At 38.8% G+C, this 57,671-nt stretch carries 54 protein-coding genes, 1 tRNA gene, 1 pseudogene and 1 riboswitch; of the genes and pseudogenes, 29 read left to right on the forward strand and 27 right to left on the reverse strand.

Annotated features, from left to right (window positions below; translation table 11 throughout):
* Positions 1–359 precede the first annotated feature (359 nt).
* The gene (gene flgA / locus ACYUCW_RS03915; RefSeq protein WP_004243539.1) at positions 360–1,016 is read right to left on the reverse strand and encodes a flagellar basal body P-ring formation chaperone FlgA; all 657 of its coding nucleotides are present in this window, start codon (positions 1,014–1,016) and stop codon (positions 360–362) included.
* 209 nt (positions 1,017–1,225) lie between these two features.
* Between flgA and flgB the strand changes: the two genes are divergently transcribed.
* From flgB to flgL, 11 genes are all read left to right on the forward strand, one after another.
* On the forward strand, positions 1,226–1,639 hold the full coding sequence (flgB, locus tag ACYUCW_RS03920) for a flagellar basal body rod protein FlgB (protein ID WP_004243538.1): 414 nt from the start codon (positions 1,226–1,228) through the stop codon (positions 1,637–1,639).
* Positions 1,640–1,644: 5 nt separating this feature from the next.
* Positions 1,645–2,049 (forward strand): flagellar basal body rod protein FlgC, encoded by a 405-nt coding sequence (flgC, locus tag ACYUCW_RS03925; protein ID WP_004243537.1) that lies wholly within the window; start codon positions 1,645–1,647, stop codon positions 2,047–2,049.
* A gap of 12 nt (positions 2,050–2,061) precedes the next feature.
* Positions 2,062–2,862, forward strand: coding sequence for a flagellar hook assembly protein FlgD (locus tag ACYUCW_RS03930; RefSeq protein ID WP_036918557.1), 801 nt, complete (start codon positions 2,062–2,064; stop codon positions 2,860–2,862).
* 28 nt (positions 2,863–2,890) lie between these two features.
* On the forward strand, positions 2,891–4,111 hold the full coding sequence (gene flgE / locus ACYUCW_RS03935) for a flagellar hook protein FlgE (protein ID WP_004243535.1): 1,221 nt from the start codon (positions 2,891–2,893) through the stop codon (positions 4,109–4,111).
* Positions 4,112–4,132: 21 nt separating this feature from the next.
* Entirely contained in the window at positions 4,133–4,888 is a 756-nt protein-coding gene (locus ACYUCW_RS03940; RefSeq protein WP_004248338.1) for a flagellar basal body rod protein FlgF, read from the forward strand.
* A gap of 19 nt (positions 4,889–4,907) precedes the next feature.
* Entirely contained in the window at positions 4,908–5,690 is a 783-nt protein-coding gene (gene flgG, locus ACYUCW_RS03945) for a flagellar basal-body rod protein FlgG (RefSeq protein WP_460408222.1), read from the forward strand.
* A 62-nt stretch (positions 5,691–5,752) separates the two neighbouring features.
* Positions 5,753–6,496, forward strand: coding sequence for a flagellar basal body L-ring protein FlgH (locus ACYUCW_RS03950; protein ID WP_004243532.1), 744 nt, complete (start codon positions 5,753–5,755; stop codon positions 6,494–6,496).
* Between the two features lie 14 nt (positions 6,497–6,510).
* Positions 6,511–7,617, forward strand: coding sequence for a flagellar basal body P-ring protein FlgI (locus tag ACYUCW_RS03955; protein WP_460408223.1), 1,107 nt, complete (start codon positions 6,511–6,513; stop codon positions 7,615–7,617).
* Complete coding sequence (gene flgJ, locus ACYUCW_RS03960) at positions 7,617–8,603, forward strand: flagellar assembly peptidoglycan hydrolase FlgJ (RefSeq protein ID WP_004243530.1); 987 nt, start codon at positions 7,617–7,619, stop codon at positions 8,601–8,603. The genes ACYUCW_RS03955 and flgJ overlap by 1 nt, the downstream gene beginning before the upstream one ends.
* 118 nt (positions 8,604–8,721) lie before the next feature.
* On the forward strand, positions 8,722–10,365 hold the full coding sequence (flgK, locus tag ACYUCW_RS03965) for a flagellar hook-associated protein FlgK (protein ID WP_460408224.1): 1,644 nt from the start codon (positions 8,722–8,724) through the stop codon (positions 10,363–10,365).
* Positions 10,366–10,390: 25 nt separating this feature from the next.
* Positions 10,391–11,335, forward strand: coding sequence for a flagellar hook-associated protein FlgL (gene flgL, locus ACYUCW_RS03970; RefSeq protein WP_163748510.1), 945 nt, complete (start codon positions 10,391–10,393; stop codon positions 11,333–11,335).
* Positions 11,336–11,647: 312 nt separating this feature from the next.
* Here the strand turns inward: flgL and fliR are convergent, their stop codons facing one another.
* The 13 genes from fliR to fliF form a co-directional block, all read right to left on the reverse strand.
* Entirely contained in the window at positions 11,648–12,430 is a 783-nt protein-coding gene (gene fliR, locus ACYUCW_RS03975; RefSeq protein ID WP_004243525.1) for a flagellar biosynthetic protein FliR, read from the reverse strand.
* Between the two features lie 5 nt (positions 12,431–12,435).
* The gene (gene fliQ / locus ACYUCW_RS03980) at positions 12,436–12,705 is read right to left on the reverse strand and encodes a flagellar biosynthesis protein FliQ (protein WP_004243524.1); all 270 of its coding nucleotides are present in this window, start codon (positions 12,703–12,705) and stop codon (positions 12,436–12,438) included.
* 14 nt (positions 12,706–12,719) lie between these two features.
* Positions 12,720–13,490: a flagellar type III secretion system pore protein FliP gene (gene fliP, locus ACYUCW_RS03985; RefSeq protein ID WP_004248331.1), complete on the reverse strand. Its 771-nt coding sequence runs from the start codon at positions 13,488–13,490 to the stop codon at positions 12,720–12,722.
* A complete protein-coding gene (gene fliO, locus ACYUCW_RS03990) occupies positions 13,490–13,936 on the reverse strand; it encodes a flagellar biosynthetic protein FliO (RefSeq protein WP_004243522.1) in 447 nt (148 codons plus the stop codon). Before fliO ends, fliP begins: the two co-directional genes overlap by 1 nt.
* A gap of 3 nt (positions 13,937–13,939) precedes the next feature.
* A complete protein-coding gene (fliN, locus tag ACYUCW_RS03995) occupies positions 13,940–14,350 on the reverse strand; it encodes a flagellar motor switch protein FliN (RefSeq protein ID WP_004243521.1) in 411 nt (136 codons plus the stop codon).
* Positions 14,343–15,374, reverse strand: a complete 1,032-nt coding sequence (gene fliM / locus ACYUCW_RS04000; RefSeq protein WP_460408225.1) for a flagellar motor switch protein FliM — start codon at positions 15,372–15,374, stop codon at positions 14,343–14,345. Before fliM ends, fliN begins: the two co-directional genes overlap by 8 nt.
* Before the next feature lie 5 nt (positions 15,375–15,379).
* Positions 15,380–15,862: a flagellar basal body-associated protein FliL gene (gene fliL / locus ACYUCW_RS04005; RefSeq protein ID WP_004243519.1), complete on the reverse strand. Its 483-nt coding sequence runs from the start codon at positions 15,860–15,862 to the stop codon at positions 15,380–15,382.
* A 177-nt stretch (positions 15,863–16,039) separates the two neighbouring features.
* Positions 16,040–17,452 (reverse strand): flagellar hook-length control protein FliK, encoded by a 1,413-nt coding sequence (locus ACYUCW_RS04010; RefSeq protein WP_163748512.1) that lies wholly within the window; start codon positions 17,450–17,452, stop codon positions 16,040–16,042.
* Complete coding sequence (gene fliJ / locus ACYUCW_RS04015) at positions 17,452–17,898, reverse strand: flagellar export protein FliJ (RefSeq protein WP_004243513.1); 447 nt, start codon at positions 17,896–17,898, stop codon at positions 17,452–17,454. Before fliJ ends, ACYUCW_RS04010 begins: the two co-directional genes overlap by 1 nt.
* A gap of 30 nt (positions 17,899–17,928) precedes the next feature.
* Positions 17,929–19,302 (reverse strand): flagellar protein export ATPase FliI, encoded by a 1,374-nt coding sequence (fliI, locus tag ACYUCW_RS04020; RefSeq protein WP_004243512.1) that lies wholly within the window; start codon positions 19,300–19,302, stop codon positions 17,929–17,931.
* Positions 19,302–20,024, reverse strand: a complete 723-nt coding sequence (fliH, locus tag ACYUCW_RS04025) for a flagellar assembly protein FliH (RefSeq protein WP_004243511.1) — start codon at positions 20,022–20,024, stop codon at positions 19,302–19,304. The genes fliI and fliH overlap by 1 nt, the downstream gene beginning before the upstream one ends.
* Entirely contained in the window at positions 20,017–21,015 is a 999-nt protein-coding gene (gene fliG / locus ACYUCW_RS04030; RefSeq protein ID WP_004243510.1) for a flagellar motor switch protein FliG, read from the reverse strand. The genes fliH and fliG overlap by 8 nt, the downstream gene beginning before the upstream one ends.
* Complete coding sequence (gene fliF, locus ACYUCW_RS04035) at positions 21,012–22,733, reverse strand: flagellar basal-body MS-ring/collar protein FliF (RefSeq protein WP_107336933.1); 1,722 nt, start codon at positions 22,731–22,733, stop codon at positions 21,012–21,014. The genes fliG and fliF overlap by 4 nt, the downstream gene beginning before the upstream one ends.
* A 276-nt stretch (positions 22,734–23,009) precedes the next feature.
* Between fliF and fliE the strand changes: the two genes are divergently transcribed.
* Positions 23,010–23,321, forward strand: a complete 312-nt coding sequence (gene fliE / locus ACYUCW_RS04040) for a flagellar hook-basal body complex protein FliE (protein ID WP_004248328.1) — start codon at positions 23,010–23,012, stop codon at positions 23,319–23,321.
* A gap of 395 nt (positions 23,322–23,716) precedes the next feature.
* Here fliE and ACYUCW_RS04045 read toward each other — a convergent pair whose 3' ends face one another.
* Complete coding sequence (locus tag ACYUCW_RS04045) at positions 23,717–24,409, reverse strand: fimbrial protein (RefSeq protein ID WP_036918543.1); 693 nt, start codon at positions 24,407–24,409, stop codon at positions 23,717–23,719.
* Positions 24,410–24,811: 402 nt separating this feature from the next.
* Between ACYUCW_RS04045 and ACYUCW_RS04050 the strand changes: the two genes are divergently transcribed.
* The 3 genes from ACYUCW_RS04050 (at position 24,812) to ACYUCW_RS04060 (ending at position 26,965) form a co-directional block, all read left to right on the forward strand.
* The gene (locus ACYUCW_RS04050) at positions 24,812–25,042 is read left to right on the forward strand and encodes a DUF6500 family protein (RefSeq protein WP_060555540.1); all 231 of its coding nucleotides are present in this window, start codon (positions 24,812–24,814) and stop codon (positions 25,040–25,042) included.
* 101 nt (positions 25,043–25,143) lie between these two features.
* The gene (locus ACYUCW_RS04055; protein ID WP_004243502.1) at positions 25,144–25,359 is read left to right on the forward strand and encodes a hypothetical protein; all 216 of its coding nucleotides are present in this window, start codon (positions 25,144–25,146) and stop codon (positions 25,357–25,359) included.
* 463 nt (positions 25,360–25,822) lie between these two features.
* On the forward strand, positions 25,823–26,965 hold the full coding sequence (locus tag ACYUCW_RS04060) for a hypothetical protein (protein WP_004243501.1): 1,143 nt from the start codon (positions 25,823–25,825) through the stop codon (positions 26,963–26,965).
* Between the two features lie 297 nt (positions 26,966–27,262).
* Here the strand turns inward: ACYUCW_RS04060 and fliT are convergent, their stop codons facing one another.
* From fliT to fliD, 3 genes are read right to left on the reverse strand one after another with little or no spacing between them, the layout of a single operon-like run.
* A complete protein-coding gene (gene fliT, locus ACYUCW_RS04065) occupies positions 27,263–27,616 on the reverse strand; it encodes a flagellar protein FliT (protein WP_004243500.1) in 354 nt (117 codons plus the stop codon).
* Between the two features lie 18 nt (positions 27,617–27,634).
* The gene (gene fliS, locus ACYUCW_RS04070; RefSeq protein ID WP_004243499.1) at positions 27,635–28,033 is read right to left on the reverse strand and encodes a flagellar export chaperone FliS; all 399 of its coding nucleotides are present in this window, start codon (positions 28,031–28,033) and stop codon (positions 27,635–27,637) included.
* A 25-nt stretch (positions 28,034–28,058) separates the two neighbouring features.
* Complete coding sequence (gene fliD, locus ACYUCW_RS04075; protein ID WP_004248323.1) at positions 28,059–29,477, reverse strand: flagellar filament capping protein FliD; 1,419 nt, start codon at positions 29,475–29,477, stop codon at positions 28,059–28,061.
* A 386-nt stretch (positions 29,478–29,863) separates the two neighbouring features.
* Between fliD and ACYUCW_RS04080 the strand changes: the two genes are divergently transcribed.
* The 4 genes from ACYUCW_RS04080 (at position 29,864) to fliZ (ending at position 34,143) form a co-directional block, all read left to right on the forward strand.
* Positions 29,864–30,976: a FliC/FljB family flagellin gene (locus ACYUCW_RS04080; RefSeq protein WP_004248322.1), complete on the forward strand. Its 1,113-nt coding sequence runs from the start codon at positions 29,864–29,866 to the stop codon at positions 30,974–30,976.
* Positions 30,977–31,285: 309 nt separating this feature from the next.
* A complete protein-coding gene (locus ACYUCW_RS04085) occupies positions 31,286–32,389 on the forward strand; it encodes a FliC/FljB family flagellin (RefSeq protein ID WP_004248321.1) in 1,104 nt (367 codons plus the stop codon).
* Between the two features lie 442 nt (positions 32,390–32,831).
* Positions 32,832–33,554, forward strand: a complete 723-nt coding sequence (locus ACYUCW_RS04090) for an RNA polymerase sigma factor FliA (RefSeq protein ID WP_004248319.1) — start codon at positions 32,832–32,834, stop codon at positions 33,552–33,554.
* A gap of 58 nt (positions 33,555–33,612) precedes the next feature.
* Entirely contained in the window at positions 33,613–34,143 is a 531-nt protein-coding gene (gene fliZ / locus ACYUCW_RS04095) for a flagella biosynthesis regulatory protein FliZ (RefSeq protein ID WP_004243493.1), read from the forward strand.
* Between the two features lie 143 nt (positions 34,144–34,286).
* On the opposite strand, the gene putA is transcribed toward fliZ, so the two are convergent.
* Positions 34,287–38,255, reverse strand: a complete 3,969-nt coding sequence (gene putA / locus ACYUCW_RS04100; protein ID WP_460408226.1) for a trifunctional transcriptional regulator/proline dehydrogenase/L-glutamate gamma-semialdehyde dehydrogenase — start codon at positions 38,253–38,255, stop codon at positions 34,287–34,289.
* Positions 38,256–38,712: 457 nt separating this feature from the next.
* On the opposite strand from putA, the pseudogene putP reads away from it, so the two are divergent.
* Positions 38,713–40,198: pseudogene (putP, locus tag ACYUCW_RS04105) on the forward strand (sodium/proline symporter PutP).
* 406 nt (positions 40,199–40,604) lie between these two features.
* Here the strand turns inward: putP and ACYUCW_RS04110 are convergent.
* A tRNA-Lys gene (locus ACYUCW_RS04110) sits at positions 40,605–40,680 on the reverse strand.
* A gap of 258 nt (positions 40,681–40,938) precedes the next feature.
* Here ACYUCW_RS04110 and cycA point away from each other — a divergent pair.
* The 3 genes from cycA (at position 40,939) to ACYUCW_RS04125 (ending at position 44,056) form a co-directional block, all read left to right on the forward strand.
* A complete protein-coding gene (gene cycA, locus ACYUCW_RS04115; protein WP_004243480.1) occupies positions 40,939–42,351 on the forward strand; it encodes a D-serine/D-alanine/glycine transporter in 1,413 nt (470 codons plus the stop codon).
* A 321-nt stretch (positions 42,352–42,672) separates the two neighbouring features.
* Positions 42,673–43,107: a universal stress protein gene (locus ACYUCW_RS04120; RefSeq protein ID WP_004243479.1), complete on the forward strand. Its 435-nt coding sequence runs from the start codon at positions 42,673–42,675 to the stop codon at positions 43,105–43,107.
* A 130-nt stretch (positions 43,108–43,237) separates the two neighbouring features.
* Positions 43,238–44,056 carry an MBL fold metallo-hydrolase gene (locus ACYUCW_RS04125; RefSeq protein WP_460408227.1) on the forward strand — a complete coding sequence of 273 codons (819 nt, stop codon included), beginning with the start codon at positions 43,238–43,240 and terminating at the stop codon, positions 44,054–44,056.
* A gap of 108 nt (positions 44,057–44,164) precedes the next feature.
* Here ACYUCW_RS04125 and ACYUCW_RS04130 read toward each other — a convergent pair whose 3' ends face one another.
* Positions 44,165–44,608, reverse strand: coding sequence for a universal stress protein (locus ACYUCW_RS04130; RefSeq protein WP_004243477.1), 444 nt, complete (start codon positions 44,606–44,608; stop codon positions 44,165–44,167).
* Positions 44,609–44,849: 241 nt separating this feature from the next.
* Between ACYUCW_RS04130 and psiE the strand changes: the two genes are divergently transcribed.
* Positions 44,850–45,263, forward strand: coding sequence for a phosphate-starvation-inducible protein PsiE (gene psiE / locus ACYUCW_RS04135; RefSeq protein ID WP_460408228.1), 414 nt, complete (start codon positions 44,850–44,852; stop codon positions 45,261–45,263).
* A gap of 120 nt (positions 45,264–45,383) precedes the next feature.
* Positions 45,384–46,196, forward strand: a complete 813-nt coding sequence (gene rlmA / locus ACYUCW_RS04140) for a 23S rRNA (guanine(745)-N(1))-methyltransferase (protein ID WP_163748848.1) — start codon at positions 45,384–45,386, stop codon at positions 46,194–46,196.
* Between the two features lie 53 nt (positions 46,197–46,249).
* Here the strand turns inward: rlmA and mntP are convergent, their stop codons facing one another.
* The 4 genes from mntP to pabB all read right to left on the reverse strand — a co-directional run bounded on the left by mntP (position 46,250) and on the right by pabB (position 51,011).
* Positions 46,250–46,834: a manganese efflux pump MntP gene (mntP, locus tag ACYUCW_RS04145; RefSeq protein WP_004248311.1), complete on the reverse strand. Its 585-nt coding sequence runs from the start codon at positions 46,832–46,834 to the stop codon at positions 46,250–46,252.
* Positions 46,835–46,894: 60 nt separating this feature from the next.
* A riboswitch (yybP-ykoY riboswitch) is annotated at positions 46,895–47,033 on the reverse strand.
* Between the two features lie 456 nt (positions 47,034–47,489).
* The gene (locus ACYUCW_RS04150) at positions 47,490–48,851 is read right to left on the reverse strand and encodes an L-serine ammonia-lyase (RefSeq protein ID WP_163748847.1); all 1,362 of its coding nucleotides are present in this window, start codon (positions 48,849–48,851) and stop codon (positions 47,490–47,492) included.
* A 185-nt stretch (positions 48,852–49,036) separates the two neighbouring features.
* Entirely contained in the window at positions 49,037–49,597 is a 561-nt protein-coding gene (locus ACYUCW_RS04155; protein ID WP_049213218.1) for a CoA pyrophosphatase, read from the reverse strand.
* Positions 49,584–51,011: an aminodeoxychorismate synthase component 1 gene (gene pabB, locus ACYUCW_RS04160; RefSeq protein ID WP_004248307.1), complete on the reverse strand. Its 1,428-nt coding sequence runs from the start codon at positions 51,009–51,011 to the stop codon at positions 49,584–49,586. The genes ACYUCW_RS04155 and pabB overlap by 14 nt, the downstream gene beginning before the upstream one ends.
* A gap of 79 nt (positions 51,012–51,090) precedes the next feature.
* Here pabB and ACYUCW_RS04165 point away from each other — a divergent pair, with 79 nt between their 5' ends.
* A complete protein-coding gene (locus ACYUCW_RS04165) occupies positions 51,091–51,273 on the forward strand; it encodes a YoaH family protein (RefSeq protein ID WP_004243469.1) in 183 nt (60 codons plus the stop codon).
* A 97-nt stretch (positions 51,274–51,370) separates the two neighbouring features.
* Positions 51,371–51,766 carry a protein YebF gene (yebF, locus tag ACYUCW_RS04170; RefSeq protein ID WP_004248304.1) on the forward strand — a complete coding sequence of 132 codons (396 nt, stop codon included), beginning with the start codon at positions 51,371–51,373 and terminating at the stop codon, positions 51,764–51,766.
* A gap of 116 nt (positions 51,767–51,882) precedes the next feature.
* Here yebF and ACYUCW_RS04175 read toward each other — a convergent pair whose 3' ends face one another.
* A complete protein-coding gene (locus ACYUCW_RS04175; protein WP_004243467.1) occupies positions 51,883–52,107 on the reverse strand; it encodes a DNA polymerase III subunit theta in 225 nt (74 codons plus the stop codon).
* A 1,362-nt stretch (positions 52,108–53,469) separates the two neighbouring features.
* On the opposite strand from ACYUCW_RS04175, the gene ACYUCW_RS04180 reads away from it, so the two are divergent.
* Together ACYUCW_RS04180 and ACYUCW_RS04185 are read left to right on the forward strand one after the other, a co-directional pair.
* Complete coding sequence (locus ACYUCW_RS04180) at positions 53,470–54,939, forward strand: alanine/glycine:cation symporter family protein (protein ID WP_004243466.1); 1,470 nt, start codon at positions 53,470–53,472, stop codon at positions 54,937–54,939.
* Between the two features lie 129 nt (positions 54,940–55,068).
* A complete protein-coding gene (locus ACYUCW_RS04185; protein ID WP_004250813.1) occupies positions 55,069–55,953 on the forward strand; it encodes a peptidoglycan recognition protein family protein in 885 nt (294 codons plus the stop codon).
* Positions 55,954–56,020: 67 nt separating this feature from the next.
* On the opposite strand, the gene brnQ is transcribed toward ACYUCW_RS04185, so the two are convergent.
* Positions 56,021–57,373 carry a branched-chain amino acid transport system II carrier protein gene (gene brnQ, locus ACYUCW_RS04190; RefSeq protein WP_460408230.1) on the reverse strand — a complete coding sequence of 451 codons (1,353 nt, stop codon included), beginning with the start codon at positions 57,371–57,373 and terminating at the stop codon, positions 56,021–56,023.
* Positions 57,374–57,671: the final 298 nt, after the last annotated feature.

Genomic DNA, 57,671 nt, shown 5'->3' on the forward strand with positions numbered 1-57,671 from the left:
GCTCCTAGCAACTCATTCGCTTGCCGCCTAGCTACAACTTGAATTATTTAGAGTATTTTCTCGTCATACTTCAAGCTGTAGCGTTGTTGGCATCACTCATTCGCACTAGTCACATACTTATGTATGCTCCTAGCAACTCATTCGCTTGCCGCCTAGTTATAACTTGAATTATTTAGAGTATTTTCTCGTCGTACTTCAAGCTGTAGCGTACTCATTAGCACTAGTCTACAAGCAGCGTTTTTATTCAACTTATAGTGCAAGAGAGTTTACCTTGCCTTGCTATCATTAAAACGGTTAACAAGTCATTTAATATAGGCTTATTCTGCTTATCGTTACCTTTAATTGTTATCTTTAATGTATTACAAGGGGATACGTACAGAGCCATTTTCCAGCGCTTCACCAGTAATAATTTGCCCTGATTTGACCCGTATACGAATACTTTCATTGGCAACGGCATTGTTAATCGCTTTTCCTTCATAACGGATTTGAAAGTGATCACCTTGTGCAAAAACCGTTACAGTCTGCCCCGCTAAAATGGCCCAAGGGCGACGAACCATAGTTGATGTTATTGGTTTTTCGGTCGCAATATGGCGCATAGCAATGGCATTTTTAATAAAAACAGCATCTCTTAACACGTCATAAGGTAGCTTTTCTAAATCTCCTTTTATGATCTTAATCGAAGATTTTGTTATTACATCATCACGATTAATCTCTTTTTTAGCGACTAAATATTGTCCATAAACACTCACATCTACTTGTATAAAACGACGTTGATTATCGCACTGAATGGGGATAGAAAGACGTCCCCAATTGCGAGAGCCTGCATGCTGTAGGATTTCTTGTTGTTGGCAATGTGGCCATTTATCCTCTGGGGTTAAAACGGTTACGGTGACTTTATCGTCTTTGTGGTGGCGCGTTTGGAAAAATTGCTGTAGCGCTTCGGGTAGGGGATTGGCTATACCGCTATTTACTATAAAGAAAAAAGAAATAACACCGATAAACGTTCTAACAGACATAGTTTGTATCACCTTATAAAGTTTATGCTAATGGTGTGGTTAAACTTATTTAGCCAAAATAGTGTACATCCTCTTCACATACCTTAAACGCATAAATAGCAATTCAATTTACCCCTATTCCTCCAATCATCTTTTTTTTGAGCGTTTATTCTGTTAACTGAAATTGTTTTATCAGCTGAGGTGAGTGGTTTAGCCACCAAGGATAGAAGATGCTCGATAAATTAGAAAATACGTTTCATTTTCAACAAGAAGCGCTTTCACTACGTAATAAACGCCAAGAAATTTTGGCGGCAAATATTGCTAATGCTGATACGCCAGGCTTCCAAGCTCGGGATATTGATTTCGCGGCTGAGTTGAAAAAAACCATGGAAAACGGGCGTACTGGTAGTCATGGATTGCAACTGACAATGACATCAGAACGCCATATTCCTATTAAGCCGGGTTATCGCTTAGAGGCTGATTTGCTTTATCGGGTTCCTCATCAAACATCGATGGATGGTAACACGGTCGATATGGATATGGAACGGAGTAATTTTGCCGATAATAGCGTTAAATATCAGGCAGATGTGACATTTATTAACTCTCAAGTTAAAAGCATGATGGCTGTATTGCAACAAGGATAAAGAGTATGTCTTTATTTAGTATTTTCGATATTTCAGGTTCTGCACTTTCAGCACAATCACAACGTTTAAACGTCAGTGCAAGTAATATGGCCAACGTAGATAGCGTTGTGGGGCCTGATGGTGAACCTTACCGTGCAAAACAAGTGGTTTTCCAAGTGAATGCGCCAGCGGGTCAAGATATTGGTGGTGTTCATGTTACGCAAGTAGTGGATGATCCGACACCCTTTCGTATGGAATATCAGCCAGGAAATCCATTTGCAGATGAAAAAGGCTATGTGCGTAAGCCTAATGTCGATGTAGTCGGTGAAATGATCAACACCATTTCGGCGTCAAGAAGTTATCAGGCTAACGTTGAAGTGATGAATACAGCGAAATCGCTGATGCAAAAAACGTTAATGATAGGTCAATAGGGAGAATAAATTGTGGGTATTTCTGCCTCAATGAATGAACCTACTGATAATACCATTATCGGGGAAGCGCCTTCATCCTACCACACTAAAAAAGGGGGGAGTGATGATATTAAAGGTAATTTCCTGACGTTGCTTATCACGCAGATGCAAAACCAAGATCCCACCAATCCAATGCAGAATAATGAGTTAACGTCACAGTTAGCACAGATTTCTACGGTTGAAGGGATAGAGACGCTAAATAAAACAGTCAATACCATTGTTGGGCAAATTGACCAAAGTCAGGCATTACGTGCGACCTCATTGGTTAATCATATGGTGATGATTGCCGGTAATGAAATCAGCGTTGATAAGATTAATAATGGTGAAAACGCTGGATCTGATACAGATAAAGATACAGATAAAGATACAACACCTGATACTAAATTAGGTAAGTTACGTGCATCTACTGATGCGACAGATAATGAAAATATCTTCTCCAGCGCTTTTGGTTTTGAATCCTTTAGTCCAATAGATACGCTTACAGTCAATATTACTGATAGTAGTGGGGCTAAAGTTCGCACGATCGAAATGAATTCAAAAATTCTGCCGGATGTTTATCACTTCTTTTGGGATTGCACTGATGATGATGGTAATAAAGTTCCTACTGGAAAATATCAATTTACAGTAAATGCCACATTTAATGATGCTCAAGTTCCAGTAAAAACACTTAAAAGTGCGATAGTCAATTCCGTTTCTATGAAAGAGGGAAAACCTCATCTTGATGTTGGCCTCGGTGTCATCGTTTCATTGGACGAAATTCGTAAAGTTTTTTAATCAACATTAATTCAATAATGGAGGGCGCATGTCCTTTTCTCAAGCAGTCAGTGGTTTAAATGCAGCAGCCGCTAATTTAGATACTATTGGTAATAATATCTCAAACTCTGCAACCTACGGTTTTAAGGGGGCAACAGTCTCTTTTGCCGATGTTTTTGCCGGCTCTGGTGCAGGGCTTGGTGTAAAAGTATCAGGCATTAGCCAAAACTTTAAAGATGGTAGTATCACGACTACTAACCGCCCAACCGATGTGGCGATTTCTGGTGGTGGTTTCTTCCGTATTGAAGATAGTAACGGTGGCGTTTTCTATTCACGTAATGGTGAATTTGGCAAAGATAAAAACGGCTATCTCACTAATATGCAAGGCATGCGTATTACAGGTTATCCAGTACAAAACGTAGACGGTAAAAATGTAGTACAAAAAGGGGCAACACCAACGCCTATCATTATTCCTACCGATATGATGAATGCAAGTGCAACCGATAAAATGGATATGACGGTTAACTTGAATTCAGCTGAAGAGGCTATCGATCAAACAACACATAAATTTGATCCCAAAGATAACGATTCTTATAACTTTAGTACTAACGTGACAACCTACGATAGCTTAGGTAATGAACATAACCTGAACTTATTCTTTGTTAAAACCAAAGATAACGAATGGAGTGTTTATGCTCAAGACACCACAACAGGTGAGCCAGCACAAGATCTGGGTAAATTAGTTTATAAGGATAACGGGGTACTAGATGAAACAGCACCTAAGCTGAAAAACTTTACTACCGTTGCTTATAAAGGTTCACAACCCATGGATATGGAAATGAACTTTAGTGGTAGTACGCAGCAAAAAGTCGCTGAATCAAGTGTCTCTAAACTCGCGCAAAATGGTTATCAAGCAGGGGAATTTACCAATTTCCGTATTGAGCCAGATGGTTCCATTATGGCGACCTACTCAAACCAACAAAGCCAAGTGGTTGGTCAAATCGCATTAGCTAACTTTGCCAATCCTGGTGGCTTAAGTTCACAAGGTGACAATATGTGGTCTGAAACCAATGGTTCAGGCTCACCCATTGTTGGTGTGGCAGGCTCTGGCGTATTCGGTAAATTAACCAACAATGCCTTAGAAGCCTCTAACGTAGATATGAGCCAAGAGTTAGTTAACATGATTGTTGCTCAACGTAACTATCAATCTAATGCGCAGACTATCAAAACTCAGGATCAGATCCTGCAAACACTAGTTAGCATGCGCTAATAACGCAGGAAATCATCTGTTATGGATCATGTGATTTATACCGCGATGGGCGGTGCCAGACACTCAATGGAAAACCAAGCTGTCGTGGCGAACAATTTAGCAAATGCATCAACACCAGGGTTTAAAGCGCAACTTAGTGCGATGCGAGCCGTACCTATCAATGGCGAAACCTTACCGACGCGTACACTTACCGTCGCGTCAACGCCCGGTAGTGATCAGCGTCAGGGAACGATGAATTACACCGGCAGACCGATGGACGTTGCTTTAAGTGATAATGGCTATTTGGCTGTTCAACTTGAAGATGGTACGCAAGCGTATACCCGAAACGGCAATATTGAGCGTAACGCTGATGGCATGTTGATGGTACAAGGGCGTCTTTTGATGGGCGATAATGGCGCAATTGAAGTGCCACCACAAGCGGAAATTAGCATTGCTAATAACGGCATTGTCACAGCTCATGTCCCTACCGATCCACCAAAAATGCTAGGGCAAATTGGTCGCCTAAAAATGGTGAAGCCAGAACAAAATGATTTGGTACGAGGCGATGATGGTCTATTTCACCTATCACCTCAAGGTACAGCACGAGTGGGTGAAACGTTACCTGCGGACGATAACGTCAAAGTCCTTGCTGGTGTATTAGAAGGTAGCAACGTCAATCCTGCTGAAGCTATGGTCGATATGATTGCCAATGCCCGCCGTTTCGAAATGCAAATGAAGGTAATCCACAGTGCAGATGATAATGCGCAGCGCGCTAACCAATTGCTATCAATGAGTTAAATAGTGTAAGGGGAAAACCATGATCCGTTCTTTATGGATTGCTAAAACAGGGTTGGATGCACAACAAACTAACATGGATGTGATTTCCAACAACCTCGCAAACGTCAGCACAAATGGTTTTAAACGCCAGCGTGCGGTTTTTGAGGATTTACTCTATCAAACTATTCGTCAACCGGGAGCGATGACATCCGAGCAGACGAATGCGCCTTCTGGTTTACAAATTGGTACTGGTGTTCGCCCAGTGGCGACAGAACGTTTACATAGCCAAGGTAATTTAGCCCAAACTAATGGTACGCGTGATGTTGCTATCAAAGGGCAAGGTTTTTTCCATGTTCAATTACCTGATGGTACGGATGCTTATACTCGTGATGGCTCTTTTCAAATGGACCAAAATGGGCAATTAGTGACCTCCAGTGGCTTTCAAATCGTCCCAGCGATTATTTTGCCAGAAACCGCTAAAAAGGTGATGGTAGGTCGTGATGGTATTGTCAGTGTGGAGATTGAAGGATCGCCTGCACCTCAACAAGTAGGACAATTAACCCTCACCACATTTATTAATGATAGCGGGTTAGAAAGTGTTGGGGAAAATCTGTACTTAGAAACAGCCAGCTCCGGAGCACCCACTGAGAATGCGCTGGGTATTAACGGTGCGGGCTTGTTATATCAGGGATATGTTGAAACCTCTAACGTTAATGTCGCGGAAGAATTGGTCAATATGATCCAGACTCAGCGTGCTTATGAAATTAATAGTAAAGCGATTTCAACTTCTGATCAGATGTTACAGAAACTCACGCAACTCTAATTTCGTTGATTCATTAGCCTGACAGAATTTCTGTCAGGCGTATTACTAAAAGAGTATCGAAGATGGATACAAAGGTCATTACTGACAATTCTGGGGCAAGCAAGCTTAGTGTCAGATGGCGTCGTCATCAACGTTTAGGTACCGCCCTGTTGGTACTGACACTAGCAGGGTGCGCTCAGATACCGAAAAAACCATTGGTTGAAGGACACACCACGGCAATACCTACTGCGCCTACCACACCAGCACCTAATGGCTCTATTTTTCAGGCTACTCAGCCGGTTTATTTTGGTTATCAGCCATTATTTGAAGATAGGCGACCGCGAAATATTGGCGATACATTGACTATCACCTTGCAAGAAAATGTCAGTGCCAGTAAAAACTCGTCGGCGAATGCCAGTCGCAATGGTAAAGCCGGTTTCCTTGCTTCTATCACACCAAGGTTCTTAGAAGGATTATTAGGGAATAGCCGTACTGATATGGGCATGGAAGGAAACAGTGAGTTCGGTGGTAAAGGTGGTGCTAATGCAAATAACACCTTTAAAGGCACCATTACGGTAACGGTTGATCAGTTATTGGCAAATGGCAATCTACACGTTGTGGGTGAAAAACAAATTGCGATAAACCAAGGTACTGAATTTATTCGATTTTCAGGCGTTGTGAATCCGCGCACTATCAGTGGCTCAAACACGGTCAATTCAACCCAAGTTGCTGATGCGCGTATTGAATATATCGGAGACGGTTATATTAATGAAGCGCAATCCATGGGATGGCTACAACGTTTCTTCTTAAATGTATCACCTTTTTAACGAGTAGGATCTAGATGAAAAAATTAGCGATTAGCCTTTTCTTTATCGTGATGACATGTGTCGGCTTTTCTGCCCATGCCGAACGGATCAGAGATCTTACTTCGGTTGAAGGGGTAAGAGAAAATGCGCTGATTGGTTATGGTTTGGTTGTCGGCCTCGATGGTACGGGTGACCAAACCATGCAAACACCTTTTACCACGCAAAGTCTAAATAACATGCTCTCACAATTGGGGATCACCGTACCTGCGGGCACCAATATGCAGTTAAAAAACGTCGCGGCAGTGATGGTGACAGCAAAACTACCTCCTTTTGGTCGTACTGGGCAATCTATCGATGTGGTTGTTTCTTCATTAGGTAATGCCAAAAGTTTACGAGGTGGTACGTTACTGATGACCCCACTTAAAGGGGTAGATAGTCAGGTTTATGCGGTAGCCCAAGGGAATATTATTGTCGGTGGCTCTGGTGCTTCTGCGGGGGGCAGCAGCGTAAAAGTCAATCAATTAGCGGGTGGACGTATTAGTAACGGTGCCATTATTGAGCGTGAGTTACCTTCTCAGTGTGGTCAAACGGGATTATTAAACTTACAGCTTAACGAAGAAAACTTCACGCTAGCACAAAGTATTGCTGATGCGATTAATAAACTACGAGGGGTAGGAACGGCTCTTCCTCTTGATGCCCGTACGGTGCAATTACGTGTGCCTCTTGGTAAAAGTGAACAAGTTCGTTTCTTAGCTGATGTGCAAAACCTTGAGGTAAAACGAGTTATTGCTGATGCTAAAGTGATTATCAATGCAAGAACAGGTTCCGTTGTAATGAACCGTGATGTGGTATTAGGTAGCTGTGCCATCGCACAAGGCAACTTATCTGTTACGGTAGATAGCCAAGTGAATGTGAGTCAACCGAATACCCCCTTTGCAGGTGGTAGTACAGTTGTGTCACGTAATACGAGTGTTAATGTCAATGAAAAGGGTGGTTCATTACAAAAAGTCAACGCCAGTGCTAGCCTCAATGAAGTGATCCGTTCACTCAATGCGCTAGGTGCGACCCCAACAGATCTCATGTCGATATTACAAGCGATGGAAAGTGCGGGTTGTTTACGGGCGAGATTGGAGATTATCTGATGAAAGAGTTATCTCTGCTTTCTTCAATGCCGAATATTTCAACGCCGGCATATGATAGTAACGCATTGAATAAACTTAAATATCAGGTTGGACAAAATGCCGATCAGCAAGGACTGCGCCAAGTGGCGCAGCAACTTGAGGGGGTTTTTGTGCAAATGATGTTAAAAAGTATGCGTGAAGCTATTCCACAAGAGAGTATGTTCAATTCAGAAAGCACTAAAATGTACACCTCTCTTTATGATCAGCAAATTGCTCAAGATTTATCCAAAAAAGGCTTGGGGTTTGCTGACATGATTGAAAAACAACTGTCAGCTAAAGTAACGATGGAACCGAGCGAACTGGCCGGTAAAACGCCGATGCCATTAGACAGCAGTGATATTTTTCAATCAATGCCAACACAAGCATTAGGCCAGCTCTATCGTGCGATGCAACCGTTACAAAATGCAGTTGAAAGTACGGTAGGCAAGTTAAAAGGATTGTCTGAAAGTAGCGCTTCTTTTGCCGCTAAATTGTTAGGGCCTGCTAAACAAGCGACACAAGGTACAGGTATTCATCATCTTTTAGTTGTAGCACAAGCGGCACTAGAATCTGGCTGGGGTAAACGAGAAATTTTAACGGGTGATGGAAAACCGAGCTACAACCTGTTTGGTATTAAAGCGGGGCGTTATTGGAAAGGGCCTGTCACTAATATTATGACAACGGAAGTGATTGACGGTAAATCAATCAAGATGCGTGATAATTTCCGTGTCTACGGCTCTTATGTGGAGGCTATCCAAGATTATCTAAGATTGCTTACGGAAAGCCCGCGCTATGCCAAAGTACCGCAAGCCAAAACACCAGAACAGGCTGCTTATCATATTCAAGAAGCCGGTTATGCAACCGATCCGGGGTATGCCAAAAAACTTGTTTCTATTATAGGGCAATTAAAGGGACAGGGTGAGCAAGTTGCGAAAACTTATACGCATGATTTAAGTGAACTCTTTTAACTATTCTCCCCTCAAGTTTAGAGGGGAATAACCGATAACAAATAGCAGAGCATCCATATCAATTGCCTAGTTATGCTCCGAACATACAGGAGATGACTAAACGTAAAAGGATAGACAAATGTCCAACAATTTAATTAATACAGCGATGAGCGGGCTTAATGCAGCACAAGCTGCGATGAGCACAATTAGTAATAATATCGCTAACCAAAAAGTAAATTGGTATAACCGTCAAATGACCGTATTTAATGAAAACGGTGGCACGATGACCAGTAATGGTTATATTGGAAATGGTGTTAATGTGAGTCGTGTTCATCGCGAATATAATGAGTTCCTTGCGGGGCAAATGAATCGTGCGGTAACAAAACAGAGTGCTTTAAATAGCTATAACAAAAATATCTCGCAAATAAATAATTTATTAGCGGATAAAGGCAATGATGTTTCCAGTGCAATTGATGACTTCTTTACCAGCTTACCTAATGTAACGAACAATGCGGAAGATAACCCAGCTCGTACCACCATACTGGGTAAAGCGGAAGCAATGGTGAATATGTTTAACAAAGCGGATCAATCATTACGCGATCTCGAAAAAGACATTAATAGCCAAGTCACTAATACCACTAAGAATATTAATGAATATTCCAAGCAGATAGCTAAATTAAATCAAGAAATTAGCCGCTCACAAGGTTTTAATGGTGCCGAGCCTAATGATCTGCTCGACCAACGCGACCGCTTAATTCAAGAGCTAAATACGCTAGTTGATGTACAAGTGACCCAACAAGATGGCGGGTTTGTTAATGTCAGCTTTGCCAATGGTCTTCCTCTTGTTGCGGGGACGCGCTCTTATGAAGTCTCTGCTATTCCTTCCAGTAAAAACAGTGAACGCCTTGTTGTTGGTTATAGCAACGGTATTGATGAAGTCCGTGAAGTTGATGCTAAACGTATTAATGGCGGTGAATTAGGTGGCGCTTACCGTAGCCGTAATGAAGTATTAGATGCCAGCCGAAATCAATTAAACCAATTAGCTTTAGTGTTGGGCGATCAATTTAATAAACAACATGAGCAAGGTTTTGATTTAAACGGCGATAAAGGTGATAAGTTCTTCAACCTAGGTGGGGCACATACCATGCCTAATGGTAAGAACAAAGGTGATGCGACTTTCGATGTCAAATACACTGACACAAGAGAAGTTAAAGCTGCGGATTATACGGTTAAGTATGAAGGTGGTAAATGGAATGTCACTGTAGAGCCGGGGAATCGTAAATTTACAGCAACACCTAATGCAACAACGGGTGAATTAGAATTCGAAGGAATGAGCATCAAAGTCAATGGAGCTGCACAAGAGGGCGATTCTATCGTTGTTCAATCTGTAGGCAACGTGATTGCAGGAATGAGTGTTGCAATCAGCGATCCAAGCAAAATAGCTGCCGCGGGTACAAAAGACTCTGGACCTAGTGATAATGAGAACATGAAAAAATTGTTCGAATTACCCGATGAAAAACTTATCGATGGTAAAGCAACAATTGCTGGTGGTTATGGCTCACTAATAAGTATGGTGGGTAATAAAGTGAATACTGCGCAAGTTGATTATGATGCGCAAAATGCGATCACCAGCAGTATTTTAACACAGCAACAATCGGTTTCAGGGGTCAACTTGGATGAAGAATACGGCGAAATGTATCGTATCCAAGAGTATTACATGGCAAATGCAAAAGTTATTCAAACTGCAAATACCATGTTTGATGCGATTATGCAGGTCTTATAAACCCTCTTTGATTAAGGAATAAATCGTGCGTTTAAGTTCAAATCAAATTTACACTCAGCGAGTGGATAATATTACTAGCTCGCAAAGTAGATGGATGACAGAAGGGAATAAAATTTCCAGTGGTCGACGTGTTGAAAAACCTTCTGATGATCCGATGGCGGCCTCACAAGCGGTAATGGTTAAGCAATCTGAAGCGCGTAATCAGCAATATGCGACAGCACGTGGATTTGCTAAAAACAGCATGTCATTGCAAATGAGCCTTTCAAGCCAAATGGTCAATATCACCACAAAAATTCAAGAAACATTAGTGGCTGCCGGTAATGATGGCGCATTAAGTGATGAAGATCGTGCCTCTCTCGCGGAACAATTAAGTGGTTTAAAAGATCAGTTAGTGGGGATTGGCAATACGAAAGATGGTGTTGGACGTTATGTTTTTGCTGGTTTCCAAACAGATAAACCACCTTTTGTTGCTGACAAAACGGGTAAAATCACCTACCAAGGTGGAGACAAGCAAATTACTCAAAAAGTTGATAGCAATATTGAAATGGTATCCAACTTTACAGGGATAGAAACGTTACAATCATCGGGAGGAAAAGGCACAGAGCCAGATATTTTTAATGCCTTAGATGAAGCCATCAGTGCACTACGTGAACCTCTAGTTGGAAAACCACAAGCTGATCGTGATGCTGCATTAGATAAGATTAATACGGCTAACCGTGTTAATCGCGCCACATTAAATAATATTTCTAGTGTGGAAGCTAAATTAGGTTTACAGCTTCAAGAACTTGAAAATTTGGATAGTTTAGGTGCCGATACCTCATTAAGAAATGCTAAACGCTTAAGTGAGTTACGTGACTTAGATTGGACACAAGCAATTTCAGATTATTATCAAGAAGAGTCGGTATTACAGGCATCTTATAAAGTCTTTAATGACATGAAAGAGATGTCGATGTTTAAGATGTATCGTTAATTTAGTCGTAATAGTAAATAGCATCTTATTCTATAAAATAAGCGATTATCCCTTGATATTTATCAGGGGATTTTTTTATCTGTAACGAATGAAGTCAGTACAAGGTTTATGCATGACTTTAGTCGCAGTAGCAGTAAGTGCCCGTGCTGATCCTTTAGCACGAATATTAAGTTATCTAGCTGACTTTATTCATCACTGGTTTATAGCAAATGATATATTAATTGTGGAATAAACAAAACAAGTGACAAAAAGCAGATTTAATTTAATTAGCCAATGGAAAAATAGATAACACAATCTCAATCATCAGGTTTTTCAAGAAACTAATTGCTGCAATATTAAGGTAATACGATTGAATGTATCGCTAAAGACACGCTCAGTAAACACAGGTAATGCCGGCATAATCAGTGATAACGCCAACATACCGATCGTGAGGGTAAGAGGGAAACCGACCACAAAAACAGAAAGCTGTGGTGTCATACGGTTTAAAATACCTAATGAAAGGTTGAGTACTAATAGTAGAGTAATTAATGGCATGGCTAACATCATCCCGTTAATAAATATAGTGCCACCACTTTGTACTAAAGTAAGGATACCCAATGAATTAAAGGTCTGATTTCCAATAGGAACAACATAGAAAGTATCTGCTAATACCGATAACAGCCATAAATGCCCATCAAACACCATAAAAAGCAACATGGTTAACATGTTAAAGATACGAGCAAGAATAGGCATATTCGGGCCACCTGAGGGATCGACGAAAGTCGCAAATGACAGCCCCATCTGTAAACCAATCACTTCTCCTGCATGACGTACAGAAGCAAAAGCTAACTGCATAGATAACCCTAAAATTGTGCCAATTAAAATTTGTTGGATCAGTACCCAAAAAGCCATGATAGAAAAGAGAGGTACTTGACTTTGCGGTAGCCCCGGTGCAATTAACGCCGTGGTTAAAAAGGCGAGTCCAATACGAAATTTTTTAGGTGTCTGTTTTTCACTAAACAAAGGCGCGGTACTAAAGAGTGCCAAAATACGCACAAATGGCCAGAAAAAATCACTGATGTAGCCATTAAGTATTTCACTGGTCAAGGTTATCATTGTTATTAGCCAATCATTCCTGGAATGCCCGTAAATAAGTTATGCATATAGTCTAATAACAAACTGAGCATCCACGGACCTGCGACTAAAATAGCCGCTAATACAGCAAGGATCTTAGGAATAAACGACAGTGTCATTTCGTTTATTTGTGTTGCTGCTTGCAGCATGCTTATTACTAAACCGGTAACCAGTGCAGACAATAATAGAGGTCCAGCAAGGGATAAGGCAATTTTCATCGCTTCCGTTCCTAATGCTAAAACAGATTCAGGCGTCATAAAGAACCTCTTTGCTAGTTAAAAAAGCTTTGAGCCAATGAGCCAAGTATTAACTGCCAGCCATCGACTAATACAAATAACATGAGTTTAAAAGGCAGTGAAACGGTGGCGGGTGGCACCATCATCATACCGAGTGCCATCAAGACGCTGGCAACTACTAAGTCTATGATGAGAAAAGGGATAAAAATCATAAAACCAATTTGAAAAGCAGTTTTTAGCTCACTGGTAATATAAGCAGGTACTAAAATTCGCATAGGTACGCTATCGCGTGTTTCAAATGCGGGGGCATCAGCAAGACGAGCAAAAAGTGCAAGATCGGTTTCGCGCGTTTGTTGCATCATAAACTGGCGCAGTGGTTGTGAGCCATTATCGAGTGCTTGTTCAAAAGTGATTTTATCTTCACTAAAAGGGAGATAAGCATCTTGATAAATTTTATCAAACACCGGTGCCATAATAAAAAATGTCATAAATAGCGCAAGACCCAGTACCACTTGATTAGGGGGAGCTGAAGGTGTCCCTAACGCATTACGCAATAAACCCAGCACAATGATAATCCGAGTAAAACTCGTCATCATCAGTAATACGGCGGGAATAAAACCTAGGGCTGTGATAAAAATCAGTGTTTGTACTGGCAATGACCAGCTTTGGCCACCTCCCGGTAATGGGTGTGAAATAACACTGGGGAATTGAGCAAACGCATGGCTTGGCAATAGTGACAAAATAAGGACACTAGCGAAGAGAGGCCAGCGCTTTAATGCGTTAAAATAAGAGACACACTGATGCATTATGAGTTGCCTTTATCTCGCTTTAGCGTTTTTTGTAATAATTGAATAAATAACGGTGAAGAAGGTGGTATAGGCGCTTCCTGCGAGGCATGATTAGGAATAGGTAAGGTGTGTAACAGATTAATCTGCGATGCCGTAACCCCTAATACAAGCCATTCCTGCTCGATTTCAACAACGACAACACGCTCTTTGGTACCTAATGAACAGCTCGCTTTAACCGTGAGTTGTGCTTGATTAGCTTTAAATGTACCGCGAGCAAAGCCAAAACGGCGGAAAAGCCACATTGCAACAATGATCAGTACAATAATACCCGCAAGCGCGGTGCTGACTTGCACAAGGCTTTGTCCAACGGGTAAAGGTTGCGCCGGTGTTTGGATAGTTTGCGTTGTGGCGGGTGCGGCAGTATTAACCGCACCTTGGCTGGAAAAGGAAGGGATCTGTTCCATAGATCAACGACTCAGACGGCGCATACGTTCTGAAGGGGTGATGATATCGGTAATGCGAATACCATATTTATCAGAAACGACCACGACTTCTCCTTGGGCGATTAAGTAGCCATTGATAAGAATATCAAGGGGTTCACCCGCAAGCCCATCTAATGACACTACAGAGCCTTGTGATAGGCTTAGGAGTTTTTTAATCGTCATTTTGGTACGCCCTAACTCTACTGTCAATTTGACAGGAATATCCATAATCAAATTGATATCAGATAGATGATTAAGCGTATCATCTTCAGGTAACAGATGTTCGAATACGTCGGAACTATTATCTTGGCTTTTGCCAGTTTGCTGTTCCATTGCATCAGCCCACATATCCTCAGCCGATTGTGAATTATCAGTTGGGCGATTTTCATCACTCATTGGTTTGTTCCTCATCCAGAGCGTTTAAAACAGGGTTAATTAAATGTTCAACACGAAGGGCGTATTGCCCATGGACTGTACCGTATTGACTTGTTAATACCGGCACACCATCAACATGTGCAATCAATCTTTCTGGTTTATCAATAGGGAGCACATCCCCTTTTTTCAGGGTAAGGACTTTTGATAAACGCAGCGGAATGTCAGTAAAGTTAGCAACCAACTCAAGCTCTGAGTGCTTAACTTGGTTTACTAAACTGTCTAACCAAACGCTATCTTCTTGGCGAAGGTTTTCAATTGGTGGATTGATTAGCCGTTCACGTAGCGGTTCAATCATGGCAAAAGGAATACAGATACTAAATTCCCCTACCATAGAGCCAATTTCTACTTGAAAAGGTGTCGTCACCACAATGTCATTTGGTGATGAGGTGATATTGGTAAATTTTACCTGCATCTCAGAACGAACATATTCAACTTGAATTTTGAAGATGGAGTCCCAAGCATCACGATAGGCATCAAGTGCCAGTTTTAACATTTTGTTGATAATACGCTGCTCTGTATTGGTGAACTCGCGTCCTTCAACGGGAATTGGAAAACGCCCATCGCCACCAAACAGGTTATCAACCGCGATATAAACCAGATTCGGCTCAAAGGTAAATAACGCTGTGCCGCGTAACGGTTTTAAATGCACCAAATTTAGATTAGTTGGTACAGGTAGGTTACGGGCAAAGTCATGATAAGGATGAATTTTTATGCCACCAACCGTGATATCAGGGCTTCGGCGAAGCATATTAAACAGCCCCATACGGAATTGACGCGCAAAACGTTCGTTAATAATTTCTAACGACTGTAACCGTTCTCGAACGACACGACGTTGCGTGTTCGGGTCATAAGGCTGAATATCCGGTTCATTCGGATCCTTCGCTATCGCAGGTTCCCTGTTCGCGCCTTTTTGGGCGTCGTCACCTGATGTGTCATCATTCAGCAGAGCATCTATCTCTGCCTGTGAAAGGATATTATCGCTCATAATGATTATCGCAGAATAAACGTGGTAAACAGTACATCGGAGAGGATCTGTTCAGATTCACCCGGTACAAGAGTCGGTCTCAGCGTTTCTTTTATTTCTGTCATGAGTTGTTGTTTCCCCGCATCTGTTGCAATTTTATTAGCGTGTTGACGAGAAAGAAGTAGTAGCAAGCGACTACGAACTTCGGGTAAATAATCATGTAAGCGCTTACGTGTATTCTCATCATGTAAGCGTAACGTGATCCCTATGTAGAGTACGCGATCTAAATGTTCTTCTTCATCAATCAGATTGATGGTAAAAGGCTCTAATGACATAAAAACGGGGGCCGGTATAACTTTTTGCTGACTAGTGCCCGTAGTACCTGATTTAGCATGCTTCAATGCCCACCAACTATATCCACCGAATGCCGCTGCAATAATGGCGATCACCAATAATAGGATGATCAGAATTAAGCTATAGCTTTTACGTTCATTGCTGTAATTAGACATGGACAGTTAAATTCCTGTTTTGTAGTGGATACGTGTTCACTTTTGTGGACTTCCATATCCATCTAAATCAACCTTAATTATCCCGCTATTTCTGTTTTTTAATGGCAGAAACAGATAGGGAAAAAACCATTAACTCTTACGTTTATTGACATAGTGTGTCCTCCCAATACATTTGTATTAGGCAAAAATATCGACACCACCACGAGCAGAGGCTAACTCTTGAGGCGTAAGGGTTATCTTTTGTGCCGTTTCTGAGGCTAATTGCATAGAATTACCCTCGCTTCTTTGATGATTATCGGCACCATTTCCACTAAATTGAGAGGAATCTGACATATTTTGTTGTTGCCAACCGTCATGACTGTCGCTAGACACTTGACTTTGTGTGAGTTGTATCCCATTTTCAGAGAGCGCTTGACGCAAATGATGCAGGGAATTTTCTAACACAGTACGCACTTGTCCATTTTGAGAGGCAAGATGTAATTGAGCCTGTCCATCTTCAATTTTCATGCGAATATGTAATGAACCCAACTCTTCGGGATGTAAACGTAGCTCAGCTTTTTGTAAACCATTACGACTAAACATCACAATTTGCTGATTGAGTTGCTGTTGCCATTCCGGTGTGCCTATTTGTGCATTTAACATCGGGGTAGGCATCGAAGGAAAGTGCATTTGCGCTTGCATCATTGATGACGGTTGCGCATGATTTGCTACTGATGAAGAGGCAAACACCGAAGAGGTCGATAATCTATTGTGTAGATCGCGTTCAGCAATACGGTTATTACCGATTATTTGGTTTGCCAGATTATCGGCTAATTTTGTATTGGCTGATGCTTTGTCATCGGCTAACAATCCATCCGCTTTTTCTGCCACGGAAGATAACAGTGAAGCGTTATCAACTTTCTTTGCTGAATGCCCATTCGTTAAATGGCGAGCTTCATGTGTTGCAAGTTGGGTTAATGACGCTGTTTCAGGGCGTAATTGAGCAAGTAATGATTTGTCATCTGCATTAGCTTGCGTATTGAATTGTTGCCATTTATCGACAAGATCACGTTCAGCACGGGCATTTTCTGCCATAAGGTGAGATAACTCGTTTCCATTCCCAGCATGCTTTAACGAGGTTCCCAATAAATGTGGCTGATGAGCTTGGTTGGCTGAAAGCGATGTAGATTTTAACCCTGCAAGTCCGGCAAGTTGTACTGGAAGCTCTGCCGCTAATTCTTCTGCGGACATTAATGAAGAGGCCGTTTTATTTTCAAGAATTGAGCTAAATTGCTCATTATCAGGTAACGAGAGGGCAAGATGGGTATTTTTCGTTGCTGGCGCCTCTAATGCCGCATATTCAGTGACAATAGTATCAATATCGTCATCATTTTGTTGGTCTTTATTTTTTTCAGTGTGATTGTGCGCCTTATTCTCTTTTGAGGAATGGCCTGAAATAGAGGCGTTTTTTTTATCACTGGGTGTATTCTGAGGTTGAGTACTCAGAAGTTGTGCAAATGTCGACGCATTATCACCGGGTTGACTTGTTGTAGCGGATGTCGTTCCCGGAGAGGTTGCAGTGACATCCATGGTCAGAAGCGTTATCTCCATCAAGTTGTTCTCCGTAAAGTACTACGCTGTGCGTACTCATCCATTTGTTTCTGCTCAATACGATCAAGTTGTCGCTTACGGCTATCTTCAGCGCGTTGCTCCAATGTCTCAAACGCATTGAGTCGTTGCTGTTTTTCTCGCCAATGTTCCGTTGCAAGGTCGAGTTGCGCTTGCCAATGACGAAGTTGCTGTTTATGTTGCTCGATAGTTAATTCAAGTGTTTTGAGAAACTGTTGATAGTTTTGCCATGATGCTGATGACATGCCTCCCACATTTAACGTCTGGTTGAGACGAACACGGTATTCATCCTGATACCCGATCAACATATTGAGTTGCTGTTCCATCTGTTGATGACTCTGGCGGACTTGGGCTAGTTGGACAGCGGCTTGTTCTGCCGCTGTCTGTGCCAGTTCCCTCAGTGTCACTAAAGGTGACTGCTCCCGCATTGGAACCCTCTTTACTTTTTCTGATTATGTTCAGAATGAATCTAGTGTGATCAGTTGATTAAGTTGTTCACAAGCATGTTGATAGCTACATTGCTCTTGAATATCTTGTTGTAAGAATTTTGCTAATGATGGATAAAGGGCAATCGCCTTATCCAGCATAGGATCACTGCCTGCAGCATAAGCCCCTACATTAATTAAGTCGCGATTGCGCTGATAACTGGATAATAGCTGCTTAAATACTTGTACTCGGCGATAATGTGTTTTATCAATCAGTGAGGTCATCGCACGGCTAATGGACGCTTCAATATCAATAGCAGGGTAGTGACCCGATTCCGCCAGTGAACGCGAAAGCACGATATGGCCATCCAAAATAGCACGGGCAGAATCAGCGATTGGATCTTGCTGATCGTCACCTTCTGTTAACACGGTATAGAAAGCAGTAATGGAGCCACCACCATCAACGCCATTACCGGCACGCTCAACAAGTGCGGGTAATTTTGCAAATACAGAAGGGGGATAACCTTTTGTCGCCGGCGGTTCACCAACGGCTAAGGCAATTTCACGCTGCGCCATGCTATAGCGAGTTAACGAATCCATAATTAATAAAACATGTTTACCGCGATCACGAAAATCTTCGGCAATACGGGTTGCATAAGAAGCACCTTGCATTCGCAAGAGTGGCGAAACATCAGCAGGTGCTGCTACTACCACTGAGCGTGCTAATCCTTCTTTACCTAGGATATTCTCTATGAAGTCTTTAACTTCACGACCACGTTCACCAATAAGCCCCACGACAATGACGTCGGCTTGAGTAAAACGCGCCATCATACCTAATAGAACACTTTTCCCGACACCCGAGCCGGCAAAGAGTCCCATACGTTGGCCACGGCCGACCGTAAGTAGTGCATTGATGGCACGTACACCCACATCAAGTACATCTGTAATGGGGGTACGTTGTAATGGGTTGATAGGTGGTGTAATCAGTGGTGCACGATAACTGGTATCTGGCGGCGGTAAACCATCTAGCGGATCACCTGAGCCATCAAGTACGCGGCCTAATAAGGCATCACCAAGGGGTAATTGTCGGCCTTCGCCTTCACGACCGGGGATCGATTGAGCGTAGACTCGAGCACCTGGGGTTAATCCTTCCACTTCTTGTAGTGGCATGAGTAACATTTGGCTACCGTTAAATCCGACGACTTCACTTTCAACTTCTTCAACCGTTTTACCAATGGTACGTTCTATTAAGCAGGTAGAGCCAAGGGGCATAACTAGCCCCTTAGCTTCCATGACTAAGCCTGTAGCACGGGTTAAGCGACCATATTGGCGTATGCGCGGAATTTTATTTAAACGAGATTCTGCATCAGCGAGTTTTTCTAACCAACGCCCCAATCTTGCGGTCATTACAACGCCTCCGGTGCAGCAAGACGACACAATTCATGCCAACGTGTCGCAATTGTGGAATCAAGATCACCATCATTGGTTACAACACGGCATCCCCCTACATGGATACTATTATCAGCCACCACTTTCCAACCGTGGGCGGTAAGGGAATCGCCTAATTCCTTTTCAATCAGAGGGATATGTTTAGGGTTAATCCGTAGCTGTGGATCCCCTGCAAACATCTGCTCTTGTTGCAACATCAGTGTAATTTGAGCAAGTAATGCAGAGCCATCACAGACCGCAGGTTGTCCAAGTACTTCTTTGGCTGCTGTGAGTGCTATCTGCATTAATCGTGAGGCAATAACACTATCTAAACCATTTAATGAATGCCTAAATTCAGCTAATAAGCCTTGCCATTCATTAATAAAAGGTTCTTGTTTAGCAATGCCTTGACGGATACCTTCTTCGATACCCGATTGTAATCCTGCCTGATAGCCTTCCTGATAACCCTGGTTTTTCCCTGCCTCAAAGCCTTCAGCATGGCCCAGTTTTTGGGCCTTTTCTTTCATGTCATCAAGCATATTAATTTGCTCGAGGACTTTCTGTTGCTGAACGACTTCTTTTTCTTGATTTTCGTCTTCCTTCTCGTCTAACCCCGTGTCTTCCTTGACTTTTAATTCCCAGTCAATAAGTTCTTTTGGAACCCAAGGCTTCCAGTTTGTATCAGTATTTTTATCAGACATAGGTATCGTCTCCTCCATGAAGAACAACTTCACCGCTCTCAGCTAAGCGACGTACAATAAGCAGAATTGCTTTTTGCTCAGCTTCCACTTGAGACATGCGAACAGGTCCACGAGACGCCAAGTCATCACGCATAATTTCAGCAGCACGCTGCGACATATTGTTGAGGAAATGATCGCGTAGTTCTTGATCGCAACCTTTTAATGCCACAACCAAGGATTCGGATTCCACTTCCTGTAGAATGCGCTGAATTGAACGGTTGTCGATATCGATAAGGTTTTCGAACAGGAACATTTCGTCGATAATTTTCTGTGCCAATTCGCCGTCGTAATCGCGTACTGCGGTGATAACATTTTCTTCTTGCTGACTTTTCATCAAGTTGATAATTTCAGCTGCAGTACGAACACCACCCATTTTGCTACGTTTGAGATTTTGACCATCAAGTAAATTGTTCAGTACTTCCGTTAATTCAGCTAAGGCTGATGGCTGAACACCACCAAATGTTGCGATACGTAACATAACGTCATTACGTAATTTTTCATCAAACAGAGCAAGAATATCAGCGGCTTGACCACGTTTTAAGTGAACTAAAATGGTGGCGATAATCTGTGGATGTTCATCACGGATAATATCGGCAGCCATTTGTGGCTCCATAAAGTTAAGTGTCTCAATACCGGTTGTGGTTTCACGGGTTTCTGAGATCTCATCGAGCAGATTATTAGCACGCTCTTCACCTAAGGCTTTAACGAGTACAGAGCGTAAATAATCATTAGCATTCACATTTAATGCTGCATACTGAACAGCATCTTCTTCGAAGCTTGCCATCACATCAATGAGTTGTTGATTGGAGATCTGACGCATAGAAGACATCGCAATACTCAGTTGTTGCACTTCACGTGTCGTTAGATGTTTAAATACTTCTGCTGCGCGATCTTCACCCAATGTCAGTAACATAACGGCGCTTTTTTCGGTTCCAGTTAAGTCATTACTCATTGTTCTTTACTCATCCATTGACGAATTACCATGGCTACAACACGAGGATCTTTTTCTGCCATCTCTCGAATGCGTTGGCTTTGTAATTCGGCACTAACACGTTGACGTGCTTGTTTACGTCTTGATTCTTCATCTAATTCGGCTTCGTTGACATCATCTGTCACTTCAAGCTTGGTTTTCAAAATCGCTTTTTGTGCGGCGACTTCTGCTTCACGGCGTTTTTCAAGTTGCGGTTTCACTAATTTACGCCATAAGATCCACGCGATGATAACAAGCAATAACCAGCGGCCTAAATCTAATGCTTTAGCCAATATTTGTGGATTTTCCCACACAGGAACGCTAATCACTGGCTCTTCGGTATCGTTAAATTGAGAATTAACCACACTTAAAGAGTCACCGCGCTCTTGGGAATAACCCATCGCTTCACGTACTAAACTTTCAATTTGTTGAAGCTGTTCATCGGTTAACGGAACTTGTTTATTTTCGACAATAGGCTCTTCACCTTCTGTTGCTTTTTTCTTGTCTTCTACGGTTTTGTAATTGACGATTACCGCAACAGAAAGGCGCTCAATATTGCCAACAGGTCGTTTAACATGACGAATACGACGATCTACTTCATAGTTGGTTGTTTCATCTAAACGGCTATTGCTGTTTGGATTACGCGTCATTGAACGATTAGCATTGGTAGATGTTGCTTTCTCATCAGCCGCCGTGTCTTTGGCTTTTTCAATCGGCGCTTGCGGTGGTGCAACAGGTTGATTAGATAACGCACCGGGCACACCGCCAGCTAACATGCCTCCATTTTGCTCACTTTGGCTCACTTGTTTTGAGCGTACTGCAGCTTGGTTAGGGGGCTGATTAGGCTTGTACTCTTCAGCGGTTTCTTCTGTATGAGAAAAATCAACTTGAGCGGTGACCTGCGCATGAACATTACCACGCCCAACAATAGGGCCTAATAGTGTTTCAATACGTTGCTGGTAGCGACTTTCCAACTCTTGGACATATTTGAGTTGAATAGAATTAAGATCACGACCTAAAGCATCGGGCTGTGTTAATAACTTACCGCTTTGATCAACAATGGTCACATTACTATCGGGCATACCTGCAACACTACTTGCTACAATATGTACGATGGCATTAATTTGACCTTCGTCCAAGGCTCTACCTTGCAGCAGACCTACTGTTACAGAAGCAGAAGGTGATTTTTGCTCACGAACAAAAAGAGAGGGTTTAGGTAATGCTAAATGAACACGAGCATTTTGCACTGGACCTAAGGTTTCGATGGTACGAGCAAGCTCCCCTTCAAGTGCACGTTGATAGTTAATCTGTTCACTGAACTGGCTGATCCCAAACTTTTCTTTATCAAGTAGTTCAAAACCGGCAGCTCCACCTTTTGGAAGCCCCGCTTGTGCGAGTTTCAGGCGTAATTCATGAACCTGATTGTCAGGTACCATAATCGCAGAACCATTTTGTGATAGGCGATAGGGTACATTCATTTGTGTTAACTGTGTGACAATTTCGCCACCATCTTTATCGCTAAGATTACTATAAAGCACTTTATAATCAGGGCTTTGTAGCCATAAAAAAGCAGCAACAAAAATGGCAATCGCCGCCGATCCCGCAATAATAAGCGGAATTTTCGGATCGGCTTTTATCCGGTTAATAATGGCGTTAAAACCTTTTTTCTGGTTCACAACGTCGGTTTTTTCGGCATTCATAGACAATCCTTGCCTTGTAGTTCGGGATGAATACTAAAAGCGTGGCGTAACAAAACAGACTCCCCTTACGCAAATAAATAAACCTACTCTCAGGTGTCTCATTATTGGCCTTTTGCGTTTCATTTAATGGCGTAATTAGCCTTTAACTTTTGCGTTAATTACTCGCTTTGGAATGAAGCCCCTGTGTTAGGGTATTACTCGGTAAGCGTGTTGGTTCACCTACTTACTATGACATTGATTCAAAAATTGAATTAGATGATTAACGCAGAGGTTTATATGTCAATTCCAGCTATTGAAAGTGTTCTGGATAAAATGCAAATTCAAACTTTACAAGCATCCAATATTGCCAAACCCCAGCCAGTACAGGCAGGATTTGCAACTCAGTTGGTTCAAGCAGTAGGTAAAATTAACGAAACTCGTGTTAATGCAACCAACAAAGTACAAGCATTTACGTTAGGTACGCCCGGCGTTGAATTAAATGATGTGATGGTGGATATGCAAAAATCCAGTATTTCATTACAGATGGGCGTACAAGTGCGTAATAAGCTGGTCGCCGCTTATCAAGAGATTATGTCAATGCAGGTGTGATAAGGTTAACTCATTGATATAAAAGAACATTATCTTTGTTATGGCTCGATGGGGACATATAGGGGATAGGATCATTCAATGTTTGCTTAATAGCAATATTGGGTTTTGCTCGTATTTATGCATCTAAGCATCATAATATCCTGTACCATTTTTGCTGATGGGCCCTCCATCTGTTTATGAAGTGATAATATTATCTCTGAATGGGGGACCAATTTACTTATGCTACTACAAGCACAGAAGGTGAAAGAGGAACCCAGACAAAAAGAAGAGGAAGAAAATAAGGGCACTAGAAATTGGTAATTGATTAATTAATAAATCAGGCCTCTTTATTTTTTAACGTAAAAGATAATCACAATATAAAGGTTAATTATAATGTGATTATCAATATGTTAAAATTAGACCCCAAAGTTAAAAGTGAGAACAACCTCTCCGACAAAATCTAATCCATCAGCAATATCTATTCCTTTTTTACTTAGTGCATCTTTGGATAAAATAAAAGTACGACTTGTCTTTCCTTGACTGAAATTCGCTTGGAAAATTTCACCTGAAATGAGAGACAGAGAGTTTTTATTAATATCTGATTGTTGTTCTGAGGTCCAACCATTGGTAGGGCCTTTGTATAGGACGTTATTAAATTTATTCCCCGTAATAGCAACATCATTTGCTCGTGAAATATACGCAGGCTTACCATCGACAGTAATATTTGTCCATATAAAAAAAGCTGCACCAACAGCGGCTTCAGGATTTGCTTTATCAACTAAATGAAATTGTCCTGTCGTATCATTAGCTAATTCCGCACTGTCATAAGTATCAGATGCAACAAAGGTTAAATATGTTTTAGCATCACATTCAACCGTAACGGTATTTTTACCTGTAGCTAAAGGATACTCGTAGTTTTTCGATTGAGGGATAAGTGTTGGGCTTATGACTCCGTAATCAAAAATAACATCACTTTGTGTCGCCCCATGAACAGTACAAGTTGGTGGCTTAATATCACCATTGATTTTTAAGTTAGCAGCAGGAGTTTTAGCCAATACTGGCGTTGATATTATACTCAGCATAGCAAGACTGAGTAATATTTTTTTCATATCATTATTCCTTTATTCTTTTTTAGAGGATAAATAACAAAACAATATTATATAATACACCTTTTATTCATTTATTTAATGTTAAATAAATATGTTTTTTAATATATCTAATTTAGACTTTCTTAAAGTGAGTTTATTTTACTATCTAATGTTCACTAAAAGAGGTAATTAAAAATAGTGTTTTAATCCTGATAGGTAAATGTGGATTTTATATTAATTAAACAAGATTTTTAATTAGATACTCTTATTTAGATTGTTTTATATTTTTATATAAATATAATTAAATTAATCAACTTTAAAACACTCATTTTTAATAAAATCCTTTCCGTCATTTTCGTATTCACAAGACAACATTTCCTATGTAAGCTGTACTAACTAACAACGCACTGAGTGACACAAACGATGCGCAGAATGTTGCAGCAAAAAATCATCCAAGTATGTGATATAAAAATAGCGCAAAAGGGAGAAGGGGTAGGCCTCTCTTTTTATGCTTTTTTTGCTAATAAAAATGATGATCCTGAATTATTAATGGAAGCGGCAACTTGGTGGATATTGACGCATAAATTAGATCATTTTGAAAAAGCCATAAAAATTAAGAAAATGATACAAACTGAAATGGACGATAATCGCTAAATCTGTACGCTGTTATCATTTTTATCAACCTGATACGAAAAAACTGAAAATTATTGATTATTATCACATTAACGTTAGTCATAAACCGTTATGGTAATTTTATGATTAATAACGTAAACGGTGATGATATGGAATATTGGTTTATTGCGTATAAAGTGCGTTCCAGAAATGGTGATACCTACGCCGGGCATAAAATAGTAGAAACTGAGAGTGGGATCACACCCCATATTGCGTTAGAAAAAGCATGTCAGGAAGTTGCACAAGGGGCTCAAGCTGATATTCCTGCGGTGAGAGTTGTGGCATTTAATCGTTTATAAGCGTATCAATTGATAAAAATCTCGTTAAGATCATTAGCGAGATTTTTTTGTTTTTATCTCACTTCAACGGTAAGAAGAAAAATAAACACTTCGTTAATGATTTATTTTTAACCACTCTCTTCACTATCCCAATTCACTATCACAATAAATCATAAATCTATTAAGATTTAGTCTCTTAACTTCGTGAAATATTCGATATTATTTTTATAATCAAAATAATTTTTCGCTAAAAAAGCAGATAATGAATAGCATTAGTTTAATTAAGATGGCTATACAGCAATTAATATACGACTTAACTTAAATAGTTATTAATTATGTGATCTGAACTGTGATAATGACTTTTTTATATTTGAATAAAAAAAGTGTCGTCGTTAAAGTTTACTTGAGCTAAGGAATAGCTCGATACAAGGAAATAGAGATCATATTTTGATTTTTTAGTAAAACATACAAGGAATTTTTAATTATGACAGTATTAACCGTTTATTTATGTGGTACCGGCGCTTCATCTTTTGATAATAATAATCATAATAATCCTGTTTATTGGCAAGGTGAGCTTGTTTCCACCTTGGCGCATAATAATCTAGATCGCGAATTTGCTCAGTGGTTTATTGTAGATGGCCCAGGTAGCGGTAATTTGCAAGAAGATGATTTATGGGTTGAAAGCCCTAATTATTCAGATTTAAAAGGCTCTTTATTTGGCAGTGGATGGGAAGAAAATGTTGAACATGCACTGTGCTTAATGAAAGGCAACTTTGACTGGCAACGTGAAAAGTTAACAGAACAACAATATAATCAACTGAAAAAAGCGGGTATTCCCATTGAAGATGTTGAAGTGACCGGCTCTTTTTTATGGCGTAAATATAATTATGGTGACCGCTATGTCACTCAACAACAACTTCAGCAACAAATTATTCGTACCTTTCGCAAAGATGGCATCATTCCCACCCAAGTGAATTTAATTGGTTGGAGCCGTGGTGGCATCACCTGTCATATGCTTGCCAATGCCATGTTAAAAGATCCCCTATTAAAAGATATTCCAGTCAATATTTTTGCTATTGACCCAGTTCCAGGGCCACTTAATTTCCAACCAGAAAAGGTGACACTAGGTAGCAATGTTAAGGAATATGTCGGATTTTATGCCATTGATGAACGCTCAAAAGGATTTGCTTGCGTTATTCCAACAGTGACTGCTGAGACGAAAATGCATATTTTCCCGCTTTCTGGACGCCATGCGACCTTAGTAGGCAATGCCGCGATTGATGGTAGTGAAGGTAAAAATGCACTATTTTCACCGGGGTTAATTGTGCGACATTTTGCAGAAAGATGTTTAACACGTTGGGGATGTCAATTAGCGAACAAGCTAGAATTAACTGATAAGGAGATATTTGAGCATCATACTGATATTAAAAATGATGAGGATAAATATATTGCTATGCGCCGTAAAACTTATTCCATATATGAAAGTAGCGGTGATGATGAACGTAAAGTTTCATTAGGTAAAGAGGGTAAAGCATTCTCTGATATATATGGGGCACAATATGAGCCTTCGATGGCATTAACCGCAGACTATTTTGCAGATCCTCAACTCTACGATGTGATCAAATAAATCAATCAATTATTATCTATTTGAAACAGTAAGTTTATCGCCTGCCATGTGTAGGCGATTTTTATTTATCGGTGATGATATCAGTAAATGGAGAACAAATAGATGGGGAAGAGTAGATGATGATAGCGATAGTCTAATGATATAGTGTAATAAATTGAGTTTTTATTATGTTATTTTTATATCATATCGTTTAATTGTCACAACGTTACCGATAACAAATAATATCGTATAACAAGAAATAACACGGTAAATAAAGACGCCATTAGCTAATAAAACCGCTTTTGGCGCAGAGGAAAGTTATTTTAGATTGAGATCAGGATAATAACTATGCTCTGAAAACTGACCATAGCTATTTTGTACCCTCTGCTCTTGTTCAGTCTGTCTTATTAAAACAGCGAGCTTATCTAATCTTGCTCGTAATAAATTTCGCGTCTCATTTTCATTTTCGAGTATTTTCTTTAACATATTGGTGAGCTGCTGTTGTATTATCAGCTCACCCTCAGTGGGTTTTATCATCTTAGTGATAATTTCTACACTTTTTAAATAATCCATTTCCATTTCTATCAGCTGATCCCACTGCTGATTTTTGGCAAGCGTTAACATTTGCTCACTTAATTTCAAAACCTGCTCGTAAGCTGCCATTATATCCATATTTGCTGTCCACGCTTTTTAATAAGAATTAATCTGTGTGCCAATTTGTTGCCAAGCATCAGAAATTTCAGTTAATAACTTGATGACTTCATGAATTTTTTCTGGATTATTTTTTAAATTGGCATCGAGTAGTTGAGTGATCATATAGTCGTAAAGTAATGCTAAATTTTCAGCAAGCTCCTCCCCTTTTTCTTTATCCAGCCCCTGTTTTAAGCCGTTGCCAATAATGTTAATGGCTTTAGAAATATTTTCTCCTTTACCGGCGATATTTCCTTGTTCCATTAATATTAATGCACGGCGAAGGGCGCTTAGCGCCCCATTAAATAGGATTTGGATCAGCTGGTAAGGTGAAGCATTTAAAATCTCACTTTCAACATCAATTTGAGCATACATTTTACTGGCTGATTGTTGATACATAATATCCTAATATCCTACTTAAAAATTAACGTAACAAACGTTCAATTGATGCACTTGAGTTAGTCATGGAGTTGACCATTTTATCTAATAATTGAAACTGTTTTTTATAACGTTCCATCGTCGCTTCAATAGTACGTTTAGTATTTTTAATTTGGTTATCTAACGATTTTTTACGTTTTTTAACACCATCAGTGGCAATATCAAGTGTTCCGTCGTTTGATTGCAGCGTTTTTTTCAGGTAATTATAGGTTTGAGTACCAAAACCTGTTTCTTTACCATCCCCCATAAAAAACTCTTTGACGTTAGCGGGTTTTTCTTTTAATGCTTTATCGAGTTTTTTATCATCAACTTCTAATGTGCCATCTACTTTAAATTTAATGCCCATTTTATTAAGGGTATCAATCTCAGATGAAGATTGAGAACGAGTGATAAAGCTTTTTAGCTCAGACATAATCATCCGGCTAGTGGTATCACCTAATAACACACCATTGTCTTTAGAGGCATCTTCACCTTTTTCAACTTGGGTGTACTTGGTGAAATCTTTATAGGTTTTATTTAATTCATTATAAGCGTCTGTCCAGGCTTTTATGGCCTTTTTCATTGGCTCAATATCACGCGCAACCGTAATAATTTCAGGTTTATCTACGCCATCTTTATTATCATTGGTTTTTTTCTTAAGATTTAACGTGATCCCTTCAGGCGCATCTTTAATTTCATTAGTTTGACGTTCAATTTCAATCCCATTAATCGTTAACTTTGCATTATTTGCTTTAACGATCTCTGTCATTGCGCCACTGGTTTTTTCAGTGGAGTAGCTAATAAAATCGTTAAGCTTACTATCACCTTCAACAGTGATTTCCATCTGAGAATCTGTACCTTCTTTACGAGAAGTCAGAACTAAATGGTTAACGCCATCTTGGGCTTTTACAATAGTGGCAGAAACGTTTCCTTCTTTTTTATTGATAGCATCACGTAATTCAATAATAGAAGTTTGGCTGTCTGTTAACTCTATTTTTAAAGGCTCTTTTTCACCTTTTTGGGTGATCACTAAAGTCCGAGTTTTGCCTTCACCTAATGTTTCACCAATAGGATCTTTGATATCACTGACGGCTTTTGATTTCAGTGTTTGAGCATGGGCAAGCTCTGTTACAGAGACCGTATAATTACCAATGCTTGCTTTACCATCAGTAGTTACTTTAAAGGCATCAAACTCATCATCAACTTTGGTGGCGACGATTTTATCGAATTTTTTTAATTCTTCAGATGCTTTCTGTAATTTATCTAATTGGCTACGAATTTTTCCATATGCAGTAATTTGTGCATCGTAGCTTTTCATCTGTTTGTCTAAAGGTTCAAGGCGCTTATTTTCTGCTGCTTCTAATTGCATTAATGTCTCGCCAAGCGGCAGCTTTGAGCCTATTCCTAGTGCACTAATACCAGCCATACTGGTCTCCTTTCTGTGTTCGTAAAATAATCCCTACACAGCGTTATCGGAAGAATTGGCGAAAAGTTTACGTCTATTTACTATTTTTGATGAGGGAAACAGACCGCCATATAGAAGCCTTTTATTGTCATTGAATACTAAAGTCGAATTTTGCATAAGAAAAAAGGTTTATGACGGGAATTGATAAAAATAATATAAAAAAATAATAAATTAATTTCTTTATATATCATTTAGTTAATGACGATTCTATAAAAAATCACAGAAAAATTTGTTGGAAAAGTTAAAGGTTGTATCTGGGGTGCCGATAAACTTGTTGCCGGTGATTGACACCGTAAATGAATAGGCAAACTTTTATTTTATCGACTTGATTTTAAAGGAATCTAGCTATGGCACAAGTCATTAATACCAACTATCTATCCCTGGTAACTCAAAACAACCTGAACAAATCTCAGGGAACTTTAGGAAGTGCAATCGAGCGTCTGTCTTCTGGTCTACGTATCAACAGTGCAAAAGACGATGCAGCGGGTCAAGCAATTGCTAACCGTTTCACTTCAAACGTAAATGGTTTAACTCAAGCTTCACGTAATGCGAACGATGGTATCTCTATCGCTCAAACAACTGAAGGTGCATTAAACGAAATCAACAATAACTTACAACGTATCCGTGAGTTAACTGTTCAAGCGAAAAACGGTACTAACTCTAATTCAGATATCACTTCTATCCAAAACGAAGTGAAAGAACGTTTAGACGAAATCAACCGTATTTCTGAACAAACTCAGTTTAACGGCGTGAAAGTACTGAGCGGTGAGAAATCAGAAATGGTTATCCAAGTTGGTACTAACGATAATGAAACTATCAAATTTAACTTAGATAAAGTTGATAACGATACATTAGGTGTTGCTAGCGATAAACTGTTCACTGAAGCTACCGTTTCTAAAGGTGAGAAGAAAGCAAGTGCTGATGATGCTGTTATTGCTGATTTAGGTGTTGCTGGTGGTACTACTCTAAAAGCTGGTTTAACAGTTAAAAAATACGAAGAAGATGGCAAAGTTGTTGATGGTAAATTCGTTGCAACTGAAGGTGGTAAAAGCTACTTAGTTTCTGCTTCAGATTTTGAAGCTGATGGTACTACTGCTACACAAATCAACTTAAAAGCAGGTTCAGCTGTTGCTGGTAACGAATTTACTGCTGCTGCAGGTAAAGACGTTAAAACTTTAAACGTTAAAGATGACGCTTTAGCAACTTTAGACAAAGCTATCAACACCATTGATGAAAGCCGTTCTAAATTAGGTGCGATTCAAAACCGTTTTGAATCTACTATCAACAACCTGAACAACACTGTTAACAACTTATCTGCTTCACGTAGCCGTATCTTAGATGCTGACTATGCAACAGAAGTTTCTAACATGAGCCGTGGTCAAATCTTGCAACAAGCGGGTACTTCAGTACTTGCTCAAGCAAACCAAGTACCACAAACTGTTCTGTCTCTGTTACGTTAATTCGTACCCTGACACAAAAGATACCTTTCTATATCAAAGGCCCTCATCTGAGGGTCTTTTTTGTCATTTTATTTTATATTTAAACTCACTCTGTTTTAGTTTATTTTTTTCTCTCCATCTATTTTTGTTTTTTCTGCTAGTCATTATCTCTTATAAATTAATTAATTGGCTTTTTTTACTATTTTCGCGACGCGAAAACACATAAATACCTTCGATTTAATGACGATAGTGTTTAGGCAACGTTATTACAGGAGTGTAATAACAAACCTATTAATTAAAAATTTTCAAATAAAATTGAAGGAATATTGTATGGCACAAGTTATTAATACTAATTATCTGTCTTTAGTCACTCAAAATAATCTAAATCGTTCACAAAGCGCACTTGGTAATGCAATTGAACGTTTATCTTCAGGTATGCGTATTAACAGCGCGAAAGACGATGCGGCAGGTCAAGCTATTGCTAACCGTTTCACTTCAAATATTAACGGTTTAACTCAAGCATCTCGTAATGCGAATGATGGTATTTCAGTGTCTCAAACCACTGAAGGTGCATTGAACGAAATCAACAATAACTTACAACGTATTCGTGAATTAACCGTTCAAGCGAAAAACGGGACTAACTCTAACTCAGATATCAACTCTATCCAAAACGAAGTTAACCAACGTTTAGATGAAATCAATCGTGTTTCAGAACAAACTCAGTTTAACGGTGTGAAAGTGTTGAGTGGTGAAAAGTCAAAAATGACCATTCAAGTGGGTACTAATGACAATGAAGTGATTGAATTCAATTTAGATAAAATTGATAACGACACATTAGGTGTTGCTAGTGATAAACTGTTTGATGCTAAAACAGAGAAAAAAGGGGTTACAGCAGCAGGTGATGCAATCGATGCGAAAGATATCGGTGTTTCAGGTGGTGCAAAATATGCGACTGGTATTTCAGTAAAAGAGTATAAAGTAGATGGTAAGGTTTCTGCTAGTAAAGTTGTCTTAAATGATGGTAGCGACGAGTACGTAGTAAGCAAATCAGACTTTACATTAAAATCAGGTACTACTACTGGTGAAGTTGAGTTTACTGGTAGTAAAACCACTAAATTTACTGCAGATGCAGGTAAAGATGTTAAAGTTTTAAATGTTAAGGATAACGCTTTAGCAACTTTAGATAACGCAATTAGTAAGGTTGATGAAAGTCGCTCTAAATTAGGTGCAATTCAAAACCGTTTCCAATCTACTATCAATAACTTAAACAACACTGTTAATAACTTATCTGCTTCACGTAGCCGTATCTTAGATGCTGACTATGCGACAGAAGTGTCCAATATGAGTAAAAATCAAATCTTGCAACAAGCAGGTACTGCTGTACTGGCTCAAGCAAACCAAGTACCACAAACTGTTCTGTCTCTGTTACGTTAATCCTTCATTAAACTCATCTTCAGATCCCACCCACAGCCATTTTTGCTGTGGGTGTTTTTTCATCAAAACAATCGTTTTTTTTATTAATCATGGATAGGTATTCCCATTGATAGGTTGTAGGTAAAAATAGATAAAAGATAAGTAATATGATTTATATGTTATTTTTTTATCAACAAAATACAGATTTGATGAATACATTTCTTTCAATAAGACAAAATATCAATTTATTTAACGGTTTTTCTGCGGATTAGTATGACCCATCTTAAGGTACAGTATGTACTTGTAATGCAATAACAAATTAAATTATCAATGAAAACCCAATTTTCGCTGAAAATTTAGCATAGGTGAAAAAGAGGGGCTTTTGCTTCACTGTTCAGCCGATTGCTAACACTATTTCGTCGGATAATGGTTTCCGGTCTTTTATCCAAAGGTGTCTTTTGTTGTGAGTGATTTGTATACCGCCGAAGGCGTGATGGACAAAAATAGCCTCTGGGAGCGATATGTCCCTTTGGTTCGCCATGAAGCATTACGATTACAGGTCAAGTTACCTGCGAGTGTTGAATTGGATGATCTTTTGCAAGCAGGGGGGATTGGCCTACTGAATGCCGTTGAGCGTTATGACTCAATGCAAGGTGCCGCCTTTACTACTTATGCTGTGCAACGTATTCGAGGCTCTATGTTAGATGAGCTACGAAGTCGTGATTGGGCGCCCCGTAGTGTGCGCCGTAATGCAAGAGAAGTGACACAATCCATTCATCAGTTAGAGCAGGATCTAGGACGACCACCATCAGAACAGGAAGTTGCTGATCATTTGCAGATTGAGTTAGCAGAATACCGGCAGATCCTATTGGATACAAATAACAGCCAGTTGTTCTCTTATGACGAATGGCATGAAATTTACGGTGAAAGCTGTGAACCGTCTCAAGACGAAGATCACGATGACAATCCTTTACAAATGTTATTGGAAAGTGATATTCGCCAAAGAGTCATAGACGCGATAGAATTGCTTCCCGAAAGGGAAAAAATGGTTCTTACCCTGTATTATCAGGAAGAACTTAATTTGAAAGAAATAGGCGCAGTGCTTAATGTCGGGGAATCCCGCGTAAGTCAGCTACACAGCCAAGCAATCAAAAGGCTGCGAGCACGCTTAAACCCAGAGAAATAGAAGTTTTGCTTATTTTTGTTTTTATTTATTAAGACTACAACACAGGGCTTTATCTCTTATGTCTGTTTCAACACAAAAGAAACGGCCGCTAAGCCGTTACATTAAAGACTATAAACACAGCCAAACTCATTGTTTGCATTGCCATAAGGCGCTTGATCGGATTTCTCTCGTATTCAATCGCCAAGTTATCAATAAAGAAGCCATTTCTGAAATGACAGATTTAATTGATGATGAAACATGGGAAACCTTGCAAGGAAAGTTTTCTGCGCTGTGCCGTTTTTGTAGTGAGATTTACTGTAATAGTGAAACTGATTACTTTGACATTATGTCTTTTAAGCAGTATTTGTTCGAACAAACGGAGATGAGCCACAGTACTGTTCGTGAGTATGTGGTTCGTTTACGTCGACTCGATGAATTGCTGACTTCCACTAATTTTCCTCGTCAAGAATTTACGACAGAGAAAATTCAGTCAGACTTGAGTAAAAAGCTCACTCCCTCGGCATTTAGTAACTACAACATTGCCTTACGTAAGTATGAGCAATATCTTGATTGGTGCCAAGCGCCAACCTCGATGAGTAGTGGTCACTAATCGCATTCAAGAGAGACCTAAAAAAAGGGGTAACATTATGTTGCTCCTTTTTATTTTTTGTTCCAGAAATAAAAAAACCACCTTTAATAGATAAGTAAGTTAAAGGTGGTCTCAAAAATAAAGTGAGAAAGAGAACGCTGGGTTTAACTAATTGTCATTAAGCTGGCATTGCCTCCGGCAGCAGCGGTATTGACGCTTAATGCTCGTTCATGCAATAAACGCTCTAATAACAATGCTGTCTCACCACGTGAGAAGCCTTGTACTGAAATAATAGCCCCTTTACGTTGTGCAATTTGCTGACAAGTCTCTTTTAACTGATCACTATCACCATGATAAATAACGGCATTAATGCTTAGTGACTCATCTTGCCAGTTGTCCGTGAGAGTGATTGCTTTTCTGATCATATCAGGCAATTCACGATAGGTTTTTTGGGAGAAAACAGCATTATGGACAATAGCATGGCATCCTGATGCAAAGACTCCCGCTAACTGAGTAAATATATCTTGCTCATTATCTGAGAGACAAAGCACCTTGCCACAAGGGACTAATTGATAGGTATTTCGCTCGCCAGTAGGCCCCGGCAATACGCGCAATGTTCCGGCTTGTGATGCATTGGCGTATTCTTCTAGCGCCTGATAATGTGCAGGTTCCGTTTTATTTGCTAACCACGTCATATAGTGATGATAGGTTTGTAATAACTTTTGTCGCATAGAGGCATCAAGGGGTAATGTTTCATCTTGACGTGCTAAGGTTTGTGTTATGGCATTTTCAGGACGTTTTGATAATAAACGATACAGATAAGCAGGGCCTCCAGCTTTTGGCCCCGTACCCGATAAACCTTCACCACCAAAAGGTTGTACCCCGACAACAGCACCTACCATATTGCGGTTTACATATAAATTTCCTACTTTTGCATGAGTCGCTACATAAGCGATAGTTTCATCAATACGGGTATGAACCCCCATCGTTAATCCATATCCAGTCGCATTAATTTCATCTAATAAAGCAGGCAGATCTTGGCTTGAATAACGTACGACGTGCAGTACAGGGCCAAAAATCTCTTTTTTAAGTGAACTAATTTTATCTAACTCAATTAAGGTAGGAGGAACAAAAGTACTGTTATTTTCAGCCTGTTTAGTAAGTTGATTGTAGGTTGCTTGATAAACGTCAAAACCCGCTGTGCGCATAGTTTGAATATGTTTTTCAATACCCGCTTTTGCCTCTTTATCAATTACAGGGCCGATATCTGTTGATAAGAGACTTGGATCACCTATTATGGCTTGAGCCATTGCGCCTTTTAACATTTCAATCGTGCTATCAGCCACCTCTTCTTGAATACAGAGAATACGCAAAGCAGAGCAACGTTGACCCGCACTATCATAAGCAGAGGCCATAACGTCAGTGACCACTTGTTCCGTTAAGGCAGAAGAGTCGACAATCATAGCGTTTAAGCCACCTGTTTCAGCAATTAAAGGAACAGGGCGACCTTCGCTATCGAGTCTACCCGCTAAGGTTTTTTGCAAAATGTGGGCAACTTCGGTAGAGCCTGTAAACATCACACCACGCACGCGTTCATCTGCCACTAATTGTGCACCAATGGTCTCCCCTTGACCCGGTAAGAGTTGTAATGCACTGCGAGGTACTCCTGCTTGATAAAATAGTTCTACGGCTTTAAAAGCAATCAGAGGGGTTTGCTCCGCAGGTTTGGCCAGTACGGTATTACCTGCCGCTAACGCCGCTGCAATTTGTCCACTAAAGATGGCTAATGGGAAGTTCCAAGGACTAATACAGACAACAGGGCCTAAAGGACGATGGGTATTATTATCAAAATCATTTGCCACTTGTGCTGAGTAATAATAAAGAAAATCAATCGCCTCACGCACTTCTGCAATAGCATTACTATAGGTTTTACCCGCTTCTCTGACTAAGACCCCCATTAATGGACCCATTTGCTGTTCCATTAGCTCAGCCGTGCGGACTAAAAATGCCGCTCTTTCCGCAGGTGGGGTTGCAAACCAAATTTCACCATTTTCTTGGGCAATATCTAAAGCAAAATTAGCTTCGGCGGCCGTTGTTTCACGTACTGTACCGACGACATCGGTGTGATTTGCCGGATTGAGTATAGATTGTGGTGCAATCACTTCTTCTGCACTATTACACTCACCACCAATGAGCGGATGGCTGTGAATTTTTTCCATCGCAGAGGTCAGTAATGCACTGGATAATGAGGCTAAACGATGCTCATTGGACATATCAATCCCCGGTGAATTTTTACGCTCATCACCATAAAGCTGCATTGGGAGAGGGATTTTAGGATGTGAAAGTCCGATTTGTCCTTCAGCTTGCGCAATTTTATTGATTTCTTTAACCGGATCGGCAACTAATTCATCTAAGGAGATGGTGGTGTCAGCGATACGATTTACAAACGAGGTATTTGCACCATTTTCTAATAATCGACGCACAAGGTAAGCCAGTAGGGTTTCATGAGTACCTACTGGCGCATAGATACGACAAGGGCGACCAAGTTTACCATCAGCAATTTTACCCACAACTTGTGCATAGAGGGGTTCACCCATACCGTGTAAGCATTGGAATTCATATTGACCAGGATAGTAATTTTGACCCGCTAGATGATAAATGGCTGATAAAGTATGGGCATTATGCGTGGCAAATTGCGGATAAATATAATTCGGTGAAGCAAGCAGTTTTTTCGCACACGCAAGGTAAGAGACATCAGTATACACTTTACGGGTATAAACAGGGTAATCTTCCAGTCCATCCATTTGCGCGCGTTTAATCTCACTATCCCAATAAGCCCCTTTTACTAAACGGATCATTAAACGGCGACGACTGCGGCGAGCTAAATCAATAATATAATCAATCACTAAAGGGCAGCGTTTCTGATAGGCTTGAATAACAAATCCTATACCATTCCAACCCGCTAATTCAGGCTCGAAGCAGAGTTTTTCTAATAAATCGAGGGATATTTCCAGTCTATCCGCTTCTTCTGCATCAATATTAATACCAATATCATATTGCTTGGTTTGTAGCGTTAAAGAGAGTAGGCGAGGGTAAAGCTCCGACATCACTCTATCATATTGAGCTCGACTATAACGGGGATGTAACGCTGAAAGTTTAATGGAGATCCCCGGTCCTTCATAAATACCTCGTCCATTAGAGGCTTTACCAATGGCATGGATGGCTTGTTGATAAGAGACTAAATAGTCTTGCGCATCTTTTTCCGTTAAGGCCGCTTCTCCTAGCATATCATAGGAATATCTAAAGCCTTTTTCTTCAAGTTTGCGTGCATTGGCTAACGCTTGGGAGATAGTTTCACCGGTGACAAATTGTTCCCCCATTAACCGCATCGCCATATCAACGCCTTTACGCACTAAAGGTTCACCACTTTTAGTTAAAATGCGATTTAGAGAATTAGATGATTTCTCTTCGTTATGGGTAGAGACGAGTTTGCCTGTAAACAGTAGACCCCAAGTGGCGGCATTGACAAACATAGATTGGCTTTGCCCTAAATGCGAGCGCCAATTGCCATGGCTAATTTTATCTCGGATCAGGGCATCACGGGTTGCTTTATCAGGAATACGCAATAAAGCTTCGGCTAAACACATTAAGGCAACCCCCTCTTGGGAAGAGAGAGAAAACTCTTGCAGTAAGCCTTGTACCAGACCTGAGCGTCCAACACCCTGTTTTTGTTTGCGTAATTTTTCTGCAATGGCGTAAGCCAGTTTATGCGTGGCTTGAGCCTCATGTTCAGGTAACGTTGCCTGCTGTAGTAGCATAGGCACTGCTTGTGTTTCAGGTATACGATAAGCAGAAGTAATTGCCGAGCGTAACACCGATTGTGGGTGGATCTGCTCTGCAAATTCTAAAAACGGTTGATAATGTGCCGTTAGGGGGGCTGTGCTTTCTTCAATATCTTGCTCAGCCTGTGTAATAGGCGTTAGGGTGAGCTGATCATTTTCAATTTGTTCAAGATAATTGAAGATGGCTTGTTTAATTAGCCAATGAGATGTTCTATCTAATTTTTGTGCAGCATCTTTTAATCTATTACGGGTTTCTTCATCAAGTCTAACACCCATTGTTGTGCTCCTCATATCGTGCATCTTACTTATACGGCACATTGACCAGTTATTTTTCTTAATATCAGCCATGTTGCAACTTTGTGCAACATTGTTAACAATAAATTTATAAATAATGTGAAAGTTGTCAGGTTTTATAAATGGTTAAAAAATATTATCTTAGATGGATAAATAAATAATACTTATAATTCATTAGGTTATATATTTTTCTTCAATGAAGAGATAATATTAATCTCTTTCAACCGAAGCAAATAGTGTGAAGTTACATACAAAAATTAAACACCGATACGTTAATTTCTTGTTAAATGCTTATAACCTATTCTAGGATTGATATGAATGTTTTATTTGTTACAGTAAGAAATTATTTTAAATAAAAACTGATAAGGTCATTGGTGTGCAACGAAGTGCAACGTTCCTGCATAAGTTGAAAGCATAGCAATTGATCGTAACAGATATATGGAGAACTGCGATTATGGCTCTAAATTCGCCAATGCTAATTACCTTTACGATCTATATATTGGGGATGCTTTTTATCGGCTATCTAGCGTATCGATCAACAAAAAATTTTGATGATTATATTTTAGGGGGCCGAAGGCTTGGTAGTGTAGTAACGGCACTTTCTGCGGGCGCTTCTGATATGAGTGGCTGGCTATTAATGGGGTTACCAGGTGTGGTTTTTTTTTGCGGGGATCTCCGAAAGTTGGATAGCCATTGGTTTATGTTTAGGTGCATGGCTTAACTGGCGTTTAGTTGCAGGGCGCTTACGTTTACAAACAGAAAAAAACAATAATGCACTGACTTTACCAGACTATTTAACTTCTCGCTTTGATGACAAAAGCAAAATGCTACGCATTATTTCTGCGTTAGTTATTCTTATTTTCTTCACTATTTATTGTGCATCAGGTGTCGTCGCAGGAGGTATGCTTTTTGAGTCTACCTTTGGCATTCCTTATCATGAAGCGATGATTTATGGTGCACTAGCAACCATTGCATATACTTTCCTAGGTGGTTTTTTAGCGGTAAGTTGGACGGATACGGTACAAGCCACATTAATGATTTTCGCACTTATTCTGACACCAATTATTGTTATTTTCTCAATTGGTGGAATTGACACCTCTATAGAGATCATTAAAGCGAAAGATCCGGCTTATCTTGATATGTTTAAAGGGCTTGATTTTATTGCTATTGTTTCATTATTAGCTTGGGGATTAGGTTATTTTGGACAGCCTCATATTCTCGCGCGTTTTATGGCTGCAGATTCAAATCAAACTATTCGTAAAGCGCGTCGTATTGGTATGACTTGGATGATCCTCTGTTTAGGCGGAACGGTGGCGGTGGGCTTCTTTGGTATTGCTTATTTTGAAGTTAATCCGGCCGTTGCAGGTCCAGTTATGGCTAAAAATGAGCGTATCTTTATGGAATTAGCTTCGTTACTTTTTAACCCGTGGATAGCTGGTATTTTGTTATCTGCGATTTTAGCTGCGGTAATGAGTACATTAAGCTGCCAATTATTAGTCTGCGCCAGTGCATTAACTGAAGATTTATATAAGCCTTTTATTCGTAAAAATGCCAGTCAAAAAGAGCTAGTTTGGGTTGGTCGTGGCATGGTGTTATTAGTTGCGGTTATCGCTATTTATTTAGCCCGTGATCCAGAAAATAAAGTACTTGATTTGGTGAGTAATGCTTGGGCAGGATTTGGTGCTGCATTTGGTCCGGTGATCCTTATCTCTGTCACTTGGAAACGTATGACTCGTAATGGTGCTTTTGCGGGAATGTTAATTGGTGCATTAACGGTACTGGTATGGATGCAATATAAATGGTTCGGTCTTTATGAAATTATTCCGGGCTTTATTTTCGCGTCCATAGCCATTGTTATTGTCAGTTTAATGGGTAAGTCACCAACGGCAGAAAATCAACAACGTTTTGATGAAGCAGAAGCGGAATATCGCAACACTTAATTATTAATAAGCAGTGATATTTTATTTTATGAAATACCATCTATATAAAAATATAGGTGGTATTTTTTTGGCAAAATAACAGTAAATATTAACCATTAAAGGGTTTTGTTTAGCATGATATTAATAGCATTAAGATTGCTTAATCAAAGCGATATTTAACCCATCAAACTTCATTGATGCTGTTATTAGTTAATAATACCAATATTAATGTTTTTATTGGTTTAATATCTTGCGGTGGCTTGTTTTGTAGTTACAATTTATAGGTTGAATATTAACCAGTTATATAACGCAATTAATTAGCGTGATAATCATTATATGTTTAGACACTTTTGCGACACTTAGCGATAGAAACAAAAAAGCCACTTATCTCTAAGTGGCCTATCTGCCTGATTACTCAGCGTAAATTTGGTGGGTTGTGGGGGGCTCGAACCCCCGACCAATTGATTAAGAGTCAACTGCTCTACCAACTGAGCTAACAACCCGATGCGCTAATTATTCTCCTCTCTTAAGGGCGGGTCAACCCTTAATTTGAAATTTTTTCCAAATGTATAAAATATCGTCTATTAAAATGAAGAAAGGATATTATTTGGTTATCAAATCGTCAATCATTTTACTAAAAGTGATCTTTTCATTACTTATTCTGAGATTTGTGTCACAATAATTTCGCAAACTTAGCCACTGCGAAAAAATAAAAAAGTGGCGTAACAACATCAAAAATATGAAAACATTTCAGGTATTGTATGGAAGAGCAAACAGAAGTTACTCAGCCCGTTAGAGTGAAAAATGCCACTCTACAACGCGGGCTAACCAATCGTCATATCCAATTAATCGCCATTGGTGGTGCTATCGGTACTGGTTTATTTATGGGTTCTGGGAAAACCATTTCGCTAGCTGGGCCATCGATTATTTTTGTTTACATGATAATCGGCTTTGTCCTGTTCTTTGTTATGCGAGCGATGGGAGAGCTATTATTATCAAATTTAGAATATAAATCGTTTAGCGATTTTGCCGGGGATTTATTAGGGCCTTGGGCTGGCTTTTTTGTTGGATGGAGTTATTGGTTTTGCTGGGTTATCACCGGTATCGCTGATATTGTTGCCATTACCTCCTATATTAGTTATTGGGCGCCCAATTTTCCTGAATGGGGAACGTCTTTTATTTGTGTGCTGACACTACTTATTTTGAATTTAGCCACAGTAAAATTATTTGGGGAAATGGAATTTTGGTTTTCGATGATCAAAATTACCGCTATTGTCTCTTTAATTATTGTTGGTATCGTATTGATTAGCATAAATTTTCAATCTCCAGCCGGCCACACGGCAACTATTGAAAATATCTGGAATGATGGCGGTATGTTCCCTAAAGGGATCAGCGGATTTTTTGCTGGTTTTCAAATTGCTATCTTTGCCTTTGTGGGGATTGAGCTGGTAGGTACAGCAGCGGCTGAAACACGTGATCCTGAGAAATCATTACCTAAGGCGATTAACGCTATTCCTATTCGTATTATTACTTTTTATGTTTTGGCTTTGGCGATTATTATGTCAGTAACGCCGTGGCGTTCGATTTTGGCAGACAAAAGCCCGTTTGTAGAACTCTTTGTCATGATTGGTATTCCAGCCGCAGCCAGTTTAGTTAACTTTGTGGTATTAACGGCAGCCGCCTCTTCCGCAAATAGTGGTATCTTCTCAACCAGTCGTATGCTATTTGGCTTATCGAAAGAGGGGGAGGCACCAAAACAGTTTAGCCAGCTATCAAAACGTTCAGTACCTGCCAATGGTTTACTCTTTACGAGTCTCTGTTTATCTTGCGGTATTGTACTAATTTATTTTATTCCAGATGTGATGCGGGTATTTACGTTAGTAACAACGGTCTCTGCGTTATTATTTATGTTTATTTGGAGTATGATCTTATGCTGCTATTTAGCATATCGTAAGAAACGTCCTCAATTACATCAACAATCTATTTATAAAATGCCATTAGGGATAGTGATGTCATGGCTATGCTTAGCATTTTTTGTGTTTATGGTCGTGTTATTGGCATTTGAACATGATACCCGTCAAGCACTGATGGTAACGCCCATTTGGTTTATTGCTTTAGGAATAGGGTATCATTTTGTGAAAAAGCGTAAACAAAAAGCACAATTAAAAAATTAATCTTTTTTAGTTGAATTGATGGTCATTGGATAAATATAACCCTATCTTTTTCGATAGGGTTATACTTTAATTTGAGTTAAACCATTAGTCAGAATATTTTGAATATAAATTTGTTATTTTATTTTTTAATTTAAAATTTAAAGTAATGTATTATTTTAAAATAAATTTTATTTTCTCTAAGTATAATTTAATTCAAAAACTTTAAGTGCATGTGAATTATACATATCTATTATTATTAATCTATTTCTTAAATATGTTAACTATATCCGGTATTTTTTTCAAAATAGACTATCCTACAATTAAAAAATAATAGGAGGCGATATGTATAAGACTATTTTGGTTCCCATTGATATCGATGAAGATAACTTACTAAATAAAGCCATTACATTAGTGGAGAACATTGCCAAAAGAGAAGATCCCTATGTCCATTTTTTGTATGTTTTACCAAAGTTGCCACAATCTTCTTATTATCGCTTAGTGATGAATGGCGATCAACTTGACCAAGTATGCTTAAAAAAATCAGCAGAAAAAGAGTTAAAAAAAATTATTGCTCGATTTGATTTACCGGAAGATCGTATTGAAACGCATATCTGTATTGGTAAACCACGGGATGGCATATTGCAGATAGCCGATCAGGTTAATGCTGATTTAATTGTTGTTAGCTCACATAATCCTGAAGCAGACAGCTATCATTTAGGCTCAACAGCGGCAGATATTACCCGTTATGCGAAACGTTCAGTGATGGTAGCAAGATAGCCAACTCTTTATTTTATATAGCAATACCATTAAGCGGTTGATGGCGTCTTATCAACTGCTTTTTTAATTTGGCACTCTAGCTGTTTTTAATTATCATGCATTATCCCCTATAAGATAATAATTAAAAATTATGCTTACTATTACGGCACTACTAGAAAATAAGACAAGCGATCCCGCCCTTAGCCATTATCCAGGCCTTTCACTGCTATTAGAAGACACTGAAAGCGAAAGTAAAATTTTATTTGATACTGGTAAAGATCTCACTTTTATCAATAATGCTAAAAAAATGGCGATTGATTTGACATCATTAACGACAATTGTTATTTCCCATGGGCACTATGATCATTTTGGTGGATTAACTCATTTAAATGAGGATTTCTTTATTACTAAGCCACATATTATTGCCCATCCTGATTTATTTTCAGTACGTTATTCAGCACTTTTTATGGGGCGCCAGTCTATTAAATTTAAGCGCCTTACTCCATTTTTTAACCGACAGCAGCTAGAACAGCAGTTTTCATTTCAGTTAACAGCGACACCTAAAGCTATCGATAAAAGATTTATCCATTCTGGTCAAGTGACAGAGCGTCAAATACATAAACGTTATGGCGTTATTGTCAGTGAAGGTAGCGAAACGGATGATTATGTACTTGATGATAGTTTTCTAATTTGGCAAGGTCAGCAAGGACTGGTGATTATTACAGGATGTAGCCATTCTGGTATTGATGCGATTATTCGCCATGCGAAAAAAATAACGGGAAATGACAAGATCCAAGCTATTGTCGGAGGGCTACATCTTCGCTGTGCCTCACTGGCGGCGTTAAAAAGAGCGAAAAAAGCAATAGGTCACCATGTTGAGGTTTATGGTTGCCATTGTACCGGTGCGCTTGGCCGTAGCTATCTTAATGCCAAAGATTTTAATACAGGGCAAAGATTATTTTTTAAATGATACATCAATATGTTAATCAAAAATGGGATGGTTGATTTTAGTATGGGATTAAAAAAAGGTTTTTGATTTTAATCCTAGCATTTTTTATTAACAATGTATCGTCAATTATCAACGGATCACTAAAACAGAACAATTGGTGTTGTTAACAATATAATCTGCAGTAGAGCCAAGCAATATATTATGTCTATTACGAGAGCTAGAGCCAATGACAATAGTGTCTACATCCATCTTATTGGCGAGTTCGAGAATATTATAATTTGGTGTCCCTATAAGGGCATGGCATTGGTACTGCTCTTTAGGTAATTGGAATTGTTGTTGAACACAGTGTGCTAGTTTTTCAGTTAACAAAATAACGGCTTGATGTTTTTTCTCTATAACTGAAGGGCTATCACAATCAAGTCCATAAGCTTCAAGAGAGCGTAAATTAGGCATGACTGTGACAAAATGAAAATAGTGATCAGCTTTTCTTGCTAGAAATTGAATATCTTTAACCATACGGTGAATTCTATCATCTTCTAATAAGTCAATTGCTACCAGTATTGTTTTAGCCATAATTTACCTTCTGTAAAAAATTAACCTTTTCACTCGAGTAGTATAGGTAATTTAGTGGCTAAGCTGAAATTTAAAGATGAATATTGCGATTATGGTGCCATTATTTTGGGGTTTTTAGCCCTAAAAGATAAAAAATAGGTGTGGAAAAAAGATTGTTCTATTAAACTTGTGTCAAGTTAACGACAGGTAGTTTACTATCATTATTTGTTATCAATAAATGATAACCTTAGGTTATAAAGCTATGAGAAAATCAAGCAAAGAATTATTAAAATGTATTGCAACAATATTACAATGGGTGCTGAATTGCGGATTACTTATTCTAGCCATCGTATTAGTCAGTTTTTTGATCAAAGAAACTTATGTTATCGCCTCTTTATTATTTAACTTAGCTGCTGAAGAATCTTCTTATCAGTTATTAGAAGGAATTTTGATCTACTTCCTTTATTTTGAGTTTATCGCATTGATTGTAAAATATTTTTTATCCGGTGGTCATTTTCCTTTAAGGTATTTTATTTATATAGGTATTACAGCTATTGTGCGTCTGATTATTGTTGAACATAAAGACTCGGTAGATACTTTGATTCAGTCCGGCGCCATTTTATTGCTCGTTATCGCGTTATTTATTGCAAATACCGAAAAATTAAAACGAAGCTAACCGAATAACAATATGTCAACAATGCATTGAAATGGTCTCTGTGCATTAAGGTTTTCCGCATGATTGGGGGAGATATGTTATTATTTCTCCCAATTTTATTTTGGAATATGTAAAAATATTATGTCTTATCAATGTCCACTTTGCTCCCAGCCACTTGCTCTTAAAGCCCATAGTTGGGTTTGTGACAATCACCATCAATTTGATTGCGCTAAAGAGGGGTATGTTAATTTACTCCCGGTACAATTTAAACGTTCTAAAGAGCCGGGGGATAGTGCAGAGATGATTAGTGCTCGGCGTGATTTTTTAGATGCGGGCTTTTATCAACCAATGCGAGACAAAGTGGCTCAATTAGTGGCTGAACATTTACCGGAAGATAATCCTCAGGTGTTAGATATTGGTTGTGGAGAAGGGTATTATACCTATCAGATATATCAACAACTAAAGTCAAAAAATCCACAAGTCTATGGCTTAGATGTGGCGAAGGTTGCCATTAAATATGCAGCAAAACGCTATGCTCCTATTCAGTTTTGTGTTGCGTCCAGCCAACGTCTGCCTTTTTGTGATGCGTCATTAAATGCAGTGGTACGTATTTATGCCCCTTGCAATGCCGGCGAATTAACACGAGTTATTGCTCAAGGTGGATATATTATTACGGTGACACCCGCATCGCGCCATCTTTATCAACTTAAAGCGTTGATTTATTCAACAGTGCATCTTCATCCACTAAAAGATGAAATATTTGCTGGGTTCAAGCTAATAGCACAGCATCAAGTTGCTTATAATATGGCGTTAACAGGTAAACAAGCGGTTGATTTATTACAAATGACGCCTTTTGCTTGGCGTGCGAGTGAAGAGGTAAAAGAGAAATTAGATAAAACAGAGCAATTTGCTTGTGAAACTGATTTTTTAATTCGTGTTTATCAACGTGTTTAGAATAAAAAAGCTTAGGTTGTGTTCATACCTAAGCTTTTTCATATTATGACGACTTAATGTGCGTACATAAACAGATCAAGATGTTCAAAAAGAATATTAAAGCCGATAGCAATCAACACCATACCCCCGATAATTTCAGCTTTTTTGCCAAGCACAGGGCCAATATAGCGACCGATCAGCATACCCAGTGTTGCCATAATCATGGTCATCATACCGATGGTCATCGCGGTATGGACAATATCGACTTGTAGAAAGGCTAAGCCGACACCAATTGCCATAGCATCAAGGCTGGTGGCAATACCTGTCGCAATTAAAGAGAGTGAACCGTGACGTTGAGGAGCCTCTTCACAAATGCAATCATCACCACGCTTTAAACTCTGATAAATCATTCGTCCACCCAAGATAACCAATAAACCAAAGGCGACCCAGTGATCCCACTGAATAATATATTGACTGGTATATAAACCTAATGCCCAACCAATAATCGGGGTGCTTGCTTCAATAATACCAAAGATAAAACCGGTGCGGAGGGCTTCACGAAAATGAGGTTTATGTAAGGTGGCGCCTTTACAGACAGCGACGGCAAATGCGTCCATAGAAAGAGCAAGGGCGAGAATAATTGTGGCGTAAAAACTCATAACAATAGCCTCGGTTGGGGTGTTTCCATATACACACAATTGACCCCCAACCAAAGAAGTACAATTATGTGTCTATGGTCTTGCCAACCAAATAATGGCGTCTGTACCACGCTAAATAAAAATAAGCGAGTATGTTGATACAGACTTCTTAAAATAATGAGATTTATTTTAAGACAGGCTACTCCCCAATGACTTGATGCAGAAGATATCATATTATTTATGAAAGGCAACATATTATTTCATATATTTAAAAGATGATATTGATAATAATTATCATTATTGTTTTTTCGTTTGAAAATATATTTTTTATATTATTATCATGTTAAAAAAATGATAAAATTCAATATGATGAAATATTAACCATATAATAAACAATGTGTTTATTTATTTTTATCTTATTTTTTAGATAAAATAAAAAATTAATACACACATAAATTATAAGTTATAAAAATGAGAATAAATTAAATGAAAGTTAAATAAACCTATATTTGGTAGGTATATAGTTATTAACTGACATTTTAAAATAGAGAAGTAATTTATAGATAAATAATATAGGTGTTATTTATAGGGTTATTATTTTTAATCGGTTTAACTATTATTTAAATAAAAAAAGTCCATTTATTATAAATGGACTTTAGAAATAAAATCAGGCTAATTAGTCACATTGAACTTTTATTGCTAATCCACCACGAGAGGTTTCGCGATATTTTGCGTTCATGTCTTTACCTGTTTCGTACATGGTTTCAATCACTTTATCAAGTGAAACTCGTGGTTCACTGGTACGACGTAATGCCATACGAGCAGCATTTACCGCTTTAACAGAGGCAATTGCATTGCGTTCAATACAAGGAACTTGTACTTGTCCTGCAACAGGATCGCAAGTTAAACCTAAGTTATGCTCCATACCGATTTCAGCAGCAACACAGACTTGTTCAGGGCTAGCACCGAGTAATTCAGCAAGTCCTGCGGCAGCCATTGAGCAAGCAACGCCCACTTCGCCTTGGCAACCGACTTCAGCGCCAGAAATAGAAGCATTCATTTTGTAAAGAATACCAATCGCCCCTGAGGCTAAGAAATAACGGGTATAAATTTCAGGCGTGACCTTTTCAATACAGCGATCGTAATAAGCCAATACAGCTGGAACAATACCACATGCACCATTAGTTGGTGCGGTGACCACTCGTCCACCTGCGGCATTTTCTTCATTCACTGCCAGTGCAAACATATTGATAAGATCAACGACTTTCATCGGATCGTTAGACAGGCTATTACTGGAAGTTAATAAACGATTTAGTGACGCAGCACGACGAGGAACACGAAGTGGTCCCGGTAATACGCCTTCGGTATTTAAACCATGCTCGATACACTCTTGCATGGTTTTATAAACATCAGCAAAATAGGCACTAATTTCGGCTTGAGTATGAAGATCTAGCTCATTTTTCATCATTAAGCTAGAGATTGATAATCCGGTTTCTTTACAATGTTTTAATAACTCTTCAGCGCTTGCATAAGGATAAGAAACAGGTTGGCTGTCAAGCACAGATTTACCGAAGTTTTCTTCATCAACAATAAATCCACCACCAATAGAGTAGTAGGTTTTACGATAAATTTCTTTGTCACCTGCAAAAGCATGAATTGTCATGCCATTTTCATGTAATGAAAGATTATCATTGCTAAAATGCATACTTTCAGCTGGAAAATCGACAACTTTTAATCCATTTGCTAATGGTAAACGGCCAGTTTCTTCAACTTCACGAATAAAACCGGGAATGTTGTCAATATCGACAGTAGCGGGTGCATTACCTGCTAAGCCCATAATAATTGCGATATCAGTGTGGTGACCTTTGCCTGTCAATGACAATGAGCCGTATACATCAACAGCTACGCGAGTGACAGACGCAATCAGATCCTGGCTGACTAAATCATCGACAAATTCTTTCCCCGCTTTCATGGGGCCTACGGTGTGAGAGCTAGATGGCCCAATGCCCACTTTAAACATGTCGAAAACGCTAATCACGTCAGACTCCTTAATAAGAGTGAGGGTTAAAAAAATAATAAAAATATAGTTATTTATAGTAAGGGGAGCGTTTTTACGATTATATCGTCCCGTTAATAGTCTAGTTTACAACATTTTTTTAAAATAGCTAAGTACAGTTGTAGTGGTGACGATAAAAAGATAGCGTTGGATAATAAAATAATAAATTAAGTAATATGCAACGCGAGGTTATGTAAAATAGCTGCGGTTAGTCCCCACACCAAATGCCCTTCATAAGGGTAAAAATAGATGCGATGCATTTTACCGGCACGACGAAAATCTAACGGTAAATAGCGCTGAGTATTGAGTACATAACTTAATGGCATTTCAAAGACAGAAGCGACTTCTGTGGGATTATGACGTAAAGATAAATTGGGGGGGATCACCCCGACAATGGGGGTTACTAAATAACCTTCTGAACTGCGTAATGGGGCTAATTGGCCGATCACAGAAACCATACTGGGCGGAATATCGACCTCTTCATGGGCTTCACGTAATGCCGTTTCAATGAGGCTTTTATCTTGTGGATCGCGTTTCCCTCCGGGGAGCGCAACTTGTCCGGCATGAGAGCGCAGCGTTGATGCGCGCTCTGTTAAGAGGAGCGTTGGATTAGGCTTATTGATAATCGGCAGTAAAACCGCTGCCGATTTTTTAGCATCAATAGGCTGATTTACCGGCTCGGGTAAAGTAAGTTGAAAGCGATTGATAAAGGTATCAATAAGTGTCATCGGGAGAAACTTCACTTAAAACAGTTAATATTTGACCAAGTTTATCAAAGGTTTCTTGGTACTCTTGTTCGGCAACGCTATCAGCGACAATTCCACCCCCCGCCCAACAGTAAATTTTATTTTTTTCCGTTAGTAGGGTTCTAATTGAGATATTAGTATCCATCGTACCACAAAAACTAATATAGCCAATGGCACCACAATATCCATGGCGACGATGTGGCTCTAGTTCTTCGATAATCTCCATTGCTCTAATTTTAGGTGCGCCAGTAATGGAGCCACCGGGGAAGGCCGCACGTAATAAGTCAGTTGCGTTTAAATTTTCTGGAAGTTCAGCGGTAATGGTGCTGACTAAGTGGTGTACGGCGGGAAAGCGTTCAACAACGAATAATTCAGGTACTTTGACTGATCCTGTTGTGGCAACTTTACCAATATCATTGCGCATTAAATCGACAATCATTAAGTTTTCAGCACGATCTTTACGAGAATTTGCCAGCAATTGCGCTTGTTCATCATCTTCATCGGGATGCGCTTTACGGGGAAGGGTACCCTTTATTGGACGTGTTTCAATTTTATGATCACTTAAATGAATAAAACGTTCAGGAGAAATACTCATAACAAAATGATGAGGTAAATGCATAAAAGCAGAAAATGGTGCTTTATTCGCTTGATTTAGTGTTAAAAATGCATTCCATTCATCACCGCTATAATTAGCACAAAAACGTTGCGCTAAATTGACTTGATAGCAATCCCCTGAAAGTAAGTATTGATGAATTTTAGCAATTTTTTCATTGTATTCATCACTACTCATGTTTGATTGCCATGGAGAAGTTAAGACAAAAGGTTCTTTTTTTTCTATTGTGTTATTATCAGCGTGCTTTGCTAGCCATTGGAGACGTGCGTCAATATCTTGGTAGCTTATTAATGTGGCTTTTTTCAGTTGATGGTCAACAATTAGTGCCCAATCATAAATACCGATAGCCATATCAGCGAAATTAAGTTCATTTTTTGCTAATTCTGGTAATATTTCAATGCGACGACCTAAATCGTAACTCCATATACCTAATGCGCCACCTAGAAAAGGAAGCGTTTCATCACTGACTGGATGAAAATTAAAAGCGTCTAATGCTGTTTGGATAAGCGTAAAGGGATCTTTTTTAGAGCGTTTGACTCGACCGGTTTTCTCTTTAATAGTGGTAATTTGTTTGCGTGTTTCTAAGGTAATAGCAGGATCGGATACAACAATATCAAAACGATTATGGTGATGTTCGGCAAAACCTGAATGCAGTAAACTAGACCAAGACAAAGAGGCGATAGGTGCAAATACCCGTAATGCTAAATCAGGGGTATAAGTTAATTCACGTTGCTGTAATTGCATATCCATTTTATGACCATTTAAACAAGTATTCTGTATCATTTACACTATCAATCATTAGTTCAGTGATTGCATTATTGTAAAGACCAACATAGAAATCGATTAAGATAAGAGTAACATTATGTTTCTAGGAATGCCTACATTAACACATGAAGAACAACAAAAAGCAGTAGAAAAAATTCAACATCTGATGTCCGAAGGTATGAGTAGTGGTGAGGCGATCCAATTGGTCGCTCAAGAATTAAGAGAAAAACACACGACTCGTGAATCAGTCTCTATTGTGTTTGACGATGACAATGATTAAAACATTTTTTTAACAAATGTCACAAATACCCTGTTTTGCTTATGCTATGCTTAATAGAAACTCGTCCTGCTTTAAGGGATATTTTCGGGAGGTTATTATGAAATTAAGCAAATTAGTTGGTCAAACAGGGATACTTGGTGCAGGTCTTTTTCTTGCGGTTTCTTTTGGAGCCTCTGCAGAAAGTGTCACAAATGTGAATAATGATAATAATGTTGTGCGCTCAGCCCCTTTTGCTAGTTGTGTTAATCTTGATAAAGAACAACTTGCCACTAGAGTGAAAAATGATTATTTACTCAATCGATTACCTCGCTGGCAGGATGATAAAAAAGCGCTAGGACCAAAACCTGTGGCGAATATTAATGCGAACGATGTTATCAAAAGAGATAATAGCTATCATGTTATCTTGGATGTAAGAGGTGCTCGTACCGATCTACGTTACAATGTTGAAGTTAATTGTGATGAGAATAAAATTACCTATATATCAAGTAAATAGTATCATTTAACTGATAAAAAATAGCGATTTTTCGCCCATTTTTTATATCATTACTTGAAAATAAAAAAGAGATAAACGTAAATGTTTATCTCTTTTTTTAATACTGAGCACGGTATTTATTTCGACTCAAAAGGTAAGCGAGAATAGTGTTGGCTTCGTGCTCGATAAAAGGTCACTCTTTCTTGAAAATAGCTTTGTAAAGCTTGAGGTTGCTCTCTTGCTATCGCATCAGCCACTACTGGCATATTATAACGCTCTTTAAAGGCAACCCCTGAAGCGGCTAGGTTGACATTAATTTTATCTTTTTCTTCTTGTGTAAGTTCAGCAAGGTTATAACCCATCGTACTTTCTCCCTTGTTATATGAGAGTAAAGTAAAAGAGAGCGATGAGTAATGCAAGTAACTAAAAGAAATTATTTTAAAAAATTTTAAAAAAAGAAATAGAAAGCAATTGTATAGATAATGGATAAAAAACTTTATTACTAATAGTTATTAGTAGTAAATAATATTGTCTTTAAATAAATTATTCTACTGGTACATTTTTTGGCTAGCTAAGGTAACGTGTTTATTATATTGAATTAATTATATTTAAAATTAGTTTTTTTAATGTTTCTCTGAGTCAGTAACCAATTTTGACGAGTTTTATATTTGATCTAGATCAATTTTATTTATATAAATTATTTTTACATTATAGATAAAGTAATAATTAAATTTTAATAAAATGTTAATATTGTCTATTTTATGTTTTATTTTTTAAGTTAATTTTTATAAAAACGATTGAGTAATCACTAACAGAATGAAAAATAAGGATAAAAAAAAGCCCTGTTGGGGAAACAGGGCAAAAAATAATACAACACCAGGGAAAAATGTATTATAAATAAAATTAACTAAATGGTTAATAAGTAAATTTACGTGAATATTGATTTTTTTATTAATCAAAAAATAATCAACATTAAATTGTTATGGAAACAAAAGGGAAAAGGCGCTAATAAATAAGCAGAAAATGGAAATAAGTAAAATAAAATTTAAGTAAAAACAAAGAAGATAGAGAAGAAAAACGGAGTACTTTAAAACATTTTTTATTAATAGAGTTCGTAATAGTCCTGCCCCTAAAGTAAAGTTATTAATATTTTGTTAAAAAATAATAATTCCGTTCGTTAAAGTTATATTATTTTTTCACTATGCATTTCTTATAATGCTAATGCACTTTTCAAATTCTTATTAGCATTACTACTAAGAGAATATTTAATTAATAAATCCACTTATTTGATTTAAATCTCACTTTAAAATGAAAGTTGTATATTTGGCAATCAATTCTTATTGGTGTTTTTTTCATCTTTTAGCATGTTGTTAAATAATCAATTAACAATATTTTGTAGATCAGTAAATTTATTTTATTATATAATATAGAATGTTTTAATTATTTATCTAAATGATATTTATAGGTTTTTTATTTTGTTATGCTAAAGTTTCTAGTTAATAAGATAATTAAATAGAATGATTAAATAATAAAAAAATAAACAAAAAATATACATATCGTATAATCTTGTGTTACATTTAAGTCGCTTTTTAGACAATCATTTTTGATATGAGATAAAGACATACATAAGCCATTTATTGGTTCAATTATAGGTGTTTATCTGTTTTTTATTTCAATAGCGATGTAAGGATAGGTTATATACGTTATTACATAAGGGGATTAATTTGACAGGGCTAATTAACTTTGCAAATAACATTTTATGGGGATATGTACTTATTTACTTACTCCTTGGTGTGGGTATTTATTTCACTATTCGAACAGGATTTATTCAAATCCGCCATTTTGGTCATATGTTTTCTATTTTAAAAAATAGTCATAAGTCAGATAAATCAGGTATCTCTTCATTCCAAGCTTTATGTACAAGTTTAGCTGCACGTGTTGGAACAGGTAACTTAACCGGTGTAGCAATTGCGCTGACCGCAGGTGGCCCTGGGGCCATTTTTTGGATGTGGGTAGTTGCAATTATAGGTATGGCGACTTCCTTAATAGAAAGTACATTAGCACAGTTGTATAAAACTAAAGATGATGAAGGTAACTATCGCGGTGGCCCTGCTTATTATATGACAAAAGGCCTCAATATGCGTTGGATGGGCGTATTATTCGCCATTTTCCTCATCATTGCCTTCGGACTTGTTTTTAATGCGGTACAAGCTAACTCAATAGCGCAAGCAGCTGCATCAGCATTTAATTTCGATCCATTATATGTTGGTATTGGACTGGTGGTGATGAGCGGCTTTATTATTTTTGGCGGTCTACGTTGGATTGCGCGTGTTGCTGAGCTGGTTGTACCCATTATGGCTATCGCCTATTTATTATTAGCATTTTGGGTTGTTGCAGATCATTTTGAACGTTTACCTGAAGTGTTTATGCTAATTTTTAAAAGCGCATTTGGTTTACAGGAAGCCGCAGCAGGGGCAATTGGCTATGGTATTAGTCAAGCGATGACCCAAGGTATTCAACGCGGCCTATTTTCTAATGAAGCAGGTATGGGCTCTGCACCTAATGCCGCCGCTTCTGCAACACCTTACCCACCTCATCCAGCATCGCAAGGTTATATTCAGATGTTAGGGGTATTTATGGATACCTTGGTGATTTGTAGTGCGACTGCAGTGATTATTTTATCCTCAGGTGTGTTAGATAATTATCAAGATGGTATTAATGGTATTCAGTTAACCCAGCTAGCATTATCGTCAACTGTCGGTGGTTGGGGGAGTACTTTTATTGCTGTTGCGATTTTTTTCTTTGCCTTTACATCGATTATTGCAAATTATGCCTATGCTGAAAGTAATATGATTTTTTTAGGCCGCAATCATATGACAGGGCTATTCTTACTCAGATCAGCCGTACTGGCGATGGTGATGTTTGGTGCTTTGGCTGAAATGCCGTTAGTGTGGAAAATGGCTGATCTCTCGATGGGATTGATGGCTGTCACTAACTTAATTGCCATTATTTTACTTTCAGGCGTCGCTTTGAAGTTAATTAAAGATTATAACCAACAGCGACAAGCTGGTGTATTACCCACTTTCAATATTCGCCAATACCCTGAATTACAAAATGATATAGAGCAAGGTATTTGGGATAAAGAGCCTTTACCTAATGAACCGTTAGTCCGCTGTGAAAAGGTGAGGCAATAATTGAGCAAGTACGGTATTCATTAAAAAATTATTAAAAAAAACCAAAATACAAAACCCATATTTTTTAATATGGGTTTTTTGTCTACAATTTAGCCTTAAATTTATAGTCTAATGTATTCAGGATGGATAATGATCTTTAGTCGCTACAGTCTCTTTTTACTTGTTACTTTGGGGTTGCTTTCAGGTTGTGTTCAGCAACCTCAGCTTATTGATAGGGGGGATTATTTTGCACAAGTTGTTCCCAATAATCCTGGGCAAGATAATCGCGTAAAATTTTTAGTTATGCACTACACCGCCGTTGACGATAAAGAATCGTTAAAAACGTTAACTTCGGGAAATGTAAGCAGTCATTATTTAATTCCTACCAAACCAAATTATGTTGATGGTAAGCCGGTTGTGTTTGCTTTAGTGAGTGAAGATAAAAGAGCATGGCATGCGGGGCTAAGTCAGTGGGGAAATAGTGCAGGTTTAAATGATGGTTCAATTGGTATTGAGATAGTGAATTATGGTTATAAAGATCAGGGTACATTAAGAGAGTGGTTACCTTATACCGCAGAACAACTCTCAACCATTACTATGATGATGAAAGATATTATTCAACGCTATGGTATTGAACCACAAAATGTAGTCGGGCATAGTGATATTGCTCCACAACGCAAAGTTGATCCGGGACCACTTTTCCCATGGGCTGAATTAGCGAAACAAGGAATAGGCGCTTGGCCAGATGATGAAACAGTTACTTTCTATTTAGCGGGAAGAGCTGCATCGGAGCCTGTTGATATTGCTAATTTTCAAACCTTGTTAGCGAAGTATGGTTATCAAACACCAACAACAGGGATATTAGATCCTGAAACGCAAAAAGTGGTTAGCGCATTTCAAATGCATTTTAGACCAAGTGATATTAAAGGTATTCCTGATGCGCAGTCAGAAGCTATTTTAATGGCGTTAATTGATAAATATCGAACTAAGTGGATACAGCCATCAACTGAGTCAATAAAACATTCAGATAATTGATAGTTATTAAGGATAAAAACTAGCCCCAAAGTGACTATTTACTTTGGGGCTAGTTGCAATAATAGATTTATTTTACTGTATTAGGTGTAGCAATTTCTGTGTCGGTTTCTTTAAAACTGAGACTAATTAGTAATGAAATTGCGAATGCAATAATACCCGGTAATAACCAACCTAGGCCATACTCAGACAGTGGAATGTAACTAAATAGTTGTAATAAATCTCCATTTAGCCATTTTAACTGTTTTAATGTGTCAAGTAGGCTCATTAAAACAATGACACAGATTGTAAAGCGGTAAGTAAAACGCGGTGATTTCAGTTTATGGCGAACAAATTGTGGTAAGACTAGTGTCACCGATGTTGGATAAATCATTAATAATGCAGGAATAGTGACACGTAATAAGGTATCAAGACCAAAAGTAGAGACTAACGTCGTTAACAGTGTAAATACTACAACCCAGAAGCGATAGCCTAAACGATGATGGAATGTCGCAAAGTAGTCTGCCGCAGCACTAGTAACCCCGACTAAGGTTGTCATACTGGCTAATAAAACAATCCCGCCCATCAACCAAGTACCGACAGAGCCAAATAAAGCGTCTACGTAGCGTGAGAAGATTTGACCACCGTTAGTGGCATTTAGTGCCGGATCAGCAAAAACAGATACTGCGTGACTTGTGGCACCTAAATAGAATAAACATAAATAAAGGGCGGCTAAGAGTAAAACCGAAATCATCCCCGCTTTTATGGTGATAAAACCAATTTGTTTAGGATTGGTGATCCCTTTGGTATATAACGCACGAGCGACGATCCCGCCAAAAGCCATAGCAGATAGCACATCCATGGTTTGATAACCGTCAATAATACCGGAGAAGAAGCCATTTACCGCATAAAGGCCGGTAGGCTCTTCAATAGGGGAAAGCGGTTTAGCCACTACAGCAATACCAACGACAACCAGAAGTATTAAGAGCGCTGGGGTCATGAATTTACCGATGGCACTGATCATCGTACCTTGTTTAAGCATAAAGAACATACTTAATAGGTTAAATATTAATGCGAAAGTCAGATGGGTCGTAGTATTTTTTTCAATAAGACCAAGAGGTAAAAATCCCATCTCATAGGCGGTGTTCGTGACCCGAGGCATTGCAAAGGTAGAACCGACAATCAGGTAAAGTGCAATCCAAAATAACACCGCAAACCATGATGGCAAGTCGATAGAAAGGCGTTCACCACGTCCACGAATAGCTACGGTGACTAAGGTTAAAAAAGGGAGTAAGACACCCGTAACCAAAAATCCTAATGACGTACTAAACCATTGGTTTCCAGATTGGAAACCTGCCATTGGAGGGAAAATAATATTACCAGCGCCAAGGAAAAGAGCAAAAACCATCATTCCAAGGACTAGCATGTCTTTTGTTGAAAGCATAACTAATACTACCTGTCTGAGAGAGAATATATTAATAATTTATACTTGTTATTCTATATTTAGCCTAATTACTAGGTAATTATCTTGTAAAAATAGTGTTTGAATAACGAAAAGAGAATTGATAGTAACAAATTCTGACGGAGATGTAAGAAGAAATAGGTGTTTAATTCTGATCCAGCAGGAAAAGGAGCATAATAAATGGCTATAAAGCAGGGGGGGCAAGCAGTGTGATCCTCTAGCTAGGATCACAATTGCTATATAATTTTGTAGACATTAGTGATAAAACACAAAAAATATC

This window comes from Proteus sp. MB838 (genome assembly GCF_054767435.1).

Bases quoted from the DNA above. Each gene is read 5' to 3' on its own strand.
- flgA (WP_004243539.1), bottom strand. From the start codon at position 1,016: ATGTCTGTTAGAACGTTTATCGGTGTTATTTCTTTTTTCTTTATAGTA.
- flgB (WP_004243538.1), top strand. From the start codon at position 1,226: ATGCTCGATAAATTAGAAAATACGTTTCATTTTCAACAAGAAGCGCTT.
- flgC (WP_004243537.1), top strand. From the start codon at position 1,645: ATGTCTTTATTTAGTATTTTCGATATTTCAGGTTCTGCACTTTCAGCA.
- flgE (WP_004243535.1), top strand. From the start codon at position 2,891: ATGTCCTTTTCTCAAGCAGTCAGTGGTTTAAATGCAGCAGCCGCTAAT.
- ACYUCW_RS03940 (WP_004248338.1), top strand. From the start codon at position 4,133: ATGGATCATGTGATTTATACCGCGATGGGCGGTGCCAGACACTCAATG.
- flgG (WP_460408222.1), top strand. From the start codon at position 4,908: ATGATCCGTTCTTTATGGATTGCTAAAACAGGGTTGGATGCACAACAA.
- ACYUCW_RS03950 (WP_004243532.1), top strand. From the start codon at position 5,753: ATGGATACAAAGGTCATTACTGACAATTCTGGGGCAAGCAAGCTTAGT.
- ACYUCW_RS03955 (WP_460408223.1), top strand. From the start codon at position 6,511: ATGAAAAAATTAGCGATTAGCCTTTTCTTTATCGTGATGACATGTGTC.
- flgJ (WP_004243530.1), top strand. From the start codon at position 7,617: ATGAAAGAGTTATCTCTGCTTTCTTCAATGCCGAATATTTCAACGCCG.
- flgK (WP_460408224.1), top strand. From the start codon at position 8,722: ATGTCCAACAATTTAATTAATACAGCGATGAGCGGGCTTAATGCAGCA.
- fliR (WP_004243525.1), bottom strand. From the start codon at position 12,430: ATGATAACCTTGACCAGTGAAATACTTAATGGCTACATCAGTGATTTT.
- fliQ (WP_004243524.1), bottom strand. From the start codon at position 12,705: ATGACGCCTGAATCTGTTTTAGCATTAGGAACGGAAGCGATGAAAATT.
- fliP (WP_004248331.1), bottom strand. From the start codon at position 13,490: ATGCATCAGTGTGTCTCTTATTTTAACGCATTAAAGCGCTGGCCTCTC.
- fliO (WP_004243522.1), bottom strand. From the start codon at position 13,936: ATGGAACAGATCCCTTCCTTTTCCAGCCAAGGTGCGGTTAATACTGCC.
- fliN (WP_004243521.1), bottom strand. From the start codon at position 14,350: ATGAGTGATGAAAATCGCCCAACTGATAATTCACAATCGGCTGAGGAT.
- fliM (WP_460408225.1), bottom strand. From the start codon at position 15,374: ATGAGCGATAATATCCTTTCACAGGCAGAGATAGATGCTCTGCTGAAT.
- fliL (WP_004243519.1), bottom strand. From the start codon at position 15,862: ATGTCTAATTACAGCAATGAACGTAAAAGCTATAGCTTAATTCTGATC.
- ACYUCW_RS04010 (WP_163748512.1), bottom strand. From the start codon at position 17,452: ATGGAGATAACGCTTCTGACCATGGATGTCACTGCAACCTCTCCGGGA.
- fliJ (WP_004243513.1), bottom strand. From the start codon at position 17,898: ATGCGGGAGCAGTCACCTTTAGTGACACTGAGGGAACTGGCACAGACA.
- fliI (WP_004243512.1), bottom strand. From the start codon at position 19,302: ATGACCGCAAGATTGGGGCGTTGGTTAGAAAAACTCGCTGATGCAGAA.
- fliH (WP_004243511.1), bottom strand. From the start codon at position 20,024: ATGTCTGATAAAAATACTGATACAAACTGGAAGCCTTGGGTTCCAAAA.
- fliG (WP_004243510.1), bottom strand. From the start codon at position 21,015: ATGAGTAATGACTTAACTGGAACCGAAAAAAGCGCCGTTATGTTACTG.
- fliF (WP_107336933.1), bottom strand. From the start codon at position 22,733: ATGAATGCCGAAAAAACCGACGTTGTGAACCAGAAAAAAGGTTTTAAC.
- fliE (WP_004248328.1), top strand. From the start codon at position 23,010: ATGTCAATTCCAGCTATTGAAAGTGTTCTGGATAAAATGCAAATTCAA.
- ACYUCW_RS04045 (WP_036918543.1), bottom strand. From the start codon at position 24,409: ATGAAAAAAATATTACTCAGTCTTGCTATGCTGAGTATAATATCAACG.
- ACYUCW_RS04050 (WP_060555540.1), top strand. From the start codon at position 24,812: ATGCGCAGAATGTTGCAGCAAAAAATCATCCAAGTATGTGATATAAAA.
- ACYUCW_RS04055 (WP_004243502.1), top strand. From the start codon at position 25,144: ATGATTAATAACGTAAACGGTGATGATATGGAATATTGGTTTATTGCG.
- ACYUCW_RS04060 (WP_004243501.1), top strand. From the start codon at position 25,823: ATGACAGTATTAACCGTTTATTTATGTGGTACCGGCGCTTCATCTTTT.
- fliT (WP_004243500.1), bottom strand. From the start codon at position 27,616: ATGGATATAATGGCAGCTTACGAGCAGGTTTTGAAATTAAGTGAGCAA.
- fliS (WP_004243499.1), bottom strand. From the start codon at position 28,033: ATGTATCAACAATCAGCCAGTAAAATGTATGCTCAAATTGATGTTGAA.
- fliD (WP_004248323.1), bottom strand. From the start codon at position 29,477: ATGGCTGGTATTAGTGCACTAGGAATAGGCTCAAAGCTGCCGCTTGGC.
- ACYUCW_RS04080 (WP_004248322.1), top strand. From the start codon at position 29,864: ATGGCACAAGTCATTAATACCAACTATCTATCCCTGGTAACTCAAAAC.
- ACYUCW_RS04085 (WP_004248321.1), top strand. From the start codon at position 31,286: ATGGCACAAGTTATTAATACTAATTATCTGTCTTTAGTCACTCAAAAT.
- fliZ (WP_004243493.1), top strand. From the start codon at position 33,613: ATGTCTGTTTCAACACAAAAGAAACGGCCGCTAAGCCGTTACATTAAA.
- putA (WP_460408226.1), bottom strand. From the start codon at position 38,255: ATGAGGAGCACAACAATGGGTGTTAGACTTGATGAAGAAACCCGTAAT.
- cycA (WP_004243480.1), top strand. From the start codon at position 40,939: ATGGAAGAGCAAACAGAAGTTACTCAGCCCGTTAGAGTGAAAAATGCC.
- ACYUCW_RS04120 (WP_004243479.1), top strand. From the start codon at position 42,673: ATGTATAAGACTATTTTGGTTCCCATTGATATCGATGAAGATAACTTA.
- ACYUCW_RS04125 (WP_460408227.1), top strand. From the start codon at position 43,238: ATGCTTACTATTACGGCACTACTAGAAAATAAGACAAGCGATCCCGCC.
- ACYUCW_RS04130 (WP_004243477.1), bottom strand. From the start codon at position 44,608: ATGGCTAAAACAATACTGGTAGCAATTGACTTATTAGAAGATGATAGA.
- psiE (WP_460408228.1), top strand. From the start codon at position 44,850: ATGAGAAAATCAAGCAAAGAATTATTAAAATGTATTGCAACAATATTA.
- rlmA (WP_163748848.1), top strand. From the start codon at position 45,384: ATGTCTTATCAATGTCCACTTTGCTCCCAGCCACTTGCTCTTAAAGCC.
- mntP (WP_004248311.1), bottom strand. From the start codon at position 46,834: ATGAGTTTTTACGCCACAATTATTCTCGCCCTTGCTCTTTCTATGGAC.
- ACYUCW_RS04155 (WP_049213218.1), bottom strand. From the start codon at position 49,597: ATGACACTTATTGATACCTTTATCAATCGCTTTCAACTTACTTTACCC.
- pabB (WP_004248307.1), bottom strand. From the start codon at position 51,011: ATGATACAGAATACTTGTTTAAATGGTCATAAAATGGATATGCAATTA.
- ACYUCW_RS04165 (WP_004243469.1), top strand. From the start codon at position 51,091: ATGTTTCTAGGAATGCCTACATTAACACATGAAGAACAACAAAAAGCA.
- yebF (WP_004248304.1), top strand. From the start codon at position 51,371: ATGAAATTAAGCAAATTAGTTGGTCAAACAGGGATACTTGGTGCAGGT.
- ACYUCW_RS04175 (WP_004243467.1), bottom strand. From the start codon at position 52,107: ATGGGTTATAACCTTGCTGAACTTACACAAGAAGAAAAAGATAAAATT.
- ACYUCW_RS04185 (WP_004250813.1), top strand. From the start codon at position 55,069: ATGATCTTTAGTCGCTACAGTCTCTTTTTACTTGTTACTTTGGGGTTG.
- brnQ (WP_460408230.1), bottom strand. From the start codon at position 57,373: ATGCTTTCAACAAAAGACATGCTAGTCCTTGGAATGATGGTTTTTGCT.